Genomic DNA, 55,444 nt, shown 5'->3' with positions numbered 1-55,444 from the left:
AGATAAAGCGGTAAGTAGAACTGTAGATACAATAATACACGCTATATTGCTCTTTAAATGTATGCCTCCTACAGTTTGACGTAGCATCGAAAAAGATATCATTGCCAGCACAGCTTCTTGTATCTTATCCGTAAAAACTGAAATACCAATAGTTAGCAAAACAATTGAAACTGTGTTGATCGTAACGGCTATCCCATGTTTTAAAACATTTACGGGTGCTGGATGATCGGGGACAACAGTTTTGATGTGTGTTGCTATATCTAGAGCGATGGAGTCAAGACTTTTTATGGTAATCACGCTCCGTTTTTAATGCATAATACAAAAACATTACAGATGCTAGGGTTATGAATAAAATACTCAGAAAGAAATTGTTAAAGTAAAACATAAATGTACAAGCAGCTAGTACCCCGATTATTAAGATAACAACAAGTACATGTTCCCACCTAAAACGGAGATTTTCATAATCTGCTGTAAAGCCTATATTAAATTTATACAGAAACCACGAAACAGCTAACACCCATGCGCTAGTTACTGCTTGCGCCAATGATCCTTCTGCTGAAGTCTGCATTTCAGTTGTTAATGTACCAAAGAGCATCAATATAATTACCGCTTGGAATAACGTATATAGAAATGTGCCTGTAATGGATATTATAGCTGCCCAAATAATTGGCATTCTAACAACAGTGGTTATCAATAATGTGAACAATATAATGTTTATGGTTGGAGCAAAGAAAGATAACGATGTCTCTTCCCTCAAAATAAAGCTCTGCAAATTCATTATTAATCCAATAAACAATGCAGGCCATACATAGTCTAATGCCCTAACTCTGAAAATAGTTAACATTAAAACGAACGCTGCAAAAGTTTCTACAGTTGAAAAAAGCAAGAACCTTATAGGCTCCCACATATCACATAACCCCTTCGCATAATTGGTAACAAGCACACTTTTAATACTACATTTGCTACCAATGAGTGGCAATCCAATTAGCAGTGTAATTTGGTATAAATTGTGCATATGTAAGGTAATTTTTTTACGTGAAGTTATATGAAATTCAAGCAAAAATAACCTTATAGACAAGCCTCTTAAAATATCTATTGTTCTAAAAGCCATTGTTCTAAGAAGGCTCTCGTTTCACGAGCCGGAAAATACCATTTCCTCCCTATTTTCCGTTTGATAAATCTCGGATCGTAAAAAAAGGTATCGAGGATTGCATTCCAACTCATACAAGTTCTCTTCTTCAATTCTTTTGTATCCCAAAATATATATTCAGCATCAACTACTTCCACCAACTCCGAAACTTTTTTCAATATAAGTTTTTTCGCTTCCTTTTCATCTATACTAATCTCAATCAAAATTCTCATCCCTCTTTTTGTAGAGTGTAGTATTAATTAATGAAATCATAAAAATTCCTCGGATATGCACCGAGGAATAGTTTTTAACAAAGATTATCTTTCACAAGCTACTCCATCACCATCACGATCCAGTTTCCTACTATAACCTGGTTCACCTTCATAAATTGGATCGGCACCAGCAGCACGAACCGCAGAACAGTTTTTATAGTATACATTGCTTGATGATTCTCTTGGTTCAGAATAAGTTTGGACGACTTCCTTTTTAGGAGTAACTACTTTAGGCTTAGATTCTTTTACACTTGAATCATTACTTTTAGATTCAATCTTTGCAGTTGCCTTTTGAGCTGCCTTCTGATTGAATCCATCTTCTTGCGCATAGTTTTCAATACTCCAGATGCCTGTTCCACTCTTTTGAGCAGTAGCTTGAATCTCCTTGAATTGATCGACATATTTAACGTTTGGAGGATTTATGTAGGCCACCCGAGCATAACCTTTCTCGATTAACATTTCATTCAACATCTTATCTCCAACCCATACATAACCAAGTAGACGACCATACTTATCTCGTTCTGAAACATCAAGCTCTAGGGAAAGATTACCCTGCTTTAATTGCTTCAGCGTAAAAGCCGAAGCTTCTTTTGCGAACGGTTGGACTGGTGTACCCTGTTTTACGCTTTCTGGCGTATCTACTAGGAGTAGTCGAATCTTTTCCTCTTTCCCTTGAACTGATGCTTTAAATGTATCTCCATCCGTTCCCGCTATTAAAGTTATAGGAATACGTTTTGGTTTTTCAGAAGCTGCCTCTTCATTAGATGCTGAGGTAGAAACAATATTTGAAGTTTGCTCAGATTTTGCTGAAGTAGGTACCACAGAAGTTTGTTCTACTTTAGCTGGAACAGCTGGTCCTTTATTAACTAATTCCTGCTGCTTAGCAGTCGATAGATTGCCGATGAACGCTAGAAAGAAAATTCCGGCAAGTGAAAATAAAACTATGGCTAGTTTACTTTTTTGATTTGCTCTCTTAGCATTCTGGTATTTTTTATACCCCCAGTAGCCAAGCCCTCCTGCGATAATAAGCAATCCTAAATACTTAATAATCGCAACAGCTACAATTACTACAAAGATAATTCCTATGATCTTTCCCTTTCCATTACTTCTCATGATATCCCCCTAGGTATTTAGTTCTAGGATAAATATACCATGATCATTTTCCAATATATATACTTTTGTTACAAAAATCTCGCGAATATTTGTTATTCTCTAGATTTATCTGCTAGATACTTGCTGAAATGATATCCTCCAACTTGATCCAACTAAAATCATCTTCGCCACGAAACAGTTTTACTTCCCTGCGAGCAGTATTTATAGACGTGATTACACCTTTGAGTTCTTTGTCATCGAACGGGCTAAAAACTACCAGTGTTACAGGTTGACGTGTGTTGTAGGACTCTATAAGCGCTTGCTCGATCAACCGGACTTCCTGATCGTCAAGTTCCGGCTTGCCTCTCCGCTGACGGTCTTTCATGAGTTTTAAGTATGCTTCCTTGTGTTCTGGTATGATAATCCGGCTGCTTTCCCATAACCCGTTACCTTCTAATTTTTTCGACATGTATGTAGCCTCCTGATGTGTTATGTAGAAATTATATTCCGAACATATGTTCTAGACAAGACTTTTTGCATGCTGTATCTAAAACTTTTTTGCTAGAAAAATATTCCTAGGTCTGATAGACTATATATGGAATATATTACTGATCCATTAGGGGGAGAAAAAAAGCTTGAAGAAACCTGTTTATAAGAAGTGGTGGTTTTGGGTCATTATTGTTATTGTGATTAGCGGAATAGGTAATATGGGTAAAGATAAAGAAGAGAATAAGAACGCTAGTGATACGGGTACAAAACAATCCACTCCGGTAGATGCCACGCAGAAATCCACACCAGAAAAGAAAATTGAAACGCCTGTCGCTGTTTCTGATCCTAAGAAAGAAGCAGCAGATAAAAAAATGAAGCAGCAACTGGTTATTAATTTTGAGAAAACATTTTTTAGTGTTGAGAACAGTGGAGCAACTGTATTCAATAAATATAAATCAGACATGGATTCCTTAGGTAAAGGTAAGACTGACGTGTTGACGGTATATGGATCAACTAAGGACGCAAAAGATACAGCTTTATCGTTAATGTCACAATATAATGAGCTTGAAGTTCCAAATGCTTTGCCTTCTGAGGTTAAAGATCTTCTTGAACAATCCAAAAGACACTTGGCAACTGCCTATTACTCTAAAAGTGAAGCATTTAATTCAGTACTCTCATATCTTGATGAACAAAAACCTAGTTATATGAATGACTTCGAAGAGAATATCAAATTAGCAGATCAGGACACAATGCAAGGTGTTCTTAAACTAATGCAAGCAAAAGAGAAAGTCGGTCTTAAAATTACTGAAAAGAAGAAGTAATGCACAAAGAGCCCCGGAGCAATCCGGGGTTTTAATATTTCTATAACCGTTATGACTATTGTCAACAGAGGTAATTCCATTGCCTGTATAAAATGAATATGATAACATAAGAATAGAAAAAGGGAACGGCTACCACCGCTCCCCTGTACGACTTACCGCTATAAGAGCGGTCAGCAATTGAGGTTTGATCCAGAAATAGACCGTATCCTCGCCAGGGCGGTCTATTTCCGTTTATGGAAAGAAAGTATCAGAATCACCAACGTTGCGAATTGAATCATCAACATCAGCGTGTCTTTAACTTCCATGGCGTCACCTCCCTTCCGGGAGATTAGCCGACCACCCTTTATAGCTGTTTTGTCGCACAATCCAGATTATACCACAAACAAGCCCTAGGTAGGTCCCGAGACTTGTCTAATTAATAGAATTCAATTTTCAACTAGTGTTCCAGACGCTTCATCGTCTAAGATTTTGTAACCACTGTAAGGACAGATATATTTTCCTACCTCTATAAGACCTCTCCTTATTATGTATCTATTTATTGTTCCGTTTGCCAGTATGAGAGTCCTTCATTACTTGTAATTAAAAGAGATACTCAACCTAAAGAGTATGTTAACTTAACCTTTGTGAACTACTTAAAGCTCCCTTGCTACCACATTTGCTCATTATAGCTTCTATTTTTCCATTAATTTATTAAATATCTCTCTATCTTTGGAAGTAAAGTCGTTAATCCGTTTCTTTTGCTCGTACGTGTTGGTACTTGAATCCAATTTAATGAAGCCATTTTCACCAACCACATATACGATATTTTTTTCTATTTTATAAGACAAAACGTTATCAATCACTGAATTTGGAGCTTCAATTTGATGAGTGTATAGTATTGGAGGATCACCCGATCCTCCTCCCCTGTAAATCTGAAAAGTCCCATCTCCAAAAAACTCTAACGTATCTTTGCCATACGGGTACTTCCTTATCGTATCATCTCCAGAATTCGCTAGAAAAATTATAGTAGTAGTTATAACTAGTAGAGAGATCAAGATGTAAATCTTGTATCTGCGTTTCATCTGCAATTCACACCTCACTTCCAAGCTTTTTTTGTATCAGTTACTGTAACATAAGATGTATACTCATTGAGTGTTCCCCATGATTCCATTAAATTTGTTAGATTGGCCGCAGCCCAACCGAGTTTGTTGTCCCCAGTAAACATTTGTTTAAAATTATATTCAAAATTATATTTATCATAATATATTGTAGTAATTTCCCATTGTCCTTTTAAATATGTTCCATCTATTTTGTACTTCATTTTATGAAAAGCGTTATATAAATCTCTATCACTTTCAATTGCAATAGACCCATAACTTGAAAAAATTTTAACTTTTTTGTCGTTTGCTTTTTGTACTTCTTTTTCAATTACATACATATTATGTTCTTTAGATTTTTTAATTTGTTGCGCCTCATACGACCACTCGTTAAAGTGTAAATTTCCTGGTTTGTAATCAAGTGAATGCTGAAGTAAATTGGCTGTGATGTCCCCGTACTTCTTTCGAGCTATAGGAACAGCTACTAATGTAAATGCTTTACGATCAGGATAATGTATTACAGTATCTGTTGAATTCTTTATCTTCTCTACGCCTCGCACCCAAGTCTTTTCTAGTTCTACCATCGGATTTTCAAACGGAAAAATACTATTCCCTGCATACACTAACATATTCTTACTATATGCGCCTTCCAGTACTTTTTGCGAGACATCAGACTGATCCTTTTCTCTTGTTTCCATAGGTTCTAACTGAGGACTGTATTGAATTTTTCCCAATTGATCTTCTTTTTGTTTTAAAACAAGTTCAAACTCAAGGATCTCTTTGCTGGTATCAATCTGTTCTTGATACTCATCTACGTAAGCGTGTGTAAACGTAATATCTCGAATTGTGTTTTCATTTCTACCGATTTGGATATTACATTTGCGATAGTAATCTTCAGTATCAGGTTTATATTCTGTGTTTGCCCATGTATACAGCATGTTGGAATTATCCGCATTGTCTACAACTGAAGGAAGCGAATGAAGCGGAATTTTGCTTCGAATATGTAGCGAATGATTCAAGTTTGGAGACTTAGCTGAAAGGTTTATGGAACTATTATTCTTATAAGTAAAGCCAATGATTTCACCTTTTACAAACTCGATTGGTTCACCACCGGATTTGCGTTCTATTCTTAATGAAATGCTCATTGAAATAATCTCCTCTGTTAATTCAATCTAGTTTTGTAGGAAATATTTGTGAAAAACTAATTTCCAAATATTAATATATACGAAAAATATTAAATAGTAAACATATTTTCAACATGGTAAAGGGCGACAATAGAGTTTCGTAACCTCGGCAAATTATATGAAGAAGCTAAAACGAAATATACGCTAGCTAACACAGACCTGTTAGAAACGATAAAAGCTCTGCCGACCAATTAAGGTTAGCAGAGCTTTTTCTCTCCAATACTTACCGCCTTACTACTGCATAAATGAGCGTTATAATTAACTTGAGGTGGTCTAATTGTTTATTTCTCCAATGTTACTTGAAACAGCAGCGGGTCCATTCTCAGATTCGCGTTATATTTTTGAGCCGAAAATAGACGGCCACCGCTTAATATATTCGCAACAGAACGGCACTGTCCGCCTGTACACACGTCATAACAACGATTGCACGCGCCAGTATCCTGAGATATCTAGCGCGTTGTTCCCCTATAATGTCGTACTGGATGGTGAAATTGCCTGCGTTGATCCGATGGCTGGCATATCCGATTTTGAATCCGTTATGTCACGCTTCCAGGCGAAGAAAACGGACAAGATCATGCAACTAACCGCTTCCCTGCCGGTTACATTCGTTATATTTGATATTCTGAGTTATAAAGGCGAGGACTTACGGTCCCTACCACTAATGGAGCGCAAGGCTATACTCTCTGAACTGACGCTTCCTAGCACTAGTTTCGGTGTTGTCCCTTATATCGAAGGTGCTGGCGAAGCACTATTCGAACAGATTCAAACACGTGGCATGGAGGGTATAGTCGCTAAACGTAAAGATAGTATGTACGTCAGTCGCCGTTCAGCCACGTGGCAGAAGGTTATTAACTGGTCCTATGCTGACGTATTTATAACAGGTTATCGCAAAGAGGAATTCGGGTGGCTTGCAGGCGTACCGAATGAGAGTGGTAAAATGCGTCCGTCCGGCATCATTGAGCTGGGGGCAACGCCGACCCACAAGAAGGCGTTTTATGGCGTGTCTAAAGCTCTGATAACTGGTGAGGATCGCGAGTATGTTTACGTAGAGCCGCGTATAAGAGCTCGTGTTAAAATGCGTAATTGGACTAAAACGGGGTTGTTACGAAGCCCAGTTTTTACAGAGTTTATAGTCTAATAAAACAAAAAAAGCTCTGCCGCCCCATTAAGGTCAGCAGAGCTTTTTATTTATTTAGAGTATTCACTTACTTCAAACGTCAAAATACGATCAAACAGCATGTAGTCCTTACGGCTGCTGAATGGGCCTTTATTGTTGTCATGTTTATTAATCGCGTATGATGCTGATCCAGAACCAGCCTGTTTGCCTTCGTACCAGGAGATAAAGTCATTGACCTCTTTCATGCTTAGGTCAAATTCTTTTTCTAAGCCAGTTGTCATAGTGACCACCAGAATTGCACGATCTCCAGTAGTTGGCTCTGGATCAGGTTGACTACCTCCTCCTTGTGGAGTGGCAGACGCTTCATTGGAGTATTCAGAATCCACGCCATTCACCTTAGCGCTCACAACAAAGTAATATTTTGTTCCGTTGGTCAGACCTGGAATGACAAAGTTTCCATATGCATCTTTTGTAGCTGTTGCCGTTTCAGTGTACTTGCCTGATTCCGTTCCGTATTTTACTGTGTAGCTTTCGGCGTTTTGTATTTGCTCCCATTTTAAAATAACTTTACTGTCACCTGCAGAAGCATCTAAATTGAATGGAGCATTGATAGGTAATAATTCTCCGTCTTCAGCTATATCTATAGCATCAACTTCAAATTCATTACCTGCTTGATTATTTGTTAATTTAACAATATGCTTACCCTTGTCTAAATTTAGTTTTTCAAACAAAATAACTCGATGTTTTACTGGTGAACCATTCGCGGAATAATTCGTTATTTTCACACCGTCAATGTTTACTTCGATGTTATTAGATTGTAAAGTCCAGACTGGAGCTAGAATTCTAACCTTCTCGCCGGTGAAAGCAAATGAAATTGTCGCACCTATGTCTTTACTATAATAATATCCGCCTTTATATGCCTGGTCTGGCTCATCGGATGGCACGAAAGCAAACACTCCATTTTCTCTCAAGATTGTCTTATAAGTATCATCAAATCTCTTCCAACCTACTTCTGGTTCTGTAAGCCTGTCACCAACAGACGCAGCATAAATATTTGAATTTAACAGACTGACCGTCACAAGCAAAAAAGTTCCGAACAATATGCATATTTTTTGAAAAAATCGTATTCTCACTATTATTTCCTCCTAGTAATCTAATGAACAAATACTAAGGTAATATATTCCTCAAAGCATGTCTAAACATAAACTTGCTGATCTATAAATATAATCTAAATATTTGCATATTTATTTTTTAATGGGTATGAAAGAAGGGCTCATACTGGTCAAATACCAGTTGAGCCCTTCTTGACATCTACTCTAAATTCAAACTGCTTACGCAAGAAATAAGATCCATTAATCTTAACCGACTCCGGTGTAATCTTCTCCACTACTCCACCGTAATCTACAATATCTATCAAATCCTCTCCCAACGGCTGGACTACATATACTCTTACTTGGCTTAATGCAGCTGCAAACAGTTCGATGTCCGACTTTAACACTTTATATGTATGGTTCATGCTGATCACCTCAGAATAGTTATTCGGTGATTGTTGTGATTTTTCCTCCAATGAATAAGGTCCCGCTAATCTAAATTGGCGGGACCGTTTTACTTATTCCGTTTAGAATCCATAGCTAACCCAGTAGCTTTTCCTTCAATTCAATACTCCTATTGCTCTCGGCCAGCTTTTCAAGCACTTCTCGAGCATCCCACTCATGAATTGGATGCACTCTAAGTTGATAATCTTTTATAAATTTTTCAAACACTTCGTAACTTAACTCAAAATCATTAACTTTGAAATGTTCTTCAAAGTTCTTAGTGATTTTTTGAACATCGGGGTTACTTTGATCAGGATGCAATCGTATGTTAAATAACATACAAAGATTCGTGATAAAGTGTTGATCTTCACGACTAAGCTCTTTTTCTGCACACCATTTATCATATGGTGACAATTCATCTTCTGCTAAACGTAACAATACAGATTTCCATTCAAGCAAAATGTTTATACGCTTCTCAAGTTGAGTTATATCCGGGTTTTCCATGATGCACCTCTCATTTTTCAAGTCATTAAAGTATTACTTTGCTACCATAATAAATCAACCACTCCACAACCATCCCTACTCCTTCTGCGATTCCTTTACTAACGACTCCTCTCAATTCCTGAACGATTGCAGACCTTGCGCCTGCGGCTATTTCAGCAGTAGTCAATTCTACTGCTCCTAAGTAGCTTTCAAGAACACCAAAAACCCTATTGTTATATTTAATAACAGCTGCCACTGTCTCTGTATCAAAGAATTTTTCCAGAGTCCACCGCGACACAGGGTTATCGATAACATATCTTAATGCTTTAATAGCAGTTTCTACAGCCTTAACTTTCACCCCTTGGGTACTAACTTCCCCATCAGGCTGTACAGTAGGAGCAGGCGGAGTTACAGTATTAGCATCGATTGTTGGTGTTGTTCCGTATGTAGCAGTTACTGAAGATGTTTCTGCATATGCCGCGAAAGGAGTTATAACAGAGAATAATAAAGCAGTTGCCATTGAGCTCAAAATAGTTTTTTTAGCTAATTTCCATTTCACTTATACATTCCTCCAATATTTTGTATTTACAACAAAATAATATATAAAAGTGAATGTCGAAGTAACGGGAAAATAGTAAATTGTAATAAACAGTAAGGAAGTCCCATGATGAATTGCTTAAAATTCTAAGTATTTAATCAATAACATAAATAAATTTCAGGCTATTCCTCCTTCATAAATATGGTCTTTTGAACTATTAAATCTAAATGTAGTGTTGATTAATGTCAAAAACCCCCGCTAACCTAAAACTGGTTGGCGGGGTTTTACTATTTAACGATAAATTCCACTCGGGTCCCGTCTGCGTAGTCGTCCAGCTTGTGACCTACCCAGCTACCTGCGCCACGATTATCCTTTGGTGATATGTACTTAATGTCTGCACCCTCTCCACCTTCTGCACACATCGCCATAGGCCATTCATCGCGATCTTTGCCCTTCTTGGTGGGTACACCCTTTAGGGACAACTCGCGATTATGGTCGGCTCCTTCGCGGTCTATGGTGCATACTGATGACTTTCCGGCTGCTATAGCCTCTTTAATGTGCTGTGCTGTTTCGGGATAACGGTCTGACGGAAATTCCAGCTTGACTGTATCGGCAGATACCTGCGTTACCGGAACGGCTACAGGGTCGCTCTTAGTGGTCTTTACAACGTCTTGTTGTACGCTGCAGCCAGCTAATAGGACTGTTATCAACACGGTAAATATCCATCTAAACATATGTATTCCTCCCCCTATAAAACAGAAAAATACCCCATCGGCTTGAGCCAGCGGAGTGCTACCGATGCTTTCGGATTTATGTAGAAAGTCTATACCGCTTGGTTGATTCTGTAAATATCCTGATGACCTTACGCTACTAAGCGTTCTACCCAGTCCCAAGTACCTTGACTTGTTACTTTTATTTTATCTCCTACAACAAAAAGACCGTATTTATCTTCCCTAACTATAATTTCTTTTCGCTCATTGTTTTCAAACTCGCAGGTTATGTAGAATGTTTTTGAAGACGATCCTTCGGTCCAATCTACCCGTTTATCAACCACCTCACCTATACGTTCTATTTTCGGTTGTTTACGATTATTGCTTGCAATCCGAGAACCGCCTATCATTGCTGAAAGAATAAGTCCCACGACTACAAGTAAAAAAATCCAAAAGCCCATCTATAATCCTCCTAAGTATTCATTGGTTGGTAATTATGATATCGGCTTTTCAACTGTTTATTTTGATATCCAATGAAAATCAATAGAAAAACACCCCACCAGCGTATGCCAGCAGGGTATCACCGATTCTTTCGGATTGCACAACGGTGCTTCAGTATGCTTGTTATCAGTACAAATAATGGTTCTGGGTAACTCTGCAGATACTAGTGTAATACACCTTGATAACCCCCAATGTCCCCGTTTACTTAAAAACAGCCTCTATTTTTTTTATCAATTTATTCATAATTGTCGTGATCAACTCTGAACTATACCCAAGCACGAAAACAATAACATTCTTATTAGCCATGTCAAACGGCTTATCTGTATTAATGAATAGTACGCTAATAAATACAAAGGCTATAATAACGGCTAATATAAGTTTATTGCTTATTTCATTTATATCTTTAAAAATGGAGGTAATAATAAATAAAATAGCTCCAGATACACTAACTGACAAATAAATCATAAAGGTCTTGAACATCGTAAAAAAATCATTACCAGAAGCCCAGATAAAAGTGAAGGCAAATAACAATATAATCAAGTAAAACTTACTGAATAAATCTGTAGTTTCTAGTTCGGGAGAAGAACTAAATTTAACCTTCAATCTACTCAACTCTATATTTAAAAGGAATAAACTTTTAGAATCTTCTTCTTTTACGTTAGAAAGCTTCTTATATACCCTTTCACATTCCTTTAAAAATTTTAATCGACTACGAATATCGCACGTTTCAAGAATCTCTTTTATCGTAGCATCTAGTTTATCTTCTAGAATTTCTTTAGTATATTTCAATTCATCACCTACATATATATTTACTTATATTTCCTATGCACGATTATTACAGGACTAAGTGAAATAGTCAATACGAACCATTTCAAATTACCTACTAAAAATAAAAACACCCCGCTAGCTTAAGCCAGCAGGGTGCCGCCGATATTTTAAACATTCTTCTGAGCAAACATTCAAAACTAAAATTCAACCAATACTTTAAATTGGCTTAGCTCATTTCTTCTAGCATAAAGTTGAGAACTTATATAACTGATCGCCGTAATAGGATGTGCATGTAAATCAATATCATTGACCTTAAATCTCTTATAACCATTTTTTGTGACTTTATGTTGTTTTCCTACACTATCCCAATAAAAAAGTTCCTCGATATCTTTTGTTGGTATTTCAAGCAAAGTTTTAGCGTATGGTGATTTTCTTAAATCTCCTTCTCCATTTCTCCCAGGCGCCTTTAAGGTGACTTCATGTGTGTTACTTTCATCCTCATTCCATGCTTTTGTCCAAGCAGCATTTAACTTGTCATCCTTAAAAATAATTGTATCATTCCTAAGCAATCGTGCGTTATCTCCAATGCGAACTCTTAACATACTCACTCTATTCTCATTAAAAAGGTCTACCAATTCGTCTTGGTTGTATTCCTTTTCGGTAGGGATAGGATTCATTTGTTGGAAATAAACCGCTATAAACGCCTCATTCAAAATTCTCATTAGACGATTCCTGGTAATATCTTTATCTAAATTTGATGGTGAATATTCTCTTAATTGCAATAAAAGAAACTTCTCTTTCAGATCAAAGGAAAAGAAAGTATGGATTGCTGGCGTATCATCAGGTGGATATAATTGTTTTTCTTCATTAAACGAATCAGTGAGAGGGGAATGCTCCTGGCTTAAACTAGCGGTTATTATTGAGTTATCCATTGTTATATCTTGAGTAATACAATAGTATAATTCTCTTTCTTCCTGTTGAATAGGATATGTACGAAGAAATTCAAAAAATTCCCTTTCTTTTGAAACCAGGTTATCAGGCGTTGCAATTTGATATACGACAAAATCCATTGACATACAAAAAACCCACCTTCTAGTTATGATTTAGGAAAATAATACCATAAGATGGGTCTTTTTTCATAGTATTTTTTTAACAAATTGAGACATTTTCTGCATCAGTCCAAAAACATTCTCCTTCGTCCGTTGTTAATCGGACGTTCGATCCTTTTATTGCTACAATTTGAGCTGTTTGGCCTACAAATTTTTCTTCGGAAGCATAGTTGATTTCAACCCAGTCATTAACTGCCATATCGATATCTCCTTTAGAATAAAGTGTATAGGACTTATTCTCCACGGCTTGTTCAACTCCTTCTTTATTTTGATATTTATTTATACTTAAACACAATTATTCCACTTCATAACAAATATAACCCCCTGCTAGGTCTTATGGCAGGGGATTACTCCATTCGTTTACTCTACTGCTATTCCCGTTACATCCGCCTGTGGTGCTGGAGCAGTATCTTGATGAATTTCAGGCGTCGCGCTTGCCACGGTATCAGCTCCAGTAGCTTGAGAAAGAATAGCCGTGACTTGTGCAGCTAAAGAAGAGACTGCTTCCTTAGCAGCCGCTTGAGTAGCTTCTTCGTTAGGTTGTAATTCAGTAGCCAGTACCGCTTTCGTTTTAGCCTTATACTCCAGATATGCCTTCTCAATCGCGGATTTTAGCTCTACTTGGGATACTACAATACCTTGACTGGAGAGAGTGAGTGAAGCATACTGTAAAGCCTCCTGAAGCTTACGTTCTCCACCAGCTTCTTTAAATACTGTTTGAGCAAGTGCAAAAGCCTCTCCAGCAATTTTATGAATCACTTCACGTTGCGCTGCCGTTGTACGCGCTTCTAGCCACACGTTAACCTTAGTCTTGAGTTTGTTCAGACCTCCTAAAACAAATGCTGTAAGCACACCTGCAGCGGCTGTGACAATGGTATTTACGTAAGGTTGTACAGTTTCGATAATTGTTTGCATGATTATTTATCCCCTTTCGTTTTCAGACCAGCAATTCTATTTTTAGAATCCCAAGACACTACAGCACCGTATGCCTCCGCAACGGGTCTGAGCTGGACGTATGCCACTCCTTCGACCAGTTGGACAGATTGCAGCTTGACTCCATTTAAATAAGCGACCTTGAGACTGGTGTCCCAATGACACGTTAGACCCAACGCATTCGCAAGCACACGTAGCGGAACATACGTCCTGCCACTAAAGAGCAGCGTCTTCCCTACCTGTTTGCCATTTACGACGAACGTACCGGACGTGACTGTCTCCGGCTGCTCAGGGCGCTTTGTGAAACGTTCACGCAGCTCGTCCGGCGTACCATCATACTCATTCATATCCACGTTCCCTTTTATCCCAGCTACCTTGCCACTGTCGCTGTATTGCCAAATATCCCAACGTTTCCATGTCACTGTGTCGCTTGGGACGCGAGTGTCACTGTATCGGGCTATCCATAATGGATAACCGCCCAATGAGGCGTTAAAATTAGCTGCGAATGCATTGCCTGTATAGATAATGGGCTTGCGTCCTGTAAGTCGCTCCAGCTCAAGCAAGAAGGCCAACGCTACAGCACTAATAAGTGTTTTGGACAAGTTGCGAGGATTGTTTTCATAGTCCATTACAGGCGGAAAGTCCAATGATTTCCCACCACCTACCTGTTTCAACACCTCAGCAAAATGCCGCGCTTCCGCTTTGGCTGTCTCAACGCTGATTGCGTCTACAAAGTGGTATGCTCCCAACAATACCCCGGCTGCTCTGGCTCCTTTAGCATTCGTGGTGAATGTTGGATCAACATATCGTTGTCCCTGGCTGGCCTTGATGAAGGCAAATGAAATACCATCTGCCTTAACCGCCTTCCAATCAATCTTTCCTTGATAACGGGATACGTCAATCCCTTGAGCATTACGGCTGTTTCGTTGTTGCATCCTCTTTCTCTCCTTCCTGATTACCACTTTTACTTTTCAACACTTCTACGGCCTGTCGGATCACAGGCGGGATAGGAGCGCCGAGTCTACCGCCATTCTCCAAAATGGACAAAAGCTCATTTGCCATATAAAAATAGGCGACCGCATCCCGGAATAGGTGCGAATCGCCTAAGACTCCATCAATCAGATGGGATACTGCTACCATTGCAAAGATAAATACCTTTCGAGCGATACCGATAAGACCAATCTTGCTTTTTAAGCCGGGTCCGGTTCCCTTCTTACCTTCTGCGCCAGCGGCAAATAATCCAGTCACATAATCAATAATGACCAGAGCAAGTAACACCCCCAATACTCCCGACCACCCACCGTAAAAGTACGTCACAGCACTACTTCCTAAAGCTGCGCTGAACTTAAAAACCTCCCACTTATCCAACCTTCTTTCCCCCGTCTCTCCGTTCAGGAAACTTTTCCTGAGCTATCATTGTCTGTTTTCTTATCTTCTTGCGCCTGTATCTCTGCTAATGCATTTCCTACAGCTATATCCAAGCCTTTAAGTATTTCTTTCCGACGTACTGGTTGTGAAGCAATGACAGCAGAAATAACCTCAGTTAATTCTTCAACTGGTCTGGTTAGATCCAATTGAATATCCAACGTAGACTTGATCTTTGCCACGGTTTTTTCACCTCCTTCAAGCGCAAAAAAGACACCTCATTAAAAAGTGTCTTGCCGTTATTGTTTTGCTATGGAAATACCTTCTGGCGGGATAACACCGCTATTGAACCAAACTGCATATTCTGAGCCTACAATACACATAGTGAACTGCGTCTCAGATATATGCTTCGAAAATTTATGTTTTTCGATTTCAAAAGAAAAAGTAGTGGTTCCAAGTTCCAAAGCTATTGCAGCTTCAGCACCATCTCCATCATAAAAATCAGGAACGATTTTTTTCATCAACCATTCCCATCAGCGGATCGGCTTGTCCCTCAATTTGAAACTCCAAACTACAGGTCGATCCGAACTGATTGATGATTTCAAACAAGCGCACAAGTTCCTTTGGGTTAGACTCAATCATTTTATCTGACATTAAGATCATCGCCTCTCTTGTGAGTTTTATTATCTTGCGTTTAATTCATACAGTTCCTCAGCAAGCTCTTTCACATCATTCTCATATAGTTTTGCCGCGATTTCATAAAGCTCTGGAATCTTTCCCATCACCTTGTCGATGTAGTCAATTTTGTTCTTCAACTTTGGCTTGTTGTTCTCGTTATAACAATCCAACCGAGCGGATAAGTTGGTGTGATATTTCATTTCAAACTGTTTGTACAGTTCGCGCCAGCGCTCTTGATACTTTTTGCCTCCTCTACGAACAACTCTATTCAAGATTTGTCGTTTAGCAGCAAGGTCGATATCATCAACCAACCCGACAATGACCGTCTCTTTATATTCAATTTCTTCACGCTGGGATTTGATTACTTCGTTTTGTTGTCTTACTACAGTTAACGTCTGTTTGAACATAGCTCTGGTTTGCTCATCTACAAAAGGAAGATAGGTTTCGATAAATGCATTTTCGTTTGCTACATATCCTCCGGTTTTTCTAATAGAAGGCAGGATTTCGTCCGCTACCTTAGCCTGAAACGCCTCAGCTACTTCATTTCTTGCCTTCATCGCCAAGCGGTAAAAGATGTTCTCGGGAATGTAATCTCCTTTCCCAGCTTGTTGGGAAGAATCAGCATCCCCACAAGTGGGGATGAACCCGAATTCCCACAAGTGTTTATTTACTCTCTCCCATCGTACAACTTCATTTCCACTCGCAGCTCTTTGAGTAAAACCCAACCCGCGAGAAACATCTTCTAAATTCAATTGCGCCATGCCGTTTCCATCAATAAATCCTCTTACTCCGTGAATTGTAAGTATATCCATTACTGATCTCACCTTTCTTTGCACGCAAAATAAACCCCTGAGTTATCAGAGGCTTTCATACTTATATCTTAAATTGGTTCTAGTGCTATAACGCTGCGGATTTTAAAGAAAAATATAGCTCAGTAAAAATAAAGTTGTAGACAGACCATACGTCTTTAAGCTAACAGAAAGTAAGGTTCCAATTATGGTAATATGGGGATAATTGAATCTTCTGTTCGAGTTAGGAGCGAGTTACCTATGGATCTACTCATAATTATTTTAGTGATCGGTTTTATAATCGTAGTAAGTTATCTCAGGGCAATTCATATTTCTCTTCAACGAATTATAGAATATATGCGTAAAGAAAATGACTAGCTATTTTCAAATATGCCCTAGTGTGGGTGAAACTAACGAGTTACGTTAGTTGAACGAATCCTAGAGCAGTGAGCAATCAGCAGGTGTTTCAGGGTTTGTTCAACTAAAAGACAGTCTGCTTGCGAATACCTCAAATATGGAATGTTCTAAAGGAAGGAAATACTATGACATCGTATAAGTTTAGACCCTATCATAGTTTAATAGGGTTCTGTTTATTTATTTTTACGATATTGGTTAATATCGCTTTTAGGTTAGCAACAGATCCGGGATCAAAGACCCTTTTATCAACTTTTAGCGCAATTTTTTTAGTCTTCACCTTACTGTGGGGCGGTAATGGGATTACTGAATTAATTTCATTAATCAATGATAAAAATAGGATGAAAACTGACTATAAAAATGAGCAAATTGGCAGAGAACAATATCGTAGGGGAATAATAGCTTTTAAAGTATGTATCTTTGTAAATGTAAGTTATCTTGTTACTGTTACATTTCAACTTTGGTATGTTATCAGTAATTGGGACATGTTAAATATATAAATTCATAAAAGCTCTCATCGGAATGCAGTAATTTTAAGCTATCTTAAAACGATAGTTAAACCAACATAGAGATGCTTATTGCATCCGTGTTGGCTTAATCAACGACATATGGAGGTTAATTAGGCAATGGATAACTGGAATGATGAAAATACTTGGGAACAGAGTGAGATTCATATCGACCAACTGACAGGCGAGATTGATCAGATTCTACACAAAATAATTAACGAGCTAGGTATAGCATACGGTATCATTAGGGAATTTAGTTATGCTCCTGAGGAGCCACCGACCTGGACTATTAGTATTGAGGACTCTAAAACCGTACTCACCTTGGACATCTTATTCCAATATATGAGCCAGCATAGAAACATCAGGGATGCGTTGACTCATTTTATGCATGATCACTTTCCGTACTTTACTTAACCAGAGTATAAACGGCGAAGGCTTTTCAACTAACGGGACATGATTGTTGAATACCATACATTGTTGAGCAGGCGCTATAAGTCTGCTCTTTATGGTATTAGGCGCTAATTTGACTATTTTTAAAATTGAGTTGTTTATCATTTTAAAGCATTATAAGATGGTTTCAGACATCGATGTACTTTAAAAAGAAAGAGAAGAAAATATGAAGGCTGAAATTGAAAAAATATCGTCTTGTAGAATTGCATACATGAGACAGATTGGTCCTTATGGAATTGCAAATTCACAACTAATGGAGAAATTTAAATGTTGGGTTAAATCGAATGAATTATTCAATAATACGTCTATTATCCTCGGTATTGCTCAAGATAATCCTGCATTTGTAAAACCGGAAAATTGTCGCTACGATGCGTGTTTGGTTGTTCCAGATGATTACTGTGTTAATGCTGATGAAGTAAGTCTGAGCAACATTAATGGAGGAAGATACGCTGTTTTTAAGATAAATCATACAGCAGAAGCTGTTCAAAAGGCTTGGGTTGAAATATTCCTGGAGTTGGAAATTCAAAGGTTTAGCTTAGATGAAACCAGACCTATCTTGGAGCGATATACAGTTGAACTTATTAATAATCATTATTGCGAAATTTGCGTTCCGATTCAATAGACGTATTAAGACATGGTTTGTTCTATTATTAAAGGCAGTCTACTACTAATTCCATTATATAAGAGTAAAAGCCCTCCATTTAAGAGGGCTTTTGTGTATACAGTATATAGTTTGTTTATTACGTGGTTGGTACGGATTTTATTTAAGTTCCGTTATAGCCTTATTTATTTCTTCTAGTTCAGTCTTATATTTAGCAATAGCGCTCTCAATACTGTCTAATTCCTTCTTTGTTTTAGCCAGATTCGATTCTCTAATAGCTAATGTTGAAGAACTTACTGATGTTTTCGACAATTTATCAGCAATCTCAAGTTCATGATTTAGTTTTTCTTTACTGCTTTCAGATTCTGAAATATATTTTTCTAAATCAGATTTCCTTTGTTCCAACTTCACTATGCTCCAACCCGCATACTGTTCTTCTTTTTTTATCAACCCATCAGTTTCTGACAAAGAAGTTGTTTTTGTATCAGTAGATGAATCTGTACTTATTTGAATTGTTTTTCCGTCCAATTTTAGATTCGCCCCTAATGAGTCGGTTACAGCTCGTAAAGGTACATGTGCCTTTCCGTCTACCACAATGGCACTTTCGGAAAGAGAATTCCCATTTACCTTGACTGAATATTCCCCCGCTACCTTTTCTCCGACTAAAGATTTGATTTGATCAGCAAATGCGCTGCTAGCCGTAGCAACAACCGCGCCGATTAATACACCACTAAGTAAATAAGACCATTTCTTCATGAACCGCGCCTCCTACATAGTATATATGTCCTAATATTACCATCGGTAGGAGGTGCAGTAAACATTATGTTGTCGAACTAGTACCAGCAGGAATTTTAACAGTTGCAACTGTCCTTGTTCGACTAAACAGTTTCAAATTTCTTGATGATGGATCAAATGTAGCGTTCACAATCACATCATCGTACATATCACCTCTCAATGTAGCAGTATCGTTCCTCAATTCTCTAATTGTATCCCCAAGATTTTCAATATTTTCAACTCCAAGCTTAAGCCCGCTTACAGTAGCGTCAGTAAAATTAATCTCATTCTGAAAATAAACCATATCATCAGTAGACTTAATATATACCCCGCCCATATTGCCTACATGAAATCCGTCTGAGTCTCCAAAAATACTCCCTCTCGGCGAACCATTGTCCATAAATAGTAAGGCCGCTCCATTGGCGTATTGACCTAAAGAAATAGCCTCACCGCCAGATGAATTATAAGCGGTCAATCCATTAGAGTTTATTTCAATCCTGCGGCCTTCTTTAGCCGTTCTAAACAAAGTTCCTGTAATAATACCGCCCTCTATTTCATTTCCGATCAGTTTGCTGCCTCGTATTGTGCTTGCATTAACTGTACTTGCTCGTATGTCTGAAGCATTCATTTCTGAGTTGTCGATCTGGCCTGTAAGCTTGATTGATCTAGCTACTACATTGCCCTGCATGTCTACTCTGAACGGTGCAATAGTATAATCGTCGTTTCCTGCACTGATACCGTTGGTATTGATTTTGGTTACATTATTACCGCTGCCAATAACCAAAGAAACGAAGCTACCAAGTTGTCCAATAATCTGTTCTGCCAATACTCCTCGAGCAGTTATAGCAGCACGGATCGTTTTCCATCCATCCGTTGATATGCCTATCCCTTTTGAGGTCAGACGTACTTGTTCTAATGGATTTGTCTTTTCTTGAGCCAAGATTCCGCCTTCTGGTGGATAAATCAATTCCGTTTTACTGTTATTGATATCAATGACAGCTTGTTTGGCATAAGACTCAAAAACCTCTGTCCGAATCTTTCCATTGCTGAATGAGTTGTTAACAATGTTCTTGCTTCTCTCCAAGTCACTGATAATATCAGCATAGTCACGTAAATTGACATTGGATATCGTAGGCTCACTGTGTTTGTCACGGCTATACGGATACTCTGTAAGTTCTGTAATTCGGGCTTTGAGTTTGTTCATATCCATAGCCGGGTCAATGCACATTACATTGTCGCCCAAAGCTGGTTTAGGTTCAGTATTGTCTATTTTGAACAGGTCCGCCGTCGATACCGTTACCTCCAGCGTCACGTTTTCCTGTTCAGCAAGCGCCTTACGTGTAGCCTTTAGCAAGTCCTCAGGTTCCTCTATGTCCTGTTCAATGATTTCCCCATCGTAAAAAGGAACCGACTCGCTGGCCCAATATTGAGCATAAGGTGAAATTAAATAGTTAACAGCCAGCTTCCCGTTTACGACCGTTCCCGGAACACCGGATAGTAAACTCCGTTCCTCATCGGTCAGCTTGGATGCATCCATTCCGATAAAAGTCCGTCCGTCCTTCATCTGAGCGAACATCCTGGTCACTAAGGACTCGCCTTTATCTTTAAAGGAACTAGATACGATATTCTTTTTAAGCCGATACTGTAATCCGTTGTCAGTCCCGATCTTTTTTCTTAGGTTAATTGTGAAATTGTCTGGCTCGACTTCACACTCATACATCTGAATGATCTTATTTAGCACTTCAAGACAAGTGCCACGTCCGAAGTCTTTTACATCATGCAAATCGAACGTGTCGTGAATAACAAACTTAAACCGTCCGCCTGTAGCTGCCGTAATTAGATCCGTGAGTTGATTAATATGGATACCATAGGCTTCTGCAATGTAAGACGCATACGGGAACTTGTAATCGTTTAACTTGAACATGACGTGATTGCAATAGATATTCGCCGTCAGCTTTCGGCCTTCCCTTGACCGGCTCCGAGACTGAATTACATAAAATTGACCACGCTCATCCCGAACGTGGCCCTTGATTGCTATCTTTTCACGGTAATCCTCACTGGTCATTGGAACCATAAAGGTTAATTCATAATCACTATTAATGCGCCGCCGCCGCTGAATATCATAGCTATCAACCAGCGTCCCAACACGTCTCATGTTTTTATCGAATACTTGCATGCTCGGATTCGCCATAAGTCACCTCAATACAAAAATTTATCTCTATACGTAATACGATACAAAACCGTCCTGCCTGTTTCGGGGTCCGTCCAGGTCAGATTATTGTTCCCAAGATTCAAGTCGAAAAAGTCTCCGTTATATAGATGGGAAACATTCTGACCATTTCTCGTTATTTTGAATTTTCCTGAGTCAATGACAATTACCTCTCCTGGTCTGAACACATCTGTAAACTCAATGTAGTCAGTATGGAATTTTGACAGTTCCGCCGATATCCTTCCTTCCCCAGACATGGGTACTGCTTGCATCAGAATTTCTCGAACGTATTCTGCGTTAGTTATACGTCCCTCGCCAGACATAGGAACGGCTTCCAAAGCATACTCACGGACAAAATCAGCCTGCGCCTGACCTTCACCGGACAGATTAGCTGCTGCTGTCATGTCCAAAGCAAACTCCAAAATGTATTCTGTTACTGTACCGGGTTCATCCACATTAAACGACATAAGATTGAACGCACTGTCGCTCTCAGATCCATCCGTCTCCAGCTTCCGCGAATACATTTGCCCGGAACCAGAAAGAGATGCAGAAAGGTCAATAATGTTCCCTTCTACATCTCCTGTATTAAAACCAAGGCTATTAAATCCACCATTAAACATAGCGTCCTCCTAACTTGCCAAGGAAACTTTTCCTACGCAAAGTCCAAGCCTGTTATGGTCTTATATTCTTCCGGTGTTATTTCTCCAAATGGGTTAGCCTCCGTTTTGACTGCACCCTTCAATTTCTCTGCCGTTACCCAGTTCCACTTAAAAGCAAGAGTCCAAAATGTCATGATTGATTAGCCCCTTTCAAATTGATTAGTTCCAATTTTGTAGCTGCCAGTTCAGCACCCATGCTGGCTAAAAGTTGGGTTTGCTGTATGGCCTGAATCTTCATCTCCGCAAGCTGCTGGCCCACAACCTCCGATGCATCCTGTCCTTGATCCGTAGGTTTGGTCAGCTCCGCTATCTCTTCGACTGTAAGACCTTCTTCCCATAGCAAAGTTTCCAAGTTAAAGCGAAACGCCTTACCCTCTGTCACGTATGCACCAAAACCTTCTGGAAAAGGAACACCAACAATATACCCCGATATAACTGGCTCTCGCTCCTCGATCTCGTCCCCATCAGATATAGTCGTCTCTGGTTGTTCATAAAAAGGAACGACACCCCAAAAGGCATCGTCCACCAACTTGTCCTCCAGATAGAGGCCGTCTGTATTTACTTTGGCTACTGCTTTCATGTACACTTTTCCTCCTTTAATCCGTGGTGAACTCCAAGTAAATATTTACCTCGTTGTTACTTCCTCCTGACACGATTAATTTACCGTCTGCATTAATTAACACAGAAGCGAAAACATCCGAAGTCCCGTAAGAATGTACAGGCCGTATCTGACCTGCAAGCGGCCTGTATCCTTCTGGTAGAGTCATAAACGGTTGACCTATAGCCCCACTTTTAATTCGGGCTTTGAGTTGTACAGTGGTATCTATTTTTCGATAACCCAACGCACCCATACTCACCCAGCCATTAAATAATATTGACGGACTAATCCAAGCAGGACTATCCTTCTCAGCCTTTTTATTCTCCAGCACACTCACCCGTGACGTATTCTGCTGTACGTTGTCTACCAAGTCCAGCAGCAGTGTTTTTTCGTTGGCTGCGTAGGAACCCGTAAACGGTACAACAGGCGAAGTTATAAAGGCTAGGTACGAGACGGTATAAGCGGCGTTAGCATCATAGGCTGTATCCGGCAACTGTGCCAGCGCACCCGCTGGAGTTGTATTGTTAGGGTACAACGTCCAGTTGTCACGCTGCGAGTTTCGGTAGATGCCTATAAATCTGTCAACCTTGTAGTTTAGTAATGATGCTTGGTACTGTCCAGGACTACCGTTGTTGATGTTCCAGCGCTTCGTGTCTGCCTCTTGGTACAGTTTGGCCTTCTCCCGCAACACTAGCCCCGTACCTACTTCGACCTGATTGTCACCCTCGGTAAAGGTTAGCTGCCCCTCAGAAACGATAGGCTCCACGGTAGGCGTTGCGAGCTGATATACAAGTTGGTACGGCGTGTACCCTGCATAAGACTGCGGCGGTGTTGATTGAGTAAAGTTAGGAGCGCCTACACGTTGCACCCAATACTTAGTACCCGTACCACTCCATGTGGCGGTAGTCATGGATTGAGCATTTGCAGGAGTGATGGTGTTAGCATCGTACGCTTTGTAGCCAAAGAAGTATGCTTTGATGTCGTCCTGATTCGGCTGGTATCCGTCTGCCCATCCACTGTCTGCAACTGGGATAGTGATGTATAGCCTTTTTGTCGGATTCCCTTGATCTTCAAAGACATAGCTGTCGCCCCCTGACACAGCAATATCGCCCACTAACAATTTACCATCGTATTTTACGATACGTCCCATGTCAGTCATTCGACCGTTATTGTATGTTCCTTCGGCAACGTTATCTACACCGCTTAAAACAACACGTTTGTACCCAACTGAGGTTGCAGTATAGGACCAAGACAGCGACCCATCAAGCGCCTGACCTTGCCATTTCTTGGACTTGAAATACTGCCCATCGCGCTCGAACACCGTATCAGCGTTCGCACCTGTAACTGGATCGGCATACAGGTCTGTTTGCAAGGCAAGCATGGAATCCTCACGTGGCTTGAATGGCTTGGCGGTGTTGCCGATATTGAGCATAGAATTTGATAGAGTTACGTCGGAAGAATCGGTTCCCAACAAACGAACCTCCACGAACTTAACGCCAGTGGGTATTGTAAATGTGGCTGTTATGAGTCCACTCCCAGACTTATCTGCAAGAGCAGCCGCCCCTTGCGAGTTATAAACAAAAATCCTACCTATAGCACTGCCTGATTGTACAGACAATGTGTAAGTTTGACCAGGCACCACAGGAACAATAGCTTGTATAATTTTATTGACTGAAGATACAACAATTGAGTAAGCCTCAGTTATGATTGGGGTTCCTTCCTTATTAGACCATTCATAGAAGCTCGGCAACAAGTTCTCTCCATAGCGAATTACATAAGGGTTACGGACACCGAACACGCCTTTTTGACCGTCGTAGTCGATTACCGTTTTACCTGTTAGTCCAGCTAAATTAAATACAGCCTGTTTGTCTGTTTTTACGATTTGGACACCTGGTTGTAATGTAATGGGTTTGCGAGATTCCGAACTTGCTTCCTCATGCAAAGCCTGGATATTGTTTATAGCTGCTCTCCAGTCCGCTGCCGTGAAATTACGGGCGATTCGTGTACCAGCAGGCCACGCACGGGCAACACCTTCAAAACCGCGTACACAGCCTTTCAACACGTTATCTTCCACACTTGTATACGTAATCGTCTCTGCTGCATCTCCATTGCCCAAAACAGCAATACCCTCGCCCTGTAAAAGCACAGCGGCGTTGGCGACTGTAATTTCGGTTTGTGTATCGGTTATCAATTCGGTAAGTTCCGTTTTTGGAGAATTTACAACAGGAGGATACATTTTTTCCATACTTTACACCTACCCTTCATCCACTTTAATTTGACCTGCCAAGAAGCGCAGCGTATCATTCGTCTGCACTGTGCGCGGTGTTTTGACTGCACCGTGATATACAAGATTGCCCCCGGTTGCCGCTGTGCGGATGCCGATATGAGTTACCAGACCCCAATCGGCTGAGGCAATGGGAAACGACACATCTGCCGTACTGGATGTAACCGCCCTTCGATCGGCGATAACGGGTTCGGAAAAAGTCACAGCACGGCGCGTATAGCCTCCTCCGCTTACCTCTTGCCCTGTATCCGCATCTGTTGGACTGCTGGTGTACAAGGCAATGTATAGCGACTGAGGGGATGAAAAGTTAACTCCGCGTAAGGCTGCATTAATACAGGCTGTTTTCCACCAATTCGACTTACTTAGTAATATATCTGCCAATATAAAGACCTCCTATTCCACTTGGTACTCATTCGCAATACGAAAATTCCGTATGTCGTTGTTTCCTATGTTGGTAAGAACTATTACAGGACTCGCTCGTTCATCCCCTGTAGAAGTAACTGACACTGTTTGTGGAGACTGTGTGATAATTACCTCTTTAATGTTCTCCTCCGACTCTGGAAACGGATGCTCCCCCATCTTAATCGGGATAGTTAGTTCTCCATCCCAAAGTATCTTTTCAATATCCAACGTGCCAGCATATCGACCGATGTATCTCCTTCCCGGCAGGTCGGAAAATGTGAATACGATATCCCCTTTTTTGGCATTAAAAAGAGCCGCCACTTGGGCGACTCTCCTATGGTAATCAAGGGTTGTATCATCAGCCATTAGGACGCATTCGAGATTGATTGTCCGCGCTCCGTAAGTACTGCCAAAGTCCAATTCCCCATCTCTCTCGGCAATTTCAAGAGAATGATCCTTAGTTGGCGGCAGCACAGGTATATTGTGAGTTTTAAGCCCTAATCCAATGGATTTAAAGGACTTTCCATCTGCCGTAGCGTCGATCATTAAGACTTACCTCCCCTCGCTTGCAACCTCCGAACAAAGTTGTCCCGTTCGCTCCAGAACACCTTTGCTGCGGATTCGTCTTCAATATAAGTATCGCCTGATTTTATTACGAACTGATTGCTAATTTGCTGCGGATTTGATCCACCCGAAGCCATTGGCATAGAAAAGTCAGGCATAGAAAAATTAAGTTTTGGCATCTTAAAATTGATAATCTTCCACAAGTTGCTTTGTTGTTGACCATTCAAATACATTTCCCCTTCTTTGGCAATGACGGGAACCTCAGCTCCCTTTTCTCCCTGGACGATCCCTCCAGAATGGAATTTTTGAAGCTTTCCTGTGTCCTTCTTGATACCATACTTATTACGCAGGGCAGCATTTTCCTCATGTAACTTGGTTTTCTCGGCGGTGCCTGCCGAGTACCATTTATCGATATTGGAATTATATCGCGCCAAGTCACTGTCCTTTTCAGAGATTGAGGAACCTGTATCCAGGGAAGCGGACAACGAGGTTGCATTAATCTCCGCCATCTTCATCTGATAGTCAGCAATAAACTGATCTAACTGGCGCAAAATCTCCGCGTTCTTCTCAGATTCTTTGCTAATTTGCGTGTTTTTCAAGTCTTCGGCTTTGGATTCAACTCCGTCTGAATACTCATCATATTTCTCAGCAAGCTGATCATAATGCCGCTTAGCTGCTTCAATCTGGTCATTGTAATCCTTTTCCCGCTCAGTCTTCTCGTCTTGAAGCTTCTTCTTCTGATCCTCCAAGCCACGCTTAGCAAGCGTCCGGTTATGTTCCCGTTGCATATCTTCAATATCTTTTTCAGTCTGTTTCCGTTCGGCAATACCTTCGGGACCGACAGCGGACTGTAGCAAGGCAAGGCGTGCTTGTTTTTCAGCCATAGCACGATCATAGTCCTCGTCTTCATTAGCTGTCTGCATCTTGGCTAGTAAGTCGTCTATGGCCTTAATTTTAGCGTCCTGGGCCTCAATAAAAGCATCACGTTCCGCCTCAATACGCTTTACTTCCTCATCCCGAGTCTTTTCAAGTGCTTCCTTTTCCTTCTTGGCAGTTTCAGAAGCAGCCTTCTTCTGGTCCTCCAATAGTTGCTTCTTCAAATCATGGACCTGTACATCAATTTCCATCCGCTGTTCTGATCCTTCTTTATAAAGAGTCTGCATTTTTGTCCATAAATTGAGTTGATCGGAAACAGATACAGCTTCCATACTCTTTTGGTAATTGATTCGTTTTTGGAAGTCGGACAGGAACTCATCTTCCAGAGCTTTACGTTTCTCATAAATCTTCTGCTGCAACTCAAAACTTTGTTCGGCGGTACGATCTTTTGCCTTACTCATACGCATATAAGCATCGTATTCCATTTTCAGAATAGCAATTTTACTCTGCCCCGCCATTTCCATTTTGGAAGTCTCTTTATCAATCCACTTCTCACTGTTTTGATAGCGAAGCTCATTGTACTTGACGGTTAAATCATAGATTTGTTTGGCAATCTCTCTACGGTTAGCAGGAAGCAGATAATTTTTATTTTGCTCCTTCTTGTAAAAATCTAGGCTGGTTTTAACCATCTCAATTTCCTGTTTATTAGCCTGCCGCATACGCTCGGTTCTTCGCTCAAGATTCTCCACGTCTTCCTGAAATCTTGAATCATTCAGTTTCTGAACATCGCGGCTCCATTGCTTCATTGCATCCTTATCTTCCGATAGGTACTGCTTATGTCGTTGAGCCAGTCGTTTGTATCCTGCAATCTGCTGGTTTATAGACCATTCATTTCGTTCTGCGATGTACTTAAAGTTATCAAGATCATTGTCATAACTATCTTTTCGTGCCGCAGATGCATCCTTAGCTGCTTTTTCAGCTGCACGTTCCGCATCGCTCTTGCCTCTTTTGCCCCCACCCCCCTTCGCTTTTTTTGAACTAGAAGAACTCACACCAAATTTAGGATCATTATATAGCTTGGTTAAAGCATTAATCTGAGTGTCGTACTGCTTCATATCTTTCTCGTATCCACTATATATTTCGCCTATATCTTTTTTGCTTTGCTCCATGTTTTTCTTATCTTGGTTTAACTGGTTCTGAAAAGGAGCATTTAGGAAAGATTTCACTCCGGTCATGTTGTTAAGTTCTTTTTGTTTATTAAAAACTTCTAATGAACTTTGAGCCATAACTCCATTCAATCTAGCTTTTAACTCAGCAAGACTTTTAATCGCTCCAGCCTCTTTAATATAAACTGCAATACGATCATCAGACTCAAGTTTTGTACTTAAACTGGAAGCTTTTTCTGACTTTAAATCATCTATAGCCTTTTGTATTTTAGCTTTACGAACAACTTCGAGTGCATTCTTTTCAAAAGCCCATCCCTCAGATGTTTTGTAAATCTCCGAAGCTAATTGAGGGTATTTGAGAATTAATTCTGCCGCAGCTTCTGCGTTCATGGACTGTTTATTGGCAAGATCATTTAAAACAGTGTTCATCTCAGAGATAGCCTTGCCATTACCCTGAATCTGCTCTCTTAAATCGGCAAGGGCTTCCTCCTGTGATTTAACACTTTCAGTTGCTGTTCCAGCTTTCCCAGCAAATTGGTCAGTTTCAATAGTTGCTTGGCTTAAAGCTACTCCTACTTCTGTTACAGATAAAGTGAGCTTGTTATTTTCTTGTTCTAACGTTTTGATTTTTTCTTCTAACTTCGCTGCATCTTCCTTAAACTCGCCTGTCCCTAAAAAATTCCCAATTGGATTAGCGATAATCTTCTTTACTCGTTCCAGTTCTTTTGTAGCTTCTGTGATTTCATTTATTTTTTGCTTTTGCTGGTCGAGTAGTTGCGATTGTTGATCTTTCAATACATTTTTTCGAGCTTCATTCTGCTTCTCGATGAGTTTGTTCAAAGCAGCAACTTGCACCTGTACAGCTTCATCGGTATAACCAGCAGCTTCAAGTTGCTTGGCCCCTTCTTTTCCAAGAGTAATAACCAGCGCCTTAGAAATCTCTTCAAGCTGTTTTTTTACCTGTGTTTCCTTCTCTGCTGAAATGCTTCCCGCTTTCATTGATTGTTCAAGTGAGCGATGAGCATTTGCCAGTTTAGGCAACAATTCAATCTGTCTTTGATATTGGCTAACCATTTGCTGCGATGCCGAGTCCTCATCCTTTAAGTTTTGAATCCGATCCCTCGCAGCTTTTTCTTCTTTACCACTATTCATCGCTACAAGCGCTATTGCACCAACAAGTAAACTTAATCCTGCTGTAGCGGCTGCTGTTGTCACAGTCGCTGTGGCTTGGGCGACAGACAATGATTTCGTAGCAACTGTAGCTCCCTCGGTTGCCACCGTTAAAGCTCCTTGTGCTACTGTAGCTCCTTCTGTAGCAGCTACCCTTTGAACTGTTGAAAGAGTTGCTCCTTGTGAGGAAACGATATTAACATTATTAGCTACCGTATTAGCGCCAATAGCGGCAGTTTCCGCGGCCTTTGTAGCCGTTAATACTTTTACAGCAGCAATTACATTCATGATCGGGCCGCTCAGAGCTTTATATGCAAGCAGTAGCCCACCAATAGCCGCGGTTCCCTCAAATACACCAGGAGGCACTTTTGTTAGTCCAATAAGTAGTTGGTCAATTGCATCCAATACATCCTTGATTGTTCTTCTCAAGCCATCGTCGCCTGCATTATTAAATATCTCAAGCAAAGAAGCTTTGGTCTGAGCTGCTTTACGCTGAATGGTATCCATCTGAACTTTCAAGTACTCCATTGTTGATCCGGTGGAACCGATAGACGCTGCTGTACCCAGCAAGATATCCCCTGCGTTTAAGGAAGCAGCCAATTTAGCGTACTGGTAAACACCGCGGGAAATATCCGCGTAGGATTTCGTAAGGTCATAGTTTTTGTCGATTACTTTGGTCGATAACTCTAACAGAATATCTTCTGCCCTTTTCCACTGCTCTGTACCATTTACAACTTCTTTTGTTTGAACTCCTAATCTCTCAATCTCTGCAACGGCTTTATCTGTACGGATCGTACCCAAGACTGTTTTCCACATGTTACCCAGGTTTTCCCCACTCAGCGCCGTGTTACGTATACCTGCTGAAATCAAGCCATTCATAAAGTCAAATGAAACGCCAGTTTCCGCCGCTATCTTACCTGTTCGTTCAAAGGCAGCTCCCAAGTCTCTAGCCGGGGCTATCGTGTCATGAGCAACCTTGGACCAAGAATCCAGTACGCGTCCACCAAGCACCATAGCGTCATTGCTGTCCTTGATTTGTACACCGTACTGAGCAAAGGTAGACTCCATAGATTTCGTCGCATCTTCTAAGGATACAAGGTCAACGGTACTGAGCATTGTTGACTTGCGTACCATCTCCTGAACAACGCCTGCATCCTTATACATCCGGCCCCACAGACGTGCTGATTCGGTAACATCCATGATTTCTGAACCAAGATCATGAGCCGTCCGGATAAACTTGGTTGTCTCGTCGTGCAACTTCTCAGTGTTCATCACCATTTCCTTAGTACCCTCGTTGTATTCAAGGAAATAATGCTCATTCGTCTGCACGTAGCCTGCCATATTAGATTCAATACCGACTATACCCTCTCTTAAGGCTTCCTGTACCTTATGCATAGCTGCATATGCCGTGTGGAATACAGTGGCATGGGTAGCCATATCCCCAAGCTTGCCTATCTAACTTGGCGTAATGTTAAAGGTTTGCTTCATCTGCGTTTCGGTTTGACTTAATGAACGCCTGATTTTCTGTTCTTCCTGAAGGACTTTCTCTCGTACTTGTGCCTCCTTCTGCTCCCTGGTCCGTAAAGCATTAATCCAGAACTTCTCATAATCTTGAGCGTTCTTCCTTGCTTGCTGTGCTTCCTTATCCGCCATTTGCTGTAACTTCATACGAATAGCCTGTTCTTGCATAAGGACACGTTCACGCGTCTTATCATCCGTTCCTGCCCCTGAAACTTTAGCAGCTCTCTGTCCGGTTGATGTCGCCTTATTTTGGAGGGCTTCCATCCGTTTTAGATGCTCTCGTTCCTGCTGCTCAATTGCATCCTCACGCTTTTTTACAATGGCCTGCTGTGCTCTAAGCTTCTCGTCGGTTATCTTATTAGCCTGCTCCAATTGATTCTTCCGAGCAGTATTTAATTCTGCCTGTGCAGTGCGTTGCTTAACAAGAGCTTCGGATTCAGCAAGGATCTTCTTTCTTCTTTCCTCCGCTGATAGAGCAAACTTATCCGCGCTACTGGCGAGAGACTTATAGTTCTTTTCGCTTGTACCTAATTCAGCATTCAGTATTTTAAACGATTCTGCATTGGCTCTTGCTCCATTGTCGATAACCTTGAATGCCGGAAGTATCTTGCTGGTATCCAGATTTATTCGTGCACCTACTACATCTTTACTTAAATCTGCCACTACGCTCACCTCTCATAGGGTTCAGGAAACTTTTCCTGCCCTGAATACAGAAAAAGAGGCATCCTGCATGATTGCGGATGCCTCTTAATTTACTTGGCGAAGAAACCAAGATCAGATAACGTCTTAACCTTCTTCGGTTTTTTGTTCTCCACATTGCCACCGTGAAGAATGATTTCAAATTCCCGATTTCTATTCTTAGCCTTCATCAACGCTCTGATTTTCGGAATAGTCATATTAGGCCATTCCGAATCAGATATGCCGTTGCTAATACATAAAGCCCAAAGTTCTAACCAGTCTGTCTCATGGTCATTATCAACAGAATCAGATTCATCCGATTCTTCCTCATCATCCTCTTCCTGGTCTGGAGGAAACGACTCAGAATAGAAATCGGTCTAACAGGTTGTCCAATTCTGCAATACCGTCCTGGTCAATCTGTTCGTACTCTTTTTCCGTTATTTCCTCAACCAGAACAAGGTTAAATGCCTTTTTGTACGTTTCCTCTACTTTAGGCCAGTCAACTGCTTCCCGATCCTCGGTAGCCTCCCATTTTTTCCGGCCTATCGAAAAAGAAAACTTGTGTACTACACCGTCCATTTCCTCACGCACCTGCCGGATCAGCGCGATGGTCCCGATCTTAACATGCTTTTTGATTCCTTCAGCCAATCTTATTTCCGTTCCGATATTAAGCGTTTTATCCAATTGTTTGTCTGTCATTTAAATTTCCCCCTCAATGTATGTAACCCCCTACCTAACTCGGTAGAGGGTCAGTGTTAGTGATTAGATTAAATACCGAAAATGATTTCTACAGCGTATCCGTTAGGATTTTCCGGCGTGATATCTGGCTCCATGATTTCCAATGATAGTGTGTTACTTGTAGGTTTTTTACGCTCTTGAGACACATCCAACGTACCTCCGCCAAGCGCTTTCCAGATGGTAAGCTGACAAGGTACTTCCTTGCCATCCCGATCATCTACCAACGAGAAGCGATGAACCAGTTTGAATGGTTTAGGACGTCTCTTTCCGCTCAGCATACTTCGAGTAGAGTTTTCTTTTTTCCACTTGAATGTGACAACTATTTGCTTATTATCATTGGCTGTATCCGATGTAATTTTACCTTCTGCAGTGATAATATACTGCTCTGCTGTTGGAGTAGCTGCAGCACGAGTCAGTTCTGTCAATTTGCCAGTATCCTTATCTTTCAAATACACCTTATCGCTGGCAGCAACTAATGTACCTCCGAATTTGGCAGGAGCTTTTAATGTATATCCATTGGTCGCATCCAAGAATCCTTGTTCAGTCTCGTCAAAGTTCACCGTACCTTTTTCCGATTCGGCTCCCTGACTCAATTCAGCCAAAATGTCTGAATAACGTGGGATTTCAATGCTGGCTTTGTCCGCCAAATCTTGTGCAGTGTAGTGGAATGCGTATCCGCTGTCACCGCCCATAACCTTCTGCCAGTCGAACTGGAGTTGTAACGTCACCTTTGTGATTTTATCATCTAAAAATTTGAGCTTTCCGCCAGTCTCGTACACTTGCACGGTACCGACTCCATCAAATACTAACGGCTCCATATTTCATCCTCCTCATAGTGAACAAAAAAGAACTGATCAGATTATTTGACCAGTTCCCATAAACGCTTATCAATCTCTGCAATTCGTCCGTACTCTTTAGTGAGCTTGTAGCCCTCTTTCGGATTCCAGACACCCATAATACCTAATCCTTTAGCAACCGTGATTTTTTCAGCAATCAGCGTATCCCATTCGGTAGGTTCTGGTTTAGAAGGATTAGGTTGAGTCCAGTTCAACTCTGCTTCATAAGTTGTACCAGCAAGAGTAACTATATTAAACTTGTACTTCTTGGTTGCATTTGTTTCCCTAAACCAAAGAGTCTCTTGGTCATCTGGTTCAATTTTAACCCCATCTTTTTCAATACTGGACACATTTGTCTTAGCCAAGGAAACTCGCTTTTGCGCTGAATCCAGCAACTCATATTCAATGTGGTTAACACCATTGTGATCGCCGGATCTTCCCGTTGCTTTCCATACTGCTACTTCTGCCATTTTAATTCACCTCAATTCATTCTAAGATAATCCACATCATAAATAGCCTTGTAACCTTTAGCTCCTTGTATGCCAGTAGCAAAGTCTGCATCATAGGTCAGAACACACAGATATGAAGCGAAGCCCTGAGCGGTCAGTCGTCTGTCATGTAGTAGTTTGAATGAACGTTCAAACAGCAGCTTCGCTTCATAGGCTGTTTTACCATAGAAATCAATGCAGAACTTACCCTCGAACACCAGCGGATTAGTGGCGTATCGTCCCGGCATGACATATTGGCATATATGTGGAACTGTATCCTTGGTTACGGTTATCTCAGGCTCCATACCTTTCGTAAATCGTTTCACGACCTCGGCGGATGGTGACGAAGGAGTGAGCTTCAACATGGTCATAAACTCCGAATCTGCTTTTAAAGCACTCTGAACAGCATCAATAAGTTGCAGGCTCACTCCCGTACCTCCTTGAAGTATCTGTGATACGGAAACTCAGTTATGACACGGCTAATGCCGTCCAAAATACGTTTCCGGTTAGACTGGATTGCAATACGCAGGAAGTAGGTTGGCGGTGTAGCTTTGAATGACGCATCAATATCGCCTCGCTCCGCAAGCTCCTCCAAGTCCACTCCAGCATAGCCCCCGCCTGATTCCTTCATGGTGCCGTCAATTGATCGGTACTTTCCACGGGAACGACCTACAATAATACGATCACCTTTGGACCTCAGTCGGTTCCATGCTTCACTATTCATGTAGGTTATTAAACCGGGATTTTGGCTGCTGTCTGCCATCTTGGAGCCTTTACCGAATTGTTCAAGCCACGCCTGCCAGTAATCAGCGGTGATGTCGCCTGAAATCATTTGATTAGCCAAAACAAACATATGCACCTCCAAATGATCCCGTACTGCTGGATAATACCGAATAGCGCTTTTAGCTGTCAGCATGACCAGTTTCGTTAGTCCGGTAATTTCAACAGCAAGCTTATTCTCCAGATCCTTTGCAGCTTTCATTGAATCGTACCCTGTAATCATCGGCGGTCCTCTGAAAGCTGGACATGCAGCAGATTAGGATACTTCTTCCTATCAACTGCATCTACCTGGTATGTCTTCTCGCCCATAACGATTCGGTCAGGAATAGCAGTAGTTGTCTCCTCTGGCCTCTTTACATCAACAGTCGTTTGCATCTGCAAAACAAATACGGTACTCGGTAGTAATCCCGGTTCCTGCTGCTGAAGTTGCGCTGTAACATACTGTGCAAAGCAAACAACATCAGCAGCAACCGATGTAAATTCAGCATCGCCCACCGGATTATCGTTTGCATCATAAGCTTGCTGGTATCTCTGAACCTCGATTAAAGCGTTCGTTTTAATCAGAGAGCAGTACTTGTCCTTCTCAGTTGTTGTACGTAGAGTCTGTACCAAATACGACGATTCGTTCTGAACTATATCTCCCGGCTTTACAGATGATTTCGAAGAAAACAAACCATTGTACATATACTCTTTTCCGATAACCGTTGTGGCTTTCGTTTCCCTAGACAATATAACGACATCGGGCTCACCATTGACAGTACAAGGTGAATGCCTATGAGCGAAGTCTTTAAACATTAGTGACGCCGCCTTTCTCTCGCCCGGGTCGGCCCAGCTACACCGAATACCGGAACATCTGTCCCTTGCTGTACTGTTGATATGGACTCGATAAACTCATAGGCTTCATCAACAAGCTGAACAGCGTACTTTTTCCAATCAACAACCTGATTTTCAAAAGAGAAGTCAAAGTCCTTTTTAGACTTCTTGATTCTCGCTGTCATGGAAGGGGCCAGTATGGCAGCAACCATACAAACGGCTGCTGCATACACATAAGTTTGATCATCACCAGTTAACTCAGCATAATCAGGAACGGCTTTTACAATCCTCGATTCTCCAATGGGCAAAACAGAAAGAGCGTCTATGTCAGCATCGGATATTACATCCTCACCAACGCCTAGACGCCCTCTAATCTCCTCGTGATATGTTTCTGTAGTGAGTATCTTATTAGTTGCCATCTGCTGCACCGCCTGCAGCACTGATAGCCTGTTTCAATTCTTCAATACTCATTTTGGTGTATCCGGGTATTTTCAATTCCTTAGCTGAGGCTTTCAGTTCTTTCAACTCACCATCGGACTGAAGAATATCAATTTGCTCAAGTAATTCTGCTTCTCGCGCTTTGGACTGTTCTAATTCGGCCTGAAGTTGCAACTCCCGTTCTGAAGGAGAACCATCAAGAGCCCCATTACCATCTACAATTTCCGCAAGCAATTGTCCGGTTGCCGCATTACGAATTTCTTTCTTTGCGATATCTACAAGACCGTCAGGGGCATCTGTTACGATGTCCCCGGCATTGTATTGTCCAACAGCATCAACCAATACTTTTACAGTTGTCATAAATTGAGTTCTCCCCCTTACGCCACTGTAGCGAAGATATGCCAGTTGACGTATTTCAGCCGCGGCAGCACAGTCGCACCATTGATGACTTGCCATTGATCAGGGTCACCTTGAATCAGTTTGGTGAGAGCAAATTTCCCAGTATGGCCTGTAAAAATATCCTCATAGTTATTTGGACTTGTAACAAGATCCATAATGGAGCCTGTCATGCCTTGACCGATGATAATTACGGCATTGTCAGGAATAAACGGGTAGAACGTCCCGGTATCATCAATGTAGCCACCATCGTAAACTTCATACTGAAGCCCGCTCAAATTTTGGCTGACAATTTCAGAAAGTGAGCCATCAGTTACAACATCCTTGCCATATGTGTATCTAATCAATTCGCGAATTTTCTCATTTTGCTTCATGTAGCTGTCTACCTTTTTATTGGCGAGAATCTTAACTCCTCTCGCACCACTTCCCCGGAATAGAAGGAGCCACTCATCCAAGTTTTTCAGCGGATCAGCGGTTGCCGTATTGCTCCAGAGCACATCTGCCGTTGGCTTGTTAGTGGCAGGGACGCCGTAATCAATCGTTCTGGCAGGTTTGTTTGCTGTTGCTGGAACGATAAGGTTGCCGGTCAGGGACTGCCAACGCATCCACTCAAAACGTGTCTCAAGCCGCATATTCAAGTTGACCAGTTGATCTACCATATACTCCTCTGACCACTGTTGCTGCAAGTTATTACCTGGCTTTCTCAAAGTGGCAATCTTTTCACGATCAATAATGGACTTTTCTCTCCATTCCTGGTTCGTGAAGTTCATATGTTTCACCACAGGAGACGTATGAATTGGTGAAGGATCATTCAGCCCAGTAGCAGGTGTCATCCCCGTGTCGTCATAAGTAACGTCATATTCGATGGTGAGTCCAAGTTCAGGTTTGAAGTCAACGCCATTTGTCAGTAGTTGAGCCCCGCGAAAACTGTTAATATCCGTCCGAATGTTCTGAACGACTTCCGTAAGGAAATATGGATCAAGTACGTTTGCCATGTGTGTATTATCCCCCTTATACAAAGTAGCAAAGCTTCAGCGCTGTTTTAGCTGCTGCATCTAAGCCAGTCAATTTGGATGAATCAAAAATACCTGCAATCCACGCAGATGCCCCAATATCAGAAAGTGTTGTGTCATAATCATTATCAAGGATACACAGTGCCACTTCAGAGCCGTTGGTTGCTGCGGAACTATAAGCTACCGCTTTTTCCTTATCTGCTCCTACTGCTGTGATCTTGCCTATAATCGTCCCTTTTTTTAGGATTCCTTGCCCTTGTTTCAGCAAGATCCCTCCCGGTAGTTTAGCCTGAAGGTCTGTAGACGCTAGAACCTCCGTAAAATCTTGAGTAATAACCTGACCGGGACCAGGAGCGCCATTATACTGAGATTGCATCATAATTATTTATCCTCCTTCAGCAGATTACCCCTGCCTGTATTCTTAAGTGCCGCCCGAGCTTCTTCACGAGCTAATGCTTTAAGTTGTTCTGGCGTTTTCTCGCCACCATCATTTTGTGAGTTGGTTGGTGGTGTTCCATTCAGTGCTCCCTCAGGAAGGTTTACATCGTCACCTTGTGTATGGCGACCACCGCCACCCAAAGCAGCTTGTGCCTGTGCCTCATACGTTGCACCGATCTTTTCAATTTCAGACACCGGCAGATGAGACAGTGCTGTTTTCATCGCCTCTACATTAAAGGCTTCACCAAGAGCACGGACGCCAGCTCCGCATGCTTGTTCAGTGACCTTCACCTTGTACATTGCTCCGTCAGTAGCTTGAACACTCAGCGCCGTAAGCTTCGCTGGAATTTCTGCATCACTCTCAACGCCCAATGTAGCCCGTACTTGTCCAAGCACACCATTAGCCACTGCCAGTGCAGTTGCTTGGGTTTGCGCTTCTGCCAAAGCAGCTTTTTGTTCTTCATTCATAGTGTCATCTCCTTTGGCCTGTGTTTCGGCCACATTGTTTTTGTCTTGCTGTATTACAAATCCATCCAAGCCTGATTTGCTGCTAAAAGAATAAAAGACGCGTCCGCCACTTGGTAGTGACTTCGCATCTTCAGATAAAGCTTCACATTTTATATTTGATTGCAGTTCAGAAGTATTGCTCATTCCGACTACTCCGGCACCTGGGTAAGCTCCGTCAAAAACTAGAGAGTTTTCCATCAGGTCGCCATCATTAATGTCCACAGTGCAGAGTTTGGAATCATACTCCCTCCCGCGAATGTGAGGGCAATTGCCGCCAAAATACTCCTGTCCGCAGATGGAACATGTTTGACTGGTTACCGTAAAGCCGATTGATGTATCAAATATAGTTCCGGCATCAATGCCTTCAGCAATTTGGTCAATCTTGATATCCCCGACCTCTTGACCAAGTTTCATGTAATGGTCTGCATACAGTGCCAGTTCATCACCATCCATCTGTAATCGGCTGTCAAAGGTTCTACCGAGTGGTATTGTCATAATACCCATGTTGGCCCATGAGTGATCCAACAGCAGGGATACACCTTCTCTTGCTTGTACAGCCATCTTTCTCAGGAAATTAGGGGTCAAGCGATAAAACCGCCTAGGTATGATTTGATCACCCACAAGCTTCGCAGGAAAAACATACGTTTCATCCTCAGTAAGAGGAACACGTGCCAACTGATTGATCTTTATTAATTGTTCGGGTGTAGGTTTAGCCATAATCTCTATTCACCTCCCTCCGGTGGAGTATTTTCTTCATTCGAATCAGATTCATGCTTCTTTACAAGCAAAGGAAGTAATTCAGCAGGAATTTTGGCATTAATACCAAGTGTCCAACGTATTTCCTCAGCAGCTTCCAACGGTGTGATGTAGAAATTCTTCTCTGCTGTGATGTAGTTGTCGATCTTTGAACGTCGGTCACGTTCAATCTCATTTTCTGAGCGTAGATCAATAGGGAGATAGTCAGCTTCAACTTTTGTTTGAATCCCCTTTACTCTTGCGGACAACGAAAAAGCCCGCTGCCAGAAACGTTTGGTTACGCTCCGCGCGGACTCTACATTTTTGATATATATTTGAGTGTCAATTGAACTGTATGTTTCAGTTGACCCTTGATGCCTGGAAAGTATGGTAAGCAAAGTTTTGAGTGAAGTCGCCATTTGGGTATCAATGATATCCATTAGCTTCTTAATATCAATCATTGGCCCCGAATTACCACCCTTGAGATACTCGACCTTTACACTATCCCAGTGGACAAGAGCATCATCTGGATTGAGTGAGTTGAAATGGTTTAGCATCTCATCCATTCGCTCTTTGAGCCATTTTTGTTGACCATCGGGATTACTCTTTAAGTTATTTGGCATATTCTTCAGCATGATTTCTTCCAGCATCGAAATATCGAGCCTTGGATACCCCTGGTTATGAACTACTGCTTTTAGATCCGCCAACACCTGAAGATGAAAGAATACTACTTGCAGCACTGGAAGCATAGGTGTTCGTCCATAAGGATCGTCAACCATAGGGTCAAACTCTTCATAAATAAAAGTTGGCGTGTCAATCTTTTTGTAATTACCAAACCACTCTTCGTTCGAATTCCTTTGTGGATTCTTAACATATTGCCACGGCGTAAGCCGATTAGTGCCTGGTTCCCTGCGAAACCATATTAGAGCCGGGTCAACTGGAACGATATCAATTACATCGTTACATCGCTCATTCAGTACTACTTCCCCGGCACAAGCACCACGAACCATCATCATCATCCGCTGAATCGTGTCCAGTTTATTCAATGACCGTCCATGCTGATATCCCGGCGAAGGTAGCGGTGTATTAAGCATAGCTTTGAGTCCATCCAGTACTCGTTGTCCACTCTTATCTGTATTTCCGTTTGGCTTCTTTGCACTAAACGTTAATTCGGTATCTCCCATACGTAAGTATGTGTACAATGCATAGGATACGTCTGGATGAACAGATATCAATAGCTCAAGCAATTCCTCTGCCGTGTAGCTCTGCAATTTGGTAAGATCAATATTATGAGCCTGCTGATGTTTCTTCGGTAGCCAGTTGAATATGCCCCATGGGTTAGCATTATTAGGTACTGTTGCTCTGCCCACACCCATCATCTGTTGCTTTACCGCTATTGGAAGAACAGCATTAGCAAGTGAATATACAGCTTTATGGTACCATTTCAAGTTTTCACCGCCTTTCGTTACAAACTTCTATGAATTCAGAATAACATCTGCATTATTCGGATTTACTACTGATTTTCGAGGGGATCGCGTTATACATACCATAAATCCTCTTTTCAAAACGGAATATTTGGAACAAAAACGTGGTCAGGAAAAGTTTCCTGACCACTTATAATAACGTTATGTTCAGTTTTATTCTATAATTTCCAGCTCCAAATCTTGTCCATGCCAAACAAGAAGTTGATACTTTCCTGACGGCAAATCGCCTGTAGAGATAGTAACTGGTTTATTCACTTCATCATCCGTAACAATTATCTTTTTACCCCAGTTTTCTGCAACCAAATCGTCGTAGTTACTTTGGCTTCCCAAAACAAATGTATTTAGCAGATACACATCTGAAACATCTGAAAGAGAGAATGTAAGAGCGTCTCCTTTTTTCACCTTTAGAATATCCCCGATAGGTTGAATCATTGTAATTCTGACCGTTCTTCTATCTCCCCAGGTCTGAAATTCTTGATTTAATTCACCATTTGATGTAACCACGGAGCCTGTGACTAAACGGAATTTATAAATCAACCGATCCTCCAAATGTTTAGGCAATATAAAGACTTTATTGTCCTCAACTCTTACAGCCCCATCTTCCTTTGTGAAAGGCGTAAAAGGACCGTCACCAACAGACCACTGAACGATATCTTCCGTTGTCTTCCCATCGGCAAGCTGTAACAAACGGTTATAATTAAACGAAAATTGATCAAGTCTATCCTTTCTTTCAGAATATTGAGTATATATCGGTGACCCAACAAGAGGCTCGTTCTCATCTATAACCGTTATTTCCTTGCTACGATAGGCACCACTTTTGTCATAAATCGTCAGATCAAATTCAAAGTTTTTAGGATAATCCCAATGGTTGATATCATATGTCGAAAAACTGACAGTTTTATTGGCCGGAACCTCCATTTTAAGCACCTCACCACTTTCGACACCTAACTCAAGAGATTGAAGATTACCGAAGTCTATTAGATCACTTGAAAAGTAAGCAGTACCATCATAAGAGCTAGTAAAATAAACGGACTCTCCGACCGACACTATTTTTTTAGGAACAGAAATGTTAGTGTCCCCATTATGCTCTGGTGCTTGAGGTGTATCATCTTTCTTGTCGTCACTTTTTTTATGATCATCTTTTTTGGAAATATCGGATTCATTGGTGTTACTAGAAGAACCCCCACCGCCACCTGATGATGTTGTCCCTTGTGATCCTAATGTATTTGTCAAATCGCCTATTGTAACTTTAACGTCACTACTTACCTTTTCGCCATTCAACACGGATTTAGGTTTTGTTTGGAAGGAAACATTTTCAGCATTAACTACGGCTTTATCCACAGAACCTAATCCTATCACTTTGGCAGCAGCATTAAGAACTAACGAGAGAATAGAAGACTCTTTGGCTGTATCTATTGTTGTACCCGTAGCGTTATCAGCTACGTTTAATGTATCAATCTGTCCATTTGGGATATTTACATTAATAGCGAATGCTTCTACATTCACAGTGTGAAAATAACCTGTAAGGCTCACATTAGATTTTGCGGGGAGCTCATTTGTTAGAGTAACTCGATCAACACTTGCTCCTTGTGAAACATCGAGGGCTGCGCCCGTCTTGATTTTTACTTCGCTGATGGACGTTGCTCCTTCTGCCACCAAACGAACAGTTCCATCCACTTTGTTTACAATGATGCTAACCAGCACAGAATTGTTCAGATGAACGCTATGCTCTCCACCGCCGTAAACGTAGGTATGACCGTGAACCTTAACATTTTTCAAGAATACGTCGCCGTTCCCGACGGCTTTCCCGATAATTAAATCACCCGCTATTTCCGTATTTTGAAGCGTTACACCCGTTGTATTGATGATAACATTGTCTGCCTGCTTGTCGAGTCCAGTCGAAGGCCCATATGTTCCCGATTCTCCATACCAAGTACCAAAATGATTAACAGCACGATCAAGAATCGTAACTGCCTCAGCACGAGTCAACGATTTTTGTGGCTGAAATGTACCATTCTGGTAACCCTCAATAATACCGGCTGCAACTACAGCATTAACGGCCTTTTGGGACCAATTGTGCAGTGATGTGCTATCTTTAAAGGTTTTATTGATATCAGAAGAAGGGATTTGAAGCAATTGGTTTACAGTAACAGCCGCTTCTTCTCTACTCAATACTTGCGTAGGACGAAAGCTACCATCTTCGAATCCTTTCATATATCCAGCATAAACTGCATCCGTAACGGTTGGAGCAAACCAATCATCTTTATTTACATCGGTAAAAGATGCTGCTTGTCCTGGCTGAATTTGAAATGCACGATTTAGTAAAGCAGCCCACTCACTTCTCGTAATCGGACGATTCGGCTCAAAACGAGCGTTTTCTACACCCGAAACCACACCTCGGTGGCTCCATTTTGTAACGCTATCCGTTGCCCAATGGTTCGCCATATCCCCATAAGGTTGAGATACAGCAGAACTTTCTTCCTTTGTTACTTGGTGTGAACTATCGGCTGCAAATATGGGGCTAGCCCATACAGAGGTCGCTAAAATTCCAGCCGTGAAAACATTAACCCACTTCTTCATCTTTTTTGTCCTCTCATTTATGTAGTGTTAAATCAAGACTATGTACCTAATATTTTAGGTATATAGAATCACTTACCTATTATTACAAGATTAATCGATGATGTCACTACTTATTAATCCATAAGAGGATTTTTCTTGAATAAATATCAAAAGAATGACGTCAGCCCGACTTGAGAATTGCCTCTACACAAATGAGATTCTTGTTGATTTAGCCTACCATATTCGTATACCATTCAACATGATCACGAAACGCGTACATGCCTTCTCTGAACCCCTTACAGCATTTCGTTCATAAACAGAAGTAAAGCTTAAGACATACATTCAATCCTACAAAATTAAAAAAAGAGCCCCCGAAGGTTGCTCCTAATTGAGAAACAGCTTAGCCCAATAATATAAAATAACCAGAACACCTACACATGCTAGGATTCCAGTTAATCTTTTTCCAAGTATTTTTTTAATGGGAATGCATACTACACACCAAAAGACTGAGGCTAAAATAAATATTAATAGCTTGTTTCCTCCTACAGCACCCCATATATCTACATTTGCACCTTCAAAAACATTCAAAAATATTCCTCCCTAGTTTTTGTCTAATTCCAAAATTATAAATCCACTCCCTTTCTCGCTTTTTATCATGCTTTCCTGGTTGCAGAATTCTTTTGTTTAACCTGCAGAATCATTTCAATAAGCTGCTCTCGGTTAATCAAGCGAACGTTATTGGACCTTGCCAGTTTGTATGCTTGCTCAGTGTAATCGCTATTTGTCACAACCCATGCTGAAGATGCACGATAATGAGCTACCGCACCGTAAACCTCCTGAACCGCTTTAAGCCCAACATTTTTACTGTACCGTTTCGCCTGAACTACGATACGCTGACCGCTTTTTGTAAGAACCAAATCAGCACCGTAATCTCCAGCAGCTTGTGTAACCTCAGCTTTGTATCCTTGAGCACTGAACAAAAGTCCTAAATATTTCTCGAATTGACGACCATCCATTTTATCAATTTCAGCAATCCCAGAATTACGTAGTCTTGTTGCAGCAACCATTTGACGATAAAAGATAAATGCTATGACCATTGCTACTGCTACAAAAGATGCAAAAACAGAAATACTGATTGAACCCGTAACTGAGTAGGTAAAGAAAAACGGAGCTATTAGCGCAATCCCTGCAATAGCCTCTTCAATAGAATTTTTCTGCTTTCTTCTCCGTCTTCTAGCCATTAATAATTCCCCCTTATTCTGTATATATCGTCAATAAAGTGATTGGAATTAATAGGTAGAAGGAAAGCACGCTGCGGAATTGAACCGCGCAAGGGTTCTGACCAGGCTGTTCATGTTTCCGCTGGTTAACTGGTGCCTTGCTGCCTGCGCGTGCCATGAATAATGTGGGCGGGGGCCATTCTCCCCCGCATGAAATGACTTACCGTTTAACCGCAGCCTGCATACCGCTACCGATCTACCGCTGTGCGTTACGGGTGCCCCTAAGGGATGCAAGGATCTATCCTTGTTCGCGGCCACATATTTGGGCTTTCCCTTGCGCGCACTGGTCAATGCCACTGAGCAGTATGTCCCTCTATCCCCTTGCAGGATCGTCGAGGCTATCAGCCTTTAGTATGCAAGTGTCATCCTACGTTGTAGCGTCTCTCTTCCGCCACCACATTCAAAAACTACAGGAGCTCTGCTGCGAGTTGCTTGAGAATCGGAGGTGTAGGGATGAGTTGGCCATCTTTCTTGTTACCCTTAACATAAGCCTTGTCATCATTGGCATAATACACAACGCCCTGACCCTCAACGACTGGATAGCCGCTCTCGTCGTCAGTCAAGCTTGTTTGTACGTACTTGCCGTGCTGCGAAGCGTGCTCCTCATCGTGTAAGCGCAAGATTCCGTCCTCACTCAAAAATGCGAAACGTGGTTTTATAGACATGATCATGTCCTCCTAATATGTTTTGTAGAAAAACCAAAAAGGCCGGCACATTGGCCGACCTGATCACCGAGGCTGAAAAGCTACGGTGTGTTCCTTATTTGATTTTCCATGATACAAATTTACCACATGAAAAGTCCAGTGGCGGGCCACTTCAAGGCCATATTTAGGACAATTATAGGCCACAGAAAAACTTCCTTGCGGAAATAGGTTATATTTGTCATTCGTGTATGATAGTATTGTATTTAGCTGGCCGGCTACCAATTTTATGTAATCTGGAGGATGAATGAATGAAAAAGCTGTCTGCAACCTTGCTGACACTCATTTTTTTATTGGTATTTTCCATCCCTGTATCCGCAAATCCAGCAGAGTCAGACTCACACGGCTTAGAACCCTTTAAAGATGCTAGTACAAAAAGCGAATCGGAAATTGACGGTTATTTAAAACAAATGGGCTTTACTGACGAAGAATTAGGTTTCACTCCATTGGAATTAAAAAAGGACATTGCGAGTAACGGTGGCACTAAGATAAAAATTGAAGAGTTAGACCCTGAAGTCGTTATTAAAGATGAAAATGGAAAAACAGTTGCACCGTCTGATAAAATTTCTACTCAAGATGTCAAAGACGGAATTTTCAAAATGTATGGCTATGCATTTAAACTCGAATCTCCGAACAGTAGAGAAAATGCCTATCATGTTTATGCTTCTTATAACTGGGAAAGAGGTCCTTTGGCTTATTACACTGATACATTGGCAATGGCTTGGCAAAGTAAAGTTACTCCTTATCGTTCTCCATATAGTGTCCATAACTGGAGAAGCGGATCGCACCTTTATCAGTACGAAAACCAACTACAGAAACAACAAATTGAGGGTGACGCCTTCGAGGTAGATGTTTTAGGATATCCAGATCCGCAAGATGGATTTGCCAGACAAGAAGTAAGAGCTCCTAAATCACTAACTGGCCAAACAGGCGCAGTCGAGATTGCTTATGCTCACAAGACTATTCCTGGTGTGGCATTGGCGATACTTAACTATTTCAGCATAGACTTCTCTGGAGCAGGACAACAAGAGTATCAAGACAGATTCAATTTTACTTACTAAAATAATTCACAAAAAAATAAAGGTACCGGGATAATCTTTGCCCGGTACCTTTAAATAAGTTGGAGGTAATAAATATGGTCTATCTATATATGCTTGTCAGTCTCATAGTGTTTTATGTCGTGGTTTTCATTCTCTCTCTGTTCAATATTCATATAATTAAAGGTGATGAAACTACCTATATTTTACTGGTCCTCATAATCGGAATCCTTCTTCACAATTCCGAAAACAAAAAAAATAGGTAGACGTGCTCCAATAAACTCAGCTATACAACTTCTCTACATATCCCACCTCATATACTTCGACTCTTAAGGCAGCGGCAAGAATATTAAGGGCTTCCGACTTTATACGGCGGAATGTCCTGTCGCTCAAGCCCAAATCTCCACAAACTATGAAATCAAACTCACCTTCATCATCCAGATAACTCCGTTGAATGACCTCGCGCTGAATGCTGGAAAGTTTACTCATTGCCATATCGAGCAACCGATCCTTAGCAGCCATCTCTGCTTCCTTGTCCACGTTGTATGTGGCGATTACCACTGTCTACTTACTGATCGCATTGGTGGACTGATGTTCTCTATATGAATAAACCCGATAACCGTACCTAACAAAACGAATTTTCCAATTTACCTTCTTACTCCCACACTGCCTATTGAAGGAAGCATAATATGTGTAGCCGGTTCCATTAAATATTCTCCAAATGTCAAAACAAAAGCGTCAGCTCGGTCTGGTGACTTGAGCCCACGCTTTTTCATATCCTTCTTACTTTCAAGCAGCATTTTACCCTTGCTGGTCATGTTCCATTTACGTGCTGTAAGTTGGGTTATAAGAACATCGTCATCAGGCAATTGAAGAACGCTCACATCTCCATTAATGAAATTACTCATATTCTGTTCCAATTGATCCTTAATAGAGGCCCACATTTCAGTAACTAGGTTTCCATAGTGCTCATCTAATGAAGAAGAACCATTGTTAATTGGAATGATTTCATATGGTAGCCCTTCTTCAGCTACGATTTCATTTAGTCGATCCGTTACTCCTCCGCCTACGCCGCTATCATCGACTCTTATTCTGATACGGTTCAAATATGGATGAGCAACATGCAACTCTTTAACTAGGCTAATCACCCATCCAGCAGTAACCATTGTGTCTTTCTTGAAATGATGGTGTTCTCCCACAACTTTTGGGCCTATGCCAGCAAACATTGAGGTCTCATCATCACCAAAACGCGCAACGTCAACCCCTATAGTTAGCATGTCTCCGGTGGGTTCCAACTTCACTTCTTTAGCTGCAAATTCAGCCACTTCCAACGAAATAAATGTATCTGATTCTCCACGGGGAAATTCACCTTCAACCCGGACTCTCCATACATCACTGCCTTCACCATACTTCCGCTTGAGCATGGCGATATTATCTTTGCTTGTTCTTGGACTGTCCAAGCAGGATACCTTTCGTGTTTTGTAGTCTGCTCTGTCCTTATTGTGTGAATCATAAAAAACACCTGACGTTTTTGTCGGGTTGCCGCACATCAATATTTTATTGAACTCACCGGACAACGTACCTAAGATAGCCTCCATAATTGGATCAGCAACACCTGAAGCCTCATCCACAATGAAAAGCATATAGTCTTCATGGAAGCCCTGCATGTTCTCAGGTTTGGTTGCTGTCCGAGCTGTAGCGAACCAGCGTTCCTCATAATTCTTCATGTATATTTTGGTCTTAGTCCACTTAAGGATTCGTTTCAGCACCGGACTTTTAGATTGCCATTTATTAATCTCTGCCCATAACACGTCATGTAGCTGCTGTCTTGTAGGAGCTGTACAAATCACTTTTGGATAAGGGAAACAGGACAGAAACCAAAGGGCTGTTGCAGCTTCCAGTCCGGTTTTCCCTACACCCTGACCTGAACGAACTGAAACACGAGGATTATTAGCTAAATCCATTAGAGTGCTTGCCTGCCAATCATCAGGATAGAACTTAAGCATCTCTTGGCAGAACAATGTGGGATTCTTGCGATACTCAGGAATCCGTTTCTTGAATGCTTGAAGCCTCCGTTTTGTCTCCGGTGAGTCCTTCTGCTTCATCACCTACCACCGCCTCTACCCAGTCGTCAATTAGATCGTCTTCTGTATTGCCTTCTCCCGTGACCTTTGCCCTTTCAAGCTCAAGTTTCTCACGTTGCATCTTAAGTTTCTCGTCTTCAACCATCCGTTTATGTTTGTCTGGAAGAAGATCCATGTATTTAGTTAGCACGTCCAATGCCTTGGTTTTGTCGTGTAGCTTTACACTCACTCCGTCCTTACCCTGCTTGACTTCTGAAACCAGAGTTCCATCAATCTCATCACTGTTTTTAAAAGAGACATAATTGTATCTGTACTTCTTCGTTTCTCCAGTATCAGGATCAACCACGGGGTCTCCTTCCAAGCCAAGAATATCCTCTTCCTTCTGACCGAATTCCACGTAGTCCGTTATGTCTGCAAACGCGATCTTCATATATTCCATTAGAACTCGCTGAGCATTCAAACCTACCTCATCGATCATAGTTTCCTTGTGCTGCCGAATTATGTTTTGAATTTCAACTTTCTTCAATAGAGCGAAACCAATCTGATAGGCAGTTTTCTTGCTGTACCCAGCCGCAATAGCTGACCTGGTAGCGTTGAAGTCTCGAAGGTATTCATAAGTGAATATCCTTTGCTTAGGCGTTAATCCATCTTCATCAGGAATTTCAGGTTCAGGTTCTTCAACAACCACTGGAACGCTCTGTACTTTTTTGGAACGTTCCATATTTTCGGAGCGTTCCAATACCTTTTTCGGAGCGTTCCGTATTTCTGGAGCAGCAACTTTTAGCTCTTTAAAGAGCGCATCAACTGTAAGCGGGGTAGCATATACCTCTCTTGGCTTATCACCTTGATATGTACCGACGAATTTACGCCGCTCCATTTCATCAATCAGTCGGGCCGCTCTGCTATAACCTATCCTCATTCTTCGCTGTAATAAAGAAACCGAGGCTTGTTTGGCCTCGGCTACAATTTGGACAGCTTTTAGAAAAAGATCGTCAGGATATGATGTTGGATCTTCATCTTCATTTGGAGCTTCTCTTTTATGAAGCGCTCCATTCTCATTGGGACGTTCCGTACGTTCCACTTCTTCAGCAAGTAAACTCTCCCACTTATCTTTTGCCTTCCATCCTCTTACCGTACCTTCAGATACACTAAGTTGAGAGGCTATTTCTGTGAGACGTATGTTGCCGGAACTGGTTTTGTATAAATCAAATGCTTCGTCCCGTTTTGGATCTCTCTTTCGTCCCATATCTTATTATTCACCCCTTTTGATAATGTATCTGAAGCTAAGGAAAAGTTTCCTGAACAAATAAAAAAGCACCTATTAAGGTTGCTAGGTGCTAAATCTAACTTTTATCGCATCATTGAAATCACGTAAAATATTTTTTTATATCGACATTTCTTTACATATTTCCCGAGTTTTTTAATTTTGATAGTTGTATAATCCTCTTAATGGTAGCTGGAAACTATCCGGCTATCAAAAAAGTGAGAGGAGATTTTTAAGAATGAAAAAGTTGGTTTCTATTTTGCTCACATTTGCCCTTTTGTTATCCGTGTCCATCACAGCATTTGCAGAAGAAGCAACACCTACTAACCAGCAAGATGCAAAATACTCCATCAGTGTCGGTGATTCCGACATCGAATTGGCTAAAGGAGAAACTGTTGAAATACCTCTTACATTAATCCCCAAAGAAGGAACGGTTCATCCCAATGTTGATTTCCCTGGCACTGGGGGAATCCTTTCCTTAACTGCTGGGGCCAATTATGTTTTTTACAGAATAACTCCGTCGGTTCCAATAGATAATTTCACTGGAATAATGAGTATCACAGATTTGACTTCTGGTTTGAGTAATGGGAATGCAATTGTATCTGGATTAGCAGGTCAAGTTGCTTATTCTGGTTATAAGAATCATATGTACCGCGCTTCTTTGGACGGTACAGGCACTTTACTTGGAATCCCTTATATTCGCACAAATCCAAACGGAATTACTTGGACACATAATTGGTAATATTAGAATTGAATTATAAAAAGAAGCTTATAGTCATTGACTGTAAGCTTCTTTTTTATTATAGAGTTGGTTTAAACAAGTAGTGTAAGAAAAGACTTGTAACAGATAAACTATATTTTTTATCTATTGAGATTGACTCTGGGTCTTTCATAAATTGCTGTACATCATTCGTATCCAACTTGGCATACAGCGCTATGGTTTCATTTGAAATACCCCAATGCTGATTCAAAATATCAATAACGCCCTTTACTCGCTCAGTTTCGTCTATCATTTGGATTCCATTGGCGAGCATAAAAATCAAACTATCGAAATTCAGTTTAGAATGCGAATTACCTAATTCAGAAAAATCATTTCTGCCATTTAAATATCCCAAAATCACGTCTTCTTCAATTCCAGAAATTTTACTTAGGGTATTTGGAGTTACTTTGTAGACTTCCAAAACTCGTTTTAACAGCGCTCTAAGCCCATCTTCACCTTCGTACCCGTTGCTTGTATCCCCATATAATTTCATTAACGAAAACCCCTTTCATATAAATTCTTCTCCGACACGATATACGCTAACTGATATATCATCCTTTTATTCCAGTTCCATACCTCCACTTCCAAATGAATAATTATATATATCATTATAACCAAAAGATGGGGATTTTTGTTGCATTGATTCATTTCATCTAATCATACAAATTTAGAGAATTGTCCTGATTTGACATAGCAAAAAGAAGGACATAGATTCCCATCTGCCTCGTTATTATAGATTGATAAGGTTGAGGAAAAGCTTCCCGAACAAATAAAAGAGCAACGATTTCACGCTGCTCTACTGTAGTGATCAGTAATTTATAAAATGCGGTTACCGCTAATCCGCCATGTCTGGAATAGGCCTTTAGTGGACATCCTTCTTGCTGCGGGTTTATATTACCCTCTGAGTCCTGTCTCCGATTTAGTTTTGAATGCGCCCTAACCCTCCGTCATGCGCTTGCCACTGCCGCCCCCTTATACATGCGGTATGGTTCCCAACGGGAATTATTTCACAGCGATTACCGTCAATCGCTATAGTCCGCATTACGTGCGGAACAATCTGCCGCCCTTATTGATGGGGTCTTATTACCCTCTTTACAGCTGTCTCGAATTAGTTGTAGTTAGCTTCGATGTGGGCGAGGCGTGTATCGCGGCCTTGCGGCTATTCCGCCACCACATTTAAATCTTAATGATTACAGAAGTTGACCAGCTAGTGCTTTAAGTCCACTTGGTACAGCGATTTGTTTACCATCATGTTCATTTCCGTTTACATAAGCTGTGTCTTTGTCTACATAGTAGACTACACCTTCGCCGGCTATAACCGGAAAGCCACTTTCGTCGTAATCCAGATTTGTACCCACATACTTGCCATGCTTAGCTGCTTCACTTTCCGATGGATGGAGATGAAGAATTCCCGTGTTGTCCAAGTAAGCGTAACTATGTGCCATGTTTATTGCCTCCTAGAATAGTTTTAATTTGTTCCTGAATAAAGTGTAAATCCTTTCTACTACGCGCCTACTACGGATTTGTCCTACCCTACATAACAAATAAAGACCGCAAAGGCTTAAGCCCTTACGGTCTAATTTACTTCTGGCATCCTAAGTCCAATTTCACCTTCCTTGTTTCGTCCCCGTCCATAGTCGATGGTGACAAAATCCAATGTACGGTTTGTTTTTAGGCTATTTGCTATATTAACAATAACCCTACGCCGTTTATCTGCAAATGTAGTCGCTGAGATAGGTGGAATGTCCTTACGATAACCTTTTTCCAAATATTGTTGAGCTTTGAGGTATTTCATTCCATCCAAAAACAACAGCGTTGCTATCAACCCCTCGTGCTTATCACGCATATTATTTATTGCGAACTTAATGTTATTCGTAATGAATTGATAGAATTTATAATTTAGATGACGCTGGTCTTTCAATAGAACGGCATTAGCTGTCACATCTGCTGTCAATTCTTGTCCCGAAACTCGTTTAGCAACCGATCCCTCTGCCGAAAGCAAATCATATGCAGTCATACCGTTTTCCAACTGTTGAAGTGAGTATTCATAGTTTTTGATTACATCAATTAAGTCAGTATATTTGTTTAGCAGCCACTTTGTTTTTCTTATATCTACTGCATCTACATCGTCAAAGAAGTTTACTTGAATTATCTTCTGTGTATCAGTAGCATCCTCTTCTTTGTTACGTATAATTACAGACTGTTCGTTTACCATAAATGTTCACTCCTTGTATAGCTGAGTGTATCAGGCGTAATATGTCCAATAAGCATGAATCTATCTACTTGCACTACACCTATAAACAACAGTACAGCAGCTAATATAGTGGTATAGGCTCTTATCATGGGGTGTATCCTGCATCTTTCAGGAGAGCTGTGAGGTTGGCTATTTTTACGTTCAAGCGTTCTTCCGTTTCATCTCCATGCGTAATAGTGTCGCTACATTGCGATTCCCAAAATTCAGCCAGACGTTTTAATACAGCTATCTCTGCATCCTTTAGTTGTATAAGGGATTCAGCCTTCGTTAAATCATCATTCCAACCCATAGCTACCTGTTGAAATCTTTCGTACTCCCGTTGTATATCTGGCTGCTGTGGTGGGTCTGGATCAAACTTTCCTAATGCAATGGCATCATCTAAATTGTCGAATGATTGGGTCGCTTGGACAGTCATTTCTCCTTCTCCCCAAAAACCTTCTGCTTCTGGAGATTCTTCAATCCACTTAAGCAGCTTATCTGCATCTATTAAGCGTGGTTTATCTGTCATTGTTGTTCCTCCCAAATAAGGTATCGTAATAGAGTCTCCCCGGCTTTCTTTCGTGGTTATCCTGTATATATTTCCAAAGCTTGCTGCACGATGGACAAAATTCAAGCCCGCCATAAACAGTCATACATTTCGTGCACATTTGGTTATTGCATGTTTCATGTTGCGTGCCGATCATTCGTCCTTTTTCATCCTTAGCGGTTGTGAAAAAGTGGTCAATTATGAAATCACAAAGCTGTGTCGCCTCTCGTTTTTTGCAAAATGCACATGGATACTTTGGCATTTTAAATACTTCCGGCATGTCCTTGCTCCTTTCTACTTGAGCTTTACAAGGCGGCCTGTGCTGTCTGTAACAATATCTGAGTCACCATAGCCCCATTCCACGGCCTGCTGGGCTCGTTCCTTCAATTTGTCCATGCTCATTGGTTCATACCATTCGGACATCAACACACATTTTTCACCTTCATAAAATCTATGGACTATCACTGTCTTAGCCATCTATATATCCTCCCTTAGTGGGTGCAGGTGTTACCTACACCCTGTATTGGTTAATCCCTATTTGATAATGTCATATAAGCAGCCTCTGCCCTCTCTCGGGGGCTGGCGTTGAGTAGTGACCTGATAGCAGACAATTTGATCCATTCCTCATTATCTAACTGTGTATAATCCGCGAGTTCTCCGCGCCATCTGCCCCACATCAGGTTCTTGGTATAACTTATCGGATAAACTTCCAGTGCCCTTGCCTGTACCTCCAGAGAGGCGGTAGGATCGTTGCAGTAGTCCATTCCCTTGCCGCCTGTGATGTTACCCAACATCCTGCCTTCTGGCGTCTGCCAGCATCCAAAGTGACCGTCAGGATGCTCTCCGATCTTTGTCCATCCAAGCAGTATACGTAGTGCGTCGTTAAGCTGCTGGTCTGTCATCTGCTTTAGGTCATTCATAGCTACCCTTCCCCTCTGTGAATTTCATTCAGTGCGCTCCATGTTTGGCGCTTAATATCTTCTAGCACCTCAAAGACTTCATGTGGTGTCAGACCGCATTTTCTATCATTTCGATCATGCCCGTTATGACAAAGGCATGTGCGCGGTTGTTACCATCAAATTTCAATTTATCTGGCTTCATTCTCTTCCCTCCTAGCTCCGTCAGAGTGCTGGAGCGTATTGTATTGGTGGTTACTTCCTACCTAATGCCTTACGGGCAATATGGCGCATCTTTACTGGCGTGCTGCCAATTAACATTTCTTCGGATGCTATTTCTTCCAGCGCCTTACGTAGTTCATCTCTGTCCATTCTTAATGTATGCAAGTCCTGGACAAGCTGTTTTGCCCCTGAAGTATGGAGTTTACTCATTTCTTGTAGCTCGGCTACCTGCTGCTGGAGTGAGTCTATTAAAGCAAGCAAATCCATATACTCAGCGTTCGGGTCTGTCGTAATCGCTATAAAGTCTGGCTCTAAACGGTGACTAAGAATCCCTTCCTCCGAACAAATCAACTCCGACCCATTCAACAATTTATATATCCGTTCACTCATGACTGTTCTTCCTCCTTAAATTCTTTTTTGAACGCTTGTGACAGCATCGTGTATTTATCCGTCTCATAGTTACAGTATCTGTAATGCACGTATCCATCTATATCCTCAAAAAGTGCGAACGCTGTATCTCCGTCCTCGTCCACATAAAACTGCTCTATGCGGCGCTTGAGTTGTATTATCCCAACTTATTCTCTCCTTGGGGCTGTAGCAGCTCCGGGTTATCGTGGATGTTTCCAGCGACATGCATGTTTTCCTCGCCATATTCATCTAATGGATACAACCGTCCATTAGATTGACTTTTTAGCGCATAACCAGCCGTTTCCTTGTTCCAAACAACCGTATATATCCCGTCATTGTGCGTACATCCGTATCCACTATCGCAGTCGCAGGCAATAAGCATAATGTCACCATCGTAAAACTCTAATCCGTAATAATTTACATATTGACCTACTGTTTCATGGTCTACTGGATGTGATTGCGCTCTATGATCTACAATGTCGACCCTGCCGTTGTGCTGCCAGATATCTCCGAATACCCATTCGCCGTTATCCAGTCGTTTACCACGGAATTTAATATCTATCATGCTTATCGCTCCTTATATATAGGGGGATAGGGTAAGAGGCTGTTATGCCTCAACCTTTGGTTTCAGATAGCCTAATTCGATTGCCTTTTTTCTGATCGCTTGCATGTCCTCTGCCGGATAACCCCAATGTGGGCAGTATAAGCCACCATACCCGTTGTTATGGTTTGCATCGTCGTCACCATTGATATAATCCCTAAAGTCGCACATAAGACCCCACAGCGTTCCTCCATGCGCGAAATGATAGTGTTCGTCTGGTTTGGACTCGTCCATTAGCAAAGGTGCACCTGTATAATCGTCTGTCAGCCACAGCCTACCGCCTGCCCAATGGAATGAAGCGTATCTGTCATGCTGCTTAGAATAGAGGAAGCGGCGCCCTCGGCTTCCTATCTCCCGGATAAGTTGGTTTATAATATCAATCCGTTCCTGTCCTATGAATGGCTTTTCGCTCCGCACAGGGACAGATTGACCAATCTTTCGTACCTTTACGATTCTCAGATACTCCATAAATGTCATGTCATAGCCATCGCTGAATCCAAGGTATGCATCATACTTTGCCGCACTCGCAGATTTCGCGGTTTTCATAACCGAATAATCCGGGCAGTCATCGAAGAAACCGGGATATGATATTTCGTATAAGTTCAAAGCTTCCACTTGTATATCTCTCCTTTATAGGTAGTAGGGGGTGTATCCCCCTGGAGGTCTGTTCCCTCCTTCTTATCCCCTATGGGGCTTAATCGTTAATGCCGGGTACTTTAATGCCTG

At 41.3% G+C, this 55,444-nt stretch carries 70 protein-coding genes (1 of these 70 cut by a window edge); 6 read left to right on the top strand and 64 right to left on the bottom strand.

Annotated features, from left to right (window positions below; translation table 11 throughout):
* The 5 genes from ACU1JV_RS15495 to ACU1JV_RS15475 all read right to left on the bottom strand — a co-directional run.
* Positions 1–297, bottom strand: the 5' portion of a protein-coding gene (locus ACU1JV_RS15495; protein ID WP_071558637.1) for an accessory gene regulator B family protein. 258 nt of this gene lie to the left of the window's left edge; the window shows 297 of its 555 coding nt (coding positions 1–297); its start codon is at positions 295–297; its stop codon lies off the left edge, out of view.
* On the bottom strand, positions 275–907 hold the full coding sequence (locus ACU1JV_RS15490) for a hypothetical protein (RefSeq protein ID WP_071558636.1): 633 nt from the start codon (positions 905–907) through the stop codon (positions 275–277). The genes ACU1JV_RS15495 and ACU1JV_RS15490 overlap by 23 nt, the downstream gene beginning before the upstream one ends.
* A 185-nt stretch (positions 908–1,092) precedes the next feature.
* Positions 1,093–1,353 (bottom strand): group-specific protein, encoded by a 261-nt coding sequence (locus tag ACU1JV_RS15485; RefSeq protein ID WP_071558635.1) that lies wholly within the window; start codon positions 1,351–1,353, stop codon positions 1,093–1,095.
* Between the two features lie 93 nt (positions 1,354–1,446).
* The gene (locus tag ACU1JV_RS15480) at positions 1,447–2,514 is read right to left on the bottom strand and encodes a thermonuclease family protein (protein ID WP_413986252.1); all 1,068 of its coding nucleotides are present in this window, start codon (positions 2,512–2,514) and stop codon (positions 1,447–1,449) included.
* Between the two features lie 112 nt (positions 2,515–2,626).
* A complete protein-coding gene (locus tag ACU1JV_RS15475; protein WP_413986253.1) occupies positions 2,627–2,962 on the bottom strand; it encodes a YolD-like family protein in 336 nt (111 codons plus the stop codon).
* A 166-nt stretch (positions 2,963–3,128) separates the two neighbouring features.
* Here ACU1JV_RS15475 and ACU1JV_RS15470 point away from each other — a divergent pair, with 166 nt between their 5' ends.
* Positions 3,129–3,803, top strand: a complete 675-nt coding sequence (locus ACU1JV_RS15470) for a hypothetical protein (RefSeq protein ID WP_413986254.1) — start codon at positions 3,129–3,131, stop codon at positions 3,801–3,803.
* 221 nt (positions 3,804–4,024) lie between these two features.
* Here ACU1JV_RS15470 and ACU1JV_RS15465 read toward each other — a convergent pair whose 3' ends face one another.
* The 3 genes from ACU1JV_RS15465 to ACU1JV_RS15455 all read right to left on the bottom strand — a co-directional run bounded on the left by ACU1JV_RS15465 (position 4,025) and on the right by ACU1JV_RS15455 (position 6,024).
* Positions 4,025–4,108 (bottom strand): putative holin-like toxin, encoded by an 84-nt coding sequence (locus ACU1JV_RS15465; protein ID WP_223822117.1) that lies wholly within the window; start codon positions 4,106–4,108, stop codon positions 4,025–4,027.
* Positions 4,109–4,474: 366 nt separating this feature from the next.
* Positions 4,475–4,864, bottom strand: a complete 390-nt coding sequence (locus tag ACU1JV_RS15460; protein WP_413986255.1) for a hypothetical protein — start codon at positions 4,862–4,864, stop codon at positions 4,475–4,477.
* Between the two features lie 14 nt (positions 4,865–4,878).
* On the bottom strand, positions 4,879–6,024 hold the full coding sequence (locus tag ACU1JV_RS15455; RefSeq protein WP_413986256.1) for a hypothetical protein: 1,146 nt from the start codon (positions 6,022–6,024) through the stop codon (positions 4,879–4,881).
* Positions 6,025–6,340: 316 nt separating this feature from the next.
* On the opposite strand from ACU1JV_RS15455, the gene ACU1JV_RS15450 reads away from it, so the two are divergent.
* Positions 6,341–7,201, top strand: a complete 861-nt coding sequence (locus ACU1JV_RS15450; protein ID WP_413986257.1) for an ATP-dependent DNA ligase — start codon at positions 6,341–6,343, stop codon at positions 7,199–7,201.
* Positions 7,202–7,251: 50 nt separating this feature from the next.
* Here ACU1JV_RS15450 and ACU1JV_RS15445 read toward each other — a convergent pair whose 3' ends face one another.
* From ACU1JV_RS15445 to ACU1JV_RS15370, 16 genes are all read right to left on the bottom strand, one after another.
* Positions 7,252–8,313 (bottom strand): fibronectin type III domain-containing protein, encoded by a 1,062-nt coding sequence (locus ACU1JV_RS15445; protein WP_413986258.1) that lies wholly within the window; start codon positions 8,311–8,313, stop codon positions 7,252–7,254.
* A gap of 149 nt (positions 8,314–8,462) precedes the next feature.
* A complete protein-coding gene (locus tag ACU1JV_RS15440; protein WP_413986259.1) occupies positions 8,463–8,696 on the bottom strand; it encodes a hypothetical protein in 234 nt (77 codons plus the stop codon).
* A gap of 115 nt (positions 8,697–8,811) precedes the next feature.
* Entirely contained in the window at positions 8,812–9,219 is a 408-nt protein-coding gene (locus tag ACU1JV_RS15435) for a hypothetical protein (RefSeq protein WP_250271271.1), read from the bottom strand.
* Between the two features lie 25 nt (positions 9,220–9,244).
* A complete protein-coding gene (locus tag ACU1JV_RS15430) occupies positions 9,245–9,757 on the bottom strand; it encodes a hypothetical protein (RefSeq protein ID WP_413986260.1) in 513 nt (170 codons plus the stop codon).
* Between the two features lie 266 nt (positions 9,758–10,023).
* Complete coding sequence (locus ACU1JV_RS15425; RefSeq protein ID WP_413986261.1) at positions 10,024–10,470, bottom strand: nuclease; 447 nt, start codon at positions 10,468–10,470, stop codon at positions 10,024–10,026.
* A 128-nt stretch (positions 10,471–10,598) separates the two neighbouring features.
* Positions 10,599–10,907: a DUF2500 family protein gene (locus tag ACU1JV_RS15420; RefSeq protein WP_413986262.1), complete on the bottom strand. Its 309-nt coding sequence runs from the start codon at positions 10,905–10,907 to the stop codon at positions 10,599–10,601.
* A 241-nt stretch (positions 10,908–11,148) separates the two neighbouring features.
* The gene (locus ACU1JV_RS15415) at positions 11,149–11,736 is read right to left on the bottom strand and encodes a hypothetical protein (RefSeq protein WP_413986263.1); all 588 of its coding nucleotides are present in this window, start codon (positions 11,734–11,736) and stop codon (positions 11,149–11,151) included.
* 176 nt (positions 11,737–11,912) lie between these two features.
* A complete protein-coding gene (locus ACU1JV_RS15410) occupies positions 11,913–12,791 on the bottom strand; it encodes a hypothetical protein (protein ID WP_413986264.1) in 879 nt (292 codons plus the stop codon).
* A gap of 73 nt (positions 12,792–12,864) precedes the next feature.
* The gene (locus tag ACU1JV_RS15405) at positions 12,865–13,023 is read right to left on the bottom strand and encodes a hypothetical protein (protein ID WP_413986265.1); all 159 of its coding nucleotides are present in this window, start codon (positions 13,021–13,023) and stop codon (positions 12,865–12,867) included.
* A gap of 161 nt (positions 13,024–13,184) precedes the next feature.
* Positions 13,185–13,739, bottom strand: coding sequence for a phage holin, LLH family (locus ACU1JV_RS15400; RefSeq protein ID WP_413986266.1), 555 nt, complete (start codon positions 13,737–13,739; stop codon positions 13,185–13,187).
* Between the two features lie 2 nt (positions 13,740–13,741).
* Positions 13,742–14,692 carry a GH25 family lysozyme gene (locus tag ACU1JV_RS15395; protein WP_413986267.1) on the bottom strand — a complete coding sequence of 317 codons (951 nt, stop codon included), beginning with the start codon at positions 14,690–14,692 and terminating at the stop codon, positions 13,742–13,744.
* Positions 14,670–15,125, bottom strand: a complete 456-nt coding sequence (locus ACU1JV_RS15390; RefSeq protein WP_413986268.1) for a phage holin family protein — start codon at positions 15,123–15,125, stop codon at positions 14,670–14,672. Before ACU1JV_RS15390 ends, ACU1JV_RS15395 begins: the two co-directional genes overlap by 23 nt.
* A 23-nt stretch (positions 15,126–15,148) precedes the next feature.
* Positions 15,149–15,364, bottom strand: coding sequence for a hypothetical protein (locus tag ACU1JV_RS15385; protein ID WP_413986269.1), 216 nt, complete (start codon positions 15,362–15,364; stop codon positions 15,149–15,151).
* A gap of 57 nt (positions 15,365–15,421) precedes the next feature.
* Positions 15,422–15,643, bottom strand: a complete 222-nt coding sequence (locus ACU1JV_RS15380) for a hypothetical protein (protein ID WP_413986270.1) — start codon at positions 15,641–15,643, stop codon at positions 15,422–15,424.
* A complete protein-coding gene (locus ACU1JV_RS15375; RefSeq protein WP_413986271.1) occupies positions 15,624–15,776 on the bottom strand; it encodes a hypothetical protein in 153 nt (50 codons plus the stop codon). The genes ACU1JV_RS15380 and ACU1JV_RS15375 overlap by 20 nt, the downstream gene beginning before the upstream one ends.
* A gap of 29 nt (positions 15,777–15,805) precedes the next feature.
* Positions 15,806–16,612: a BRO family protein gene (locus ACU1JV_RS15370; protein ID WP_413986272.1), complete on the bottom strand. Its 807-nt coding sequence runs from the start codon at positions 16,610–16,612 to the stop codon at positions 15,806–15,808.
* 1,016 nt (positions 16,613–17,628) lie between these two features.
* On the opposite strand from ACU1JV_RS15370, the gene ACU1JV_RS15365 reads away from it, so the two are divergent.
* Positions 17,629–17,922, top strand: coding sequence for a hypothetical protein (locus ACU1JV_RS15365; RefSeq protein ID WP_413986273.1), 294 nt, complete (start codon positions 17,629–17,631; stop codon positions 17,920–17,922).
* Between the two features lie 202 nt (positions 17,923–18,124).
* Complete coding sequence (locus tag ACU1JV_RS15360; protein ID WP_413986274.1) at positions 18,125–18,580, top strand: AraC family transcriptional regulator; 456 nt, start codon at positions 18,125–18,127, stop codon at positions 18,578–18,580.
* A 138-nt stretch (positions 18,581–18,718) separates the two neighbouring features.
* On the opposite strand, the gene ACU1JV_RS15355 is transcribed toward ACU1JV_RS15360, so the two are convergent.
* From ACU1JV_RS15355 to ACU1JV_RS15225, 27 genes are all read right to left on the bottom strand, one after another.
* Positions 18,719–19,315, bottom strand: a complete 597-nt coding sequence (locus ACU1JV_RS15355) for a 2,' 3'-cyclic nucleotide 2'-phosphodiesterase (RefSeq protein ID WP_413986275.1) — start codon at positions 19,313–19,315, stop codon at positions 18,719–18,721.
* Positions 19,316–19,379: 64 nt separating this feature from the next.
* A complete protein-coding gene (locus ACU1JV_RS15350) occupies positions 19,380–21,524 on the bottom strand; it encodes a phage tail protein (protein ID WP_413986276.1) in 2,145 nt (714 codons plus the stop codon).
* Between the two features lie 8 nt (positions 21,525–21,532).
* Complete coding sequence (locus ACU1JV_RS15345; protein WP_413986277.1) at positions 21,533–22,162, bottom strand: phage distal tail protein; 630 nt, start codon at positions 22,160–22,162, stop codon at positions 21,533–21,535.
* Positions 22,163–22,194: 32 nt separating this feature from the next.
* Positions 22,195–22,335 carry an XkdX family protein gene (locus ACU1JV_RS15340; RefSeq protein ID WP_413986278.1) on the bottom strand — a complete coding sequence of 47 codons (141 nt, stop codon included), beginning with the start codon at positions 22,333–22,335 and terminating at the stop codon, positions 22,195–22,197.
* Positions 22,332–22,781 carry a hypothetical protein gene (locus ACU1JV_RS15335; protein ID WP_413986279.1) on the bottom strand — a complete coding sequence of 150 codons (450 nt, stop codon included), beginning with the start codon at positions 22,779–22,781 and terminating at the stop codon, positions 22,332–22,334. The genes ACU1JV_RS15340 and ACU1JV_RS15335 overlap by 4 nt, the downstream gene beginning before the upstream one ends.
* Positions 22,782–22,797: 16 nt before the next feature.
* Entirely contained in the window at positions 22,798–25,044 is a 2,247-nt protein-coding gene (locus ACU1JV_RS15330; RefSeq protein WP_413986280.1) for a hypothetical protein, read from the bottom strand.
* Between the two features lie 9 nt (positions 25,045–25,053).
* On the bottom strand, positions 25,054–25,464 hold the full coding sequence (locus ACU1JV_RS15325; protein WP_413986281.1) for a phage tail fiber protein: 411 nt from the start codon (positions 25,462–25,464) through the stop codon (positions 25,054–25,056).
* Positions 25,465–25,476: 12 nt separating this feature from the next.
* Positions 25,477–26,031: a phage tail domain-containing protein gene (locus tag ACU1JV_RS15320; protein ID WP_190296933.1), complete on the bottom strand. Its 555-nt coding sequence runs from the start codon at positions 26,029–26,031 to the stop codon at positions 25,477–25,479.
* Positions 26,031–30,698 carry a phage tail tape measure protein gene (locus ACU1JV_RS15315; RefSeq protein WP_446724602.1) on the bottom strand — a complete coding sequence of 1,556 codons (4,668 nt, stop codon included), beginning with the start codon at positions 30,696–30,698 and terminating at the stop codon, positions 26,031–26,033. Before ACU1JV_RS15315 ends, ACU1JV_RS15320 begins: the two co-directional genes overlap by 1 nt.
* A gap of 18 nt (positions 30,699–30,716) precedes the next feature.
* Complete coding sequence (locus ACU1JV_RS15310; RefSeq protein ID WP_446724601.1) at positions 30,717–31,445, bottom strand: hypothetical protein; 729 nt, start codon at positions 31,443–31,445, stop codon at positions 30,717–30,719.
* A gap of 89 nt (positions 31,446–31,534) precedes the next feature.
* Complete coding sequence (locus ACU1JV_RS15305; RefSeq protein WP_167518779.1) at positions 31,535–31,678, bottom strand: hypothetical protein; 144 nt, start codon at positions 31,676–31,678, stop codon at positions 31,535–31,537.
* Positions 31,679–31,820: 142 nt separating this feature from the next.
* Positions 31,821–32,159, bottom strand: coding sequence for a hypothetical protein (locus ACU1JV_RS15300; protein ID WP_413986283.1), 339 nt, complete (start codon positions 32,157–32,159; stop codon positions 31,821–31,823).
* Between the two features lie 68 nt (positions 32,160–32,227).
* Positions 32,228–33,016 carry a hypothetical protein gene (locus tag ACU1JV_RS15295; protein ID WP_413986284.1) on the bottom strand — a complete coding sequence of 263 codons (789 nt, stop codon included), beginning with the start codon at positions 33,014–33,016 and terminating at the stop codon, positions 32,228–32,230.
* Positions 33,017–33,057: 41 nt separating this feature from the next.
* The gene (locus tag ACU1JV_RS15290) at positions 33,058–33,504 is read right to left on the bottom strand and encodes a hypothetical protein (protein ID WP_413986285.1); all 447 of its coding nucleotides are present in this window, start codon (positions 33,502–33,504) and stop codon (positions 33,058–33,060) included.
* An 11-nt stretch (positions 33,505–33,515) separates the two neighbouring features.
* The gene (locus ACU1JV_RS15285) at positions 33,516–33,950 is read right to left on the bottom strand and encodes a hypothetical protein (protein WP_413986286.1); all 435 of its coding nucleotides are present in this window, start codon (positions 33,948–33,950) and stop codon (positions 33,516–33,518) included.
* Positions 33,947–34,525, bottom strand: a complete 579-nt coding sequence (locus ACU1JV_RS15280) for a hypothetical protein (protein WP_434954368.1) — start codon at positions 34,523–34,525, stop codon at positions 33,947–33,949. The genes ACU1JV_RS15285 and ACU1JV_RS15280 overlap by 4 nt, the downstream gene beginning before the upstream one ends.
* Positions 34,522–35,097, bottom strand: a complete 576-nt coding sequence (locus ACU1JV_RS15275; RefSeq protein ID WP_413986288.1) for a hypothetical protein — start codon at positions 35,095–35,097, stop codon at positions 34,522–34,524. The genes ACU1JV_RS15280 and ACU1JV_RS15275 overlap by 4 nt, the downstream gene beginning before the upstream one ends.
* On the bottom strand, positions 35,097–35,534 hold the full coding sequence (locus ACU1JV_RS15270; RefSeq protein ID WP_413986289.1) for a hypothetical protein: 438 nt from the start codon (positions 35,532–35,534) through the stop codon (positions 35,097–35,099). The genes ACU1JV_RS15275 and ACU1JV_RS15270 overlap by 1 nt, the downstream gene beginning before the upstream one ends.
* Positions 35,524–35,913 carry a hypothetical protein gene (locus ACU1JV_RS15265; protein WP_434954367.1) on the bottom strand — a complete coding sequence of 130 codons (390 nt, stop codon included), beginning with the start codon at positions 35,911–35,913 and terminating at the stop codon, positions 35,524–35,526. Before ACU1JV_RS15265 ends, ACU1JV_RS15270 begins: the two co-directional genes overlap by 11 nt.
* Positions 35,914–35,930: 17 nt before the next feature.
* Positions 35,931–36,944 carry a major capsid protein gene (locus ACU1JV_RS15260; RefSeq protein WP_413986291.1) on the bottom strand — a complete coding sequence of 338 codons (1,014 nt, stop codon included), beginning with the start codon at positions 36,942–36,944 and terminating at the stop codon, positions 35,931–35,933.
* Positions 36,945–36,960: 16 nt separating this feature from the next.
* The gene (locus ACU1JV_RS15255) at positions 36,961–37,341 is read right to left on the bottom strand and encodes a head decoration protein (RefSeq protein WP_413986292.1); all 381 of its coding nucleotides are present in this window, start codon (positions 37,339–37,341) and stop codon (positions 36,961–36,963) included.
* Positions 37,342–37,343: 2 nt separating this feature from the next.
* Positions 37,344–38,624, bottom strand: coding sequence for a hypothetical protein (locus tag ACU1JV_RS15250; RefSeq protein WP_413986293.1), 1,281 nt, complete (start codon positions 38,622–38,624; stop codon positions 37,344–37,346).
* A gap of 5 nt (positions 38,625–38,629) precedes the next feature.
* Positions 38,630–40,090: a hypothetical protein gene (locus ACU1JV_RS15245; RefSeq protein WP_413986294.1), complete on the bottom strand. Its 1,461-nt coding sequence runs from the start codon at positions 40,088–40,090 to the stop codon at positions 38,630–38,632.
* Positions 40,091–40,279: 189 nt separating this feature from the next.
* The gene (locus ACU1JV_RS15240) at positions 40,280–42,706 is read right to left on the bottom strand and encodes an S-layer homology domain-containing protein (RefSeq protein ID WP_413986295.1); all 2,427 of its coding nucleotides are present in this window, start codon (positions 42,704–42,706) and stop codon (positions 40,280–40,282) included.
* Between the two features lie 363 nt (positions 42,707–43,069).
* Positions 43,070–43,273 (bottom strand): hypothetical protein, encoded by a 204-nt coding sequence (locus ACU1JV_RS15235; RefSeq protein WP_342444051.1) that lies wholly within the window; start codon positions 43,271–43,273, stop codon positions 43,070–43,072.
* A gap of 65 nt (positions 43,274–43,338) precedes the next feature.
* A complete protein-coding gene (locus ACU1JV_RS15230) occupies positions 43,339–43,926 on the bottom strand; it encodes a restriction endonuclease (protein ID WP_413986296.1) in 588 nt (195 codons plus the stop codon).
* Positions 43,927–44,372: 446 nt separating this feature from the next.
* Entirely contained in the window at positions 44,373–44,630 is a 258-nt protein-coding gene (locus ACU1JV_RS15225; RefSeq protein WP_413986297.1) for a hypothetical protein, read from the bottom strand.
* A gap of 287 nt (positions 44,631–44,917) precedes the next feature.
* Between ACU1JV_RS15225 and ACU1JV_RS15220 the strand changes: the two genes are divergently transcribed.
* Positions 44,918–45,727: a hypothetical protein gene (locus ACU1JV_RS15220; protein WP_413986298.1), complete on the top strand. Its 810-nt coding sequence runs from the start codon at positions 44,918–44,920 to the stop codon at positions 45,725–45,727.
* Positions 45,728–45,985: 258 nt separating this feature from the next.
* On the opposite strand, the gene ACU1JV_RS15215 is transcribed toward ACU1JV_RS15220, so the two are convergent.
* The 3 genes from ACU1JV_RS15215 to ACU1JV_RS15205 form a co-directional block, all read right to left on the bottom strand.
* Positions 45,986–46,225: a hypothetical protein gene (locus tag ACU1JV_RS15215; RefSeq protein ID WP_446724600.1), complete on the bottom strand. Its 240-nt coding sequence runs from the start codon at positions 46,223–46,225 to the stop codon at positions 45,986–45,988.
* Between the two features lie 125 nt (positions 46,226–46,350).
* On the bottom strand, positions 46,351–47,808 hold the full coding sequence (locus tag ACU1JV_RS15210) for a DEAD/DEAH box helicase family protein (RefSeq protein ID WP_413986300.1): 1,458 nt from the start codon (positions 47,806–47,808) through the stop codon (positions 46,351–46,353).
* On the bottom strand, positions 47,744–49,033 hold the full coding sequence (locus ACU1JV_RS15205) for a terminase small subunit (RefSeq protein WP_413986301.1): 1,290 nt from the start codon (positions 49,031–49,033) through the stop codon (positions 47,744–47,746). The genes ACU1JV_RS15210 and ACU1JV_RS15205 overlap by 65 nt, the downstream gene beginning before the upstream one ends.
* A 256-nt stretch (positions 49,034–49,289) precedes the next feature.
* Here ACU1JV_RS15205 and ACU1JV_RS15200 point away from each other — a divergent pair, with 256 nt between their 5' ends.
* A complete protein-coding gene (locus ACU1JV_RS15200; RefSeq protein WP_103049071.1) occupies positions 49,290–49,793 on the top strand; it encodes a hypothetical protein in 504 nt (167 codons plus the stop codon).
* 58 nt (positions 49,794–49,851) lie between these two features.
* Here ACU1JV_RS15200 and ACU1JV_RS15195 read toward each other — a convergent pair whose 3' ends face one another.
* The 10 genes from ACU1JV_RS15195 to ACU1JV_RS15150 form a co-directional block, all read right to left on the bottom strand.
* Positions 49,852–50,304 carry an HTH domain-containing protein gene (locus tag ACU1JV_RS15195; protein ID WP_103049070.1) on the bottom strand — a complete coding sequence of 151 codons (453 nt, stop codon included), beginning with the start codon at positions 50,302–50,304 and terminating at the stop codon, positions 49,852–49,854.
* 697 nt (positions 50,305–51,001) lie between these two features.
* Positions 51,002–51,256 (bottom strand): hypothetical protein, encoded by a 255-nt coding sequence (locus tag ACU1JV_RS15190; protein ID WP_413986302.1) that lies wholly within the window; start codon positions 51,254–51,256, stop codon positions 51,002–51,004.
* Positions 51,257–51,387: 131 nt separating this feature from the next.
* Positions 51,388–52,026, bottom strand: a complete 639-nt coding sequence (locus tag ACU1JV_RS15185) for a hypothetical protein (RefSeq protein ID WP_250271210.1) — start codon at positions 52,024–52,026, stop codon at positions 51,388–51,390.
* A gap of 124 nt (positions 52,027–52,150) precedes the next feature.
* Positions 52,151–52,573, bottom strand: a complete 423-nt coding sequence (locus ACU1JV_RS15180; RefSeq protein WP_413986303.1) for a hypothetical protein — start codon at positions 52,571–52,573, stop codon at positions 52,151–52,153.
* 312 nt (positions 52,574–52,885) lie between these two features.
* Positions 52,886–53,068, bottom strand: a complete 183-nt coding sequence (locus ACU1JV_RS15175; protein WP_413986304.1) for a hypothetical protein — start codon at positions 53,066–53,068, stop codon at positions 52,886–52,888.
* 50 nt (positions 53,069–53,118) lie between these two features.
* Positions 53,119–53,511, bottom strand: a complete 393-nt coding sequence (locus tag ACU1JV_RS15170; RefSeq protein WP_413986305.1) for a hypothetical protein — start codon at positions 53,509–53,511, stop codon at positions 53,119–53,121.
* Positions 53,512–53,742: 231 nt separating this feature from the next.
* Complete coding sequence (locus ACU1JV_RS15165) at positions 53,743–54,099, bottom strand: hypothetical protein (RefSeq protein ID WP_413986306.1); 357 nt, start codon at positions 54,097–54,099, stop codon at positions 53,743–53,745.
* Positions 54,096–54,242 carry a hypothetical protein gene (locus ACU1JV_RS15160; RefSeq protein WP_413986307.1) on the bottom strand — a complete coding sequence of 49 codons (147 nt, stop codon included), beginning with the start codon at positions 54,240–54,242 and terminating at the stop codon, positions 54,096–54,098. The genes ACU1JV_RS15165 and ACU1JV_RS15160 overlap by 4 nt, the downstream gene beginning before the upstream one ends.
* Positions 54,243–54,274: 32 nt before the next feature.
* A complete protein-coding gene (locus ACU1JV_RS15155; protein ID WP_413986308.1) occupies positions 54,275–54,682 on the bottom strand; it encodes a YopX family protein in 408 nt (135 codons plus the stop codon).
* A gap of 42 nt (positions 54,683–54,724) precedes the next feature.
* Entirely contained in the window at positions 54,725–55,333 is a 609-nt protein-coding gene (locus ACU1JV_RS15150) for a hypothetical protein (protein ID WP_413986309.1), read from the bottom strand.
* Positions 55,334–55,444: the final 111 nt, after the last annotated feature.

It is taken from the genome of Paenibacillus sp. T2-29, from assembly GCF_052921365.1.
Note: the sequence above shows the minus strand (reverse complement) of the source record. Positions and strands in the feature narration are given on the sequence as shown.

Bases quoted from the DNA above. Each gene is read 5' to 3' on its own strand.
- ACU1JV_RS15490 (WP_071558636.1), bottom strand. From the start codon at position 907: ATGTGGGAGCCTATAAGGTTCTTGCTTTTTTCAACTGTAGAAACTTTT.
- ACU1JV_RS15480 (WP_413986252.1), bottom strand. From the start codon at position 2,514: ATGAGAAGTAATGGAAAGGGAAAGATCATAGGAATTATCTTTGTAGTA.
- ACU1JV_RS15475 (WP_413986253.1), bottom strand. From the start codon at position 2,962: ATGTCGAAAAAATTAGAAGGTAACGGGTTATGGGAAAGCAGCCGGATT.
- ACU1JV_RS15465 (WP_223822117.1), bottom strand. From the start codon at position 4,108: ATGGAAGTTAAAGACACGCTGATGTTGATGATTCAATTCGCAACGTTG.
- ACU1JV_RS15460 (WP_413986255.1), bottom strand. From the start codon at position 4,864: ATGAAACGCAGATACAAGATTTACATCTTGATCTCTCTACTAGTTATA.
- ACU1JV_RS15455 (WP_413986256.1), bottom strand. From the start codon at position 6,024: ATGAGCATTTCATTAAGAATAGAACGCAAATCCGGTGGTGAACCAATC.
- ACU1JV_RS15440 (WP_413986259.1), bottom strand. From the start codon at position 8,696: ATGAACCATACATATAAAGTGTTAAAGTCGGACATCGAACTGTTTGCA.
- ACU1JV_RS15435 (WP_250271271.1), bottom strand. From the start codon at position 9,219: ATGGAAAACCCGGATATAACTCAACTTGAGAAGCGTATAAACATTTTG.
- ACU1JV_RS15425 (WP_413986261.1), bottom strand. From the start codon at position 10,470: ATGTTTAGATGGATATTTACCGTGTTGATAACAGTCCTATTAGCTGGC.
- ACU1JV_RS15420 (WP_413986262.1), bottom strand. From the start codon at position 10,907: ATGGGCTTTTGGATTTTTTTACTTGTAGTCGTGGGACTTATTCTTTCA.
- ACU1JV_RS15410 (WP_413986264.1), bottom strand. From the start codon at position 12,791: ATGTCAATGGATTTTGTCGTATATCAAATTGCAACGCCTGATAACCTG.
- ACU1JV_RS15405 (WP_413986265.1), bottom strand. From the start codon at position 13,023: ATGGCAGTTAATGACTGGGTTGAAATCAACTATGCTTCCGAAGAAAAA.
- ACU1JV_RS15400 (WP_413986266.1), bottom strand. From the start codon at position 13,739: ATGCAAACAATTATCGAAACTGTACAACCTTACGTAAATACCATTGTC.
- ACU1JV_RS15395 (WP_413986267.1), bottom strand. From the start codon at position 14,692: ATGCAACAACGAAACAGCCGTAATGCTCAAGGGATTGACGTATCCCGT.
- ACU1JV_RS15380 (WP_413986270.1), bottom strand. From the start codon at position 15,643: ATGAAAAAAATCGTTCCTGATTTTTATGATGGAGATGGTGCTGAAGCT.
- ACU1JV_RS15375 (WP_413986271.1), bottom strand. From the start codon at position 15,776: ATGTCAGATAAAATGATTGAGTCTAACCCAAAGGAACTTGTGCGCTTG.
- ACU1JV_RS15370 (WP_413986272.1), bottom strand. From the start codon at position 16,612: ATGGATATACTTACAATTCACGGAGTAAGAGGATTTATTGATGGAAAC.
- ACU1JV_RS15365 (WP_413986273.1), top strand. From the start codon at position 17,629: ATGGATAACTGGAATGATGAAAATACTTGGGAACAGAGTGAGATTCAT.
- ACU1JV_RS15360 (WP_413986274.1), top strand. From the start codon at position 18,125: ATGAAGGCTGAAATTGAAAAAATATCGTCTTGTAGAATTGCATACATG.
- ACU1JV_RS15355 (WP_413986275.1), bottom strand. From the start codon at position 19,315: ATGAAGAAATGGTCTTATTTACTTAGTGGTGTATTAATCGGCGCGGTT.
- ACU1JV_RS15350 (WP_413986276.1), bottom strand. From the start codon at position 21,524: ATGGCGAATCCGAGCATGCAAGTATTCGATAAAAACATGAGACGTGTT.
- ACU1JV_RS15345 (WP_413986277.1), bottom strand. From the start codon at position 22,162: ATGTTTAATGGTGGATTTAATAGCCTTGGTTTTAATACAGGAGATGTA.
- ACU1JV_RS15340 (WP_413986278.1), bottom strand. From the start codon at position 22,335: ATGACATTTTGGACTCTTGCTTTTAAGTGGAACTGGGTAACGGCAGAG.
- ACU1JV_RS15335 (WP_413986279.1), bottom strand. From the start codon at position 22,781: ATGAAAGCAGTAGCCAAAGTAAATACAGACGGCCTCTATCTGGAGGAC.
- ACU1JV_RS15330 (WP_413986280.1), bottom strand. From the start codon at position 25,044: ATGGAAAAAATGTATCCTCCTGTTGTAAATTCTCCAAAAACGGAACTT.
- ACU1JV_RS15320 (WP_190296933.1), bottom strand. From the start codon at position 26,031: ATGATCGACGCTACGGCAGATGGAAAGTCCTTTAAATCCATTGGATTA.
- ACU1JV_RS15315 (WP_446724602.1), bottom strand. From the start codon at position 30,698: ATGGCTACCCATGCCACTGTATTCCACACGGCATATGCAGCTATGCAT.
- ACU1JV_RS15305 (WP_167518779.1), bottom strand. From the start codon at position 31,678: ATGACTATTCCGAAAATCAGAGCGTTGATGAAGGCTAAGAATAGAAAT.
- ACU1JV_RS15300 (WP_413986283.1), bottom strand. From the start codon at position 32,159: ATGACAGACAAACAATTGGATAAAACGCTTAATATCGGAACGGAAATA.
- ACU1JV_RS15295 (WP_413986284.1), bottom strand. From the start codon at position 33,016: ATGGAGCCGTTAGTATTTGATGGAGTCGGTACCGTGCAAGTGTACGAG.
- ACU1JV_RS15290 (WP_413986285.1), bottom strand. From the start codon at position 33,504: ATGGCAGAAGTAGCAGTATGGAAAGCAACGGGAAGATCCGGCGATCAC.
- ACU1JV_RS15280 (WP_434954368.1), bottom strand. From the start codon at position 34,525: ATGATTACAGGGTACGATTCAATGAAAGCTGCAAAGGATCTGGAGAAT.
- ACU1JV_RS15275 (WP_413986288.1), bottom strand. From the start codon at position 35,097: ATGTTTAAAGACTTCGCTCATAGGCATTCACCTTGTACTGTCAATGGT.
- ACU1JV_RS15270 (WP_413986289.1), bottom strand. From the start codon at position 35,534: ATGGCAACTAATAAGATACTCACTACAGAAACATATCACGAGGAGATT.
- ACU1JV_RS15265 (WP_434954367.1), bottom strand. From the start codon at position 35,913: ATGACAACTGTAAAAGTATTGGTTGATGCTGTTGGACAATACAATGCC.
- ACU1JV_RS15260 (WP_413986291.1), bottom strand. From the start codon at position 36,944: ATGGCAAACGTACTTGATCCATATTTCCTTACGGAAGTCGTTCAGAAC.
- ACU1JV_RS15255 (WP_413986292.1), bottom strand. From the start codon at position 37,341: ATGATGCAATCTCAGTATAATGGCGCTCCTGGTCCCGGTCAGGTTATT.
- ACU1JV_RS15250 (WP_413986293.1), bottom strand. From the start codon at position 38,624: ATGGCTAAACCTACACCCGAACAATTAATAAAGATCAATCAGTTGGCA.
- ACU1JV_RS15240 (WP_413986295.1), bottom strand. From the start codon at position 42,706: ATGAAGAAGTGGGTTAATGTTTTCACGGCTGGAATTTTAGCGACCTCT.
- ACU1JV_RS15230 (WP_413986296.1), bottom strand. From the start codon at position 43,926: ATGGCTAGAAGACGGAGAAGAAAGCAGAAAAATTCTATTGAAGAGGCT.
- ACU1JV_RS15225 (WP_413986297.1), bottom strand. From the start codon at position 44,630: ATGTCTATAAAACCACGTTTCGCATTTTTGAGTGAGGACGGAATCTTG.
- ACU1JV_RS15220 (WP_413986298.1), top strand. From the start codon at position 44,918: ATGAAAAAGCTGTCTGCAACCTTGCTGACACTCATTTTTTTATTGGTA.
- ACU1JV_RS15215 (WP_446724600.1), bottom strand. From the start codon at position 46,225: ATGGCTGCTAAGGATCGGTTGCTCGATATGGCAATGAGTAAACTTTCC.
- ACU1JV_RS15210 (WP_413986300.1), bottom strand. From the start codon at position 47,808: ATGAAGCAGAAGGACTCACCGGAGACAAAACGGAGGCTTCAAGCATTC.
- ACU1JV_RS15205 (WP_413986301.1), bottom strand. From the start codon at position 49,033: ATGGGACGAAAGAGAGATCCAAAACGGGACGAAGCATTTGATTTATAC.
- ACU1JV_RS15200 (WP_103049071.1), top strand. From the start codon at position 49,290: ATGAAAAAGTTGGTTTCTATTTTGCTCACATTTGCCCTTTTGTTATCC.
- ACU1JV_RS15195 (WP_103049070.1), bottom strand. From the start codon at position 50,304: ATGAAATTATATGGGGATACAAGCAACGGGTACGAAGGTGAAGATGGG.
- ACU1JV_RS15190 (WP_413986302.1), bottom strand. From the start codon at position 51,256: ATGGCACATAGTTACGCTTACTTGGACAACACGGGAATTCTTCATCTC.
- ACU1JV_RS15185 (WP_250271210.1), bottom strand. From the start codon at position 52,026: ATGGTAAACGAACAGTCTGTAATTATACGTAACAAAGAAGAGGATGCT.
- ACU1JV_RS15180 (WP_413986303.1), bottom strand. From the start codon at position 52,573: ATGACAGATAAACCACGCTTAATAGATGCAGATAAGCTGCTTAAGTGG.
- ACU1JV_RS15175 (WP_413986304.1), bottom strand. From the start codon at position 53,068: ATGGCTAAGACAGTGATAGTCCATAGATTTTATGAAGGTGAAAAATGT.
- ACU1JV_RS15170 (WP_413986305.1), bottom strand. From the start codon at position 53,511: ATGAATGACCTAAAGCAGATGACAGACCAGCAGCTTAACGACGCACTA.
- ACU1JV_RS15165 (WP_413986306.1), bottom strand. From the start codon at position 54,099: ATGAGTGAACGGATATATAAATTGTTGAATGGGTCGGAGTTGATTTGT.
- ACU1JV_RS15155 (WP_413986308.1), bottom strand. From the start codon at position 54,682: ATGATAGATATTAAATTCCGTGGTAAACGACTGGATAACGGCGAATGG.